Annotated in this window: 41 protein-coding genes (1 of these 41 only partly in view); 26 read left to right on the forward strand and 15 right to left on the reverse strand. The window is 42.1% G+C overall.

Annotated elements, in window-relative coordinates:
* Positions 1–1,151: 1,151 nt before the first annotated feature.
* From NQ505_RS14715 to NQ505_RS14725, 3 genes are all read right to left on the reverse strand, one after another.
* Complete coding sequence (locus tag NQ505_RS14715; protein ID WP_008999107.1) at positions 1,152–1,886, reverse strand: hypothetical protein; 735 nt, start codon at positions 1,884–1,886, stop codon at positions 1,152–1,154.
* A gap of 63 nt (positions 1,887–1,949) precedes the next feature.
* A complete protein-coding gene (locus NQ505_RS14720) occupies positions 1,950–3,233 on the reverse strand; it encodes a hypothetical protein (protein WP_032853547.1) in 1,284 nt (427 codons plus the stop codon).
* Positions 3,234–3,265: 32 nt separating this feature from the next.
* On the reverse strand, positions 3,266–4,816 hold the full coding sequence (locus NQ505_RS14725) for a transglutaminase domain-containing protein (RefSeq protein ID WP_032853548.1): 1,551 nt from the start codon (positions 4,814–4,816) through the stop codon (positions 3,266–3,268).
* 718 nt (positions 4,817–5,534) lie between these two features.
* Between NQ505_RS14725 and NQ505_RS14730 the strand changes: the two genes are divergently transcribed.
* The 14 genes from NQ505_RS14730 (at position 5,535) to NQ505_RS14800 (ending at position 22,846) form a co-directional block, all read left to right on the forward strand.
* Positions 5,535–6,920 carry a MotA/TolQ/ExbB proton channel family protein gene (locus NQ505_RS14730; protein WP_008999111.1) on the forward strand — a complete coding sequence of 462 codons (1,386 nt, stop codon included), beginning with the start codon at positions 5,535–5,537 and terminating at the stop codon, positions 6,918–6,920.
* Complete coding sequence (locus tag NQ505_RS14735; protein ID WP_004325585.1) at positions 6,904–7,350, forward strand: ExbD/TolR family protein; 447 nt, start codon at positions 6,904–6,906, stop codon at positions 7,348–7,350. Before NQ505_RS14730 ends, NQ505_RS14735 begins: the two co-directional genes overlap by 17 nt.
* A gap of 4 nt (positions 7,351–7,354) precedes the next feature.
* Positions 7,355–7,780 carry an ExbD/TolR family protein gene (locus tag NQ505_RS14740; protein WP_004307631.1) on the forward strand — a complete coding sequence of 142 codons (426 nt, stop codon included), beginning with the start codon at positions 7,355–7,357 and terminating at the stop codon, positions 7,778–7,780.
* Entirely contained in the window at positions 7,755–9,314 is a 1,560-nt protein-coding gene (locus tag NQ505_RS14745; RefSeq protein ID WP_008999112.1) for a hypothetical protein, read from the forward strand. The genes NQ505_RS14740 and NQ505_RS14745 overlap by 26 nt, the downstream gene beginning before the upstream one ends.
* Before the next feature lie 503 nt (positions 9,315–9,817).
* Positions 9,818–10,459 (forward strand): carboxypeptidase-like regulatory domain-containing protein, encoded by a 642-nt coding sequence (locus tag NQ505_RS14755; protein ID WP_008999113.1) that lies wholly within the window; start codon positions 9,818–9,820, stop codon positions 10,457–10,459.
* A 13-nt stretch (positions 10,460–10,472) separates the two neighbouring features.
* Positions 10,473–10,901, forward strand: a complete 429-nt coding sequence (locus tag NQ505_RS14760; RefSeq protein ID WP_008999114.1) for a hypothetical protein — start codon at positions 10,473–10,475, stop codon at positions 10,899–10,901.
* A gap of 342 nt (positions 10,902–11,243) precedes the next feature.
* Complete coding sequence (locus NQ505_RS14765; protein WP_032853549.1) at positions 11,244–12,416, forward strand: glycoside hydrolase family 88 protein; 1,173 nt, start codon at positions 11,244–11,246, stop codon at positions 12,414–12,416.
* Between the two features lie 27 nt (positions 12,417–12,443).
* On the forward strand, positions 12,444–13,700 hold the full coding sequence (locus tag NQ505_RS14770; RefSeq protein WP_369748372.1) for a DUF2264 domain-containing protein: 1,257 nt from the start codon (positions 12,444–12,446) through the stop codon (positions 13,698–13,700).
* Positions 13,701–15,065, forward strand: coding sequence for a glycoside hydrolase family 28 protein (locus NQ505_RS14775; RefSeq protein WP_008999115.1), 1,365 nt, complete (start codon positions 13,701–13,703; stop codon positions 15,063–15,065).
* 370 nt (positions 15,066–15,435) lie between these two features.
* Complete coding sequence (locus NQ505_RS14780) at positions 15,436–17,784, forward strand: beta-galactosidase (protein ID WP_008999116.1); 2,349 nt, start codon at positions 15,436–15,438, stop codon at positions 17,782–17,784.
* A gap of 213 nt (positions 17,785–17,997) precedes the next feature.
* Positions 17,998–18,951 carry a tyrosine-type DNA invertase cluster 3b gene (locus NQ505_RS14785; protein ID WP_004307621.1) on the forward strand — a complete coding sequence of 318 codons (954 nt, stop codon included), beginning with the start codon at positions 17,998–18,000 and terminating at the stop codon, positions 18,949–18,951.
* A 411-nt stretch (positions 18,952–19,362) separates the two neighbouring features.
* Entirely contained in the window at positions 19,363–20,112 is a 750-nt protein-coding gene (locus NQ505_RS14790; RefSeq protein WP_008999117.1) for a YjbH domain-containing protein, read from the forward strand.
* A 6-nt stretch (positions 20,113–20,118) separates the two neighbouring features.
* Positions 20,119–21,336 (forward strand): hypothetical protein, encoded by a 1,218-nt coding sequence (locus NQ505_RS14795; protein WP_008999118.1) that lies wholly within the window; start codon positions 20,119–20,121, stop codon positions 21,334–21,336.
* Between the two features lie 46 nt (positions 21,337–21,382).
* Positions 21,383–22,846 (forward strand): carboxypeptidase-like regulatory domain-containing protein, encoded by a 1,464-nt coding sequence (locus NQ505_RS14800; RefSeq protein ID WP_008999119.1) that lies wholly within the window; start codon positions 21,383–21,385, stop codon positions 22,844–22,846.
* A 126-nt stretch (positions 22,847–22,972) separates the two neighbouring features.
* On the opposite strand, the gene NQ505_RS14805 is transcribed toward NQ505_RS14800, so the two are convergent.
* Complete coding sequence (locus tag NQ505_RS14805; protein WP_008999120.1) at positions 22,973–25,189, reverse strand: patatin-like phospholipase family protein; 2,217 nt, start codon at positions 25,187–25,189, stop codon at positions 22,973–22,975.
* 272 nt (positions 25,190–25,461) lie between these two features.
* On the opposite strand from NQ505_RS14805, the gene NQ505_RS14810 reads away from it, so the two are divergent.
* The 10 genes from NQ505_RS14810 (at position 25,462) to NQ505_RS14855 (ending at position 40,387) form a co-directional block, all read left to right on the forward strand.
* Positions 25,462–26,718: an efflux RND transporter periplasmic adaptor subunit gene (locus NQ505_RS14810; RefSeq protein ID WP_008999121.1), complete on the forward strand. Its 1,257-nt coding sequence runs from the start codon at positions 25,462–25,464 to the stop codon at positions 26,716–26,718.
* A gap of 3 nt (positions 26,719–26,721) precedes the next feature.
* A complete protein-coding gene (locus NQ505_RS14815; RefSeq protein ID WP_008999122.1) occupies positions 26,722–29,826 on the forward strand; it encodes an efflux RND transporter permease subunit in 3,105 nt (1,034 codons plus the stop codon).
* Positions 29,826–31,205 carry an efflux transporter outer membrane subunit gene (locus NQ505_RS14820; protein ID WP_004297381.1) on the forward strand — a complete coding sequence of 460 codons (1,380 nt, stop codon included), beginning with the start codon at positions 29,826–29,828 and terminating at the stop codon, positions 31,203–31,205. The genes NQ505_RS14815 and NQ505_RS14820 overlap by 1 nt, the downstream gene beginning before the upstream one ends.
* 206 nt (positions 31,206–31,411) lie before the next feature.
* The gene (locus tag NQ505_RS14825) at positions 31,412–33,058 is read left to right on the forward strand and encodes a diphosphate--fructose-6-phosphate 1-phosphotransferase (protein ID WP_004307609.1); all 1,647 of its coding nucleotides are present in this window, start codon (positions 31,412–31,414) and stop codon (positions 33,056–33,058) included.
* 154 nt (positions 33,059–33,212) lie between these two features.
* Positions 33,213–34,106: a glycoside hydrolase family 25 protein gene (locus NQ505_RS14830; protein WP_008999123.1), complete on the forward strand. Its 894-nt coding sequence runs from the start codon at positions 33,213–33,215 to the stop codon at positions 34,104–34,106.
* A gap of 75 nt (positions 34,107–34,181) precedes the next feature.
* Positions 34,182–35,525, forward strand: a complete 1,344-nt coding sequence (lpdA, locus tag NQ505_RS14835) for a dihydrolipoyl dehydrogenase (RefSeq protein ID WP_008999124.1) — start codon at positions 34,182–34,184, stop codon at positions 35,523–35,525.
* A 19-nt stretch (positions 35,526–35,544) separates the two neighbouring features.
* On the forward strand, positions 35,545–36,267 hold the full coding sequence (locus tag NQ505_RS14840; RefSeq protein ID WP_008999125.1) for a biotin/lipoate A/B protein ligase family protein: 723 nt from the start codon (positions 35,545–35,547) through the stop codon (positions 36,265–36,267).
* 108 nt (positions 36,268–36,375) lie between these two features.
* Positions 36,376–37,794, forward strand: a complete 1,419-nt coding sequence (locus NQ505_RS14845; RefSeq protein ID WP_008999126.1) for a dihydrolipoamide acetyltransferase family protein — start codon at positions 36,376–36,378, stop codon at positions 37,792–37,794.
* A 37-nt stretch (positions 37,795–37,831) separates the two neighbouring features.
* Positions 37,832–39,868, forward strand: coding sequence for a thiamine pyrophosphate-dependent enzyme (locus tag NQ505_RS14850; RefSeq protein ID WP_008999127.1), 2,037 nt, complete (start codon positions 37,832–37,834; stop codon positions 39,866–39,868).
* A gap of 12 nt (positions 39,869–39,880) precedes the next feature.
* Complete coding sequence (locus NQ505_RS14855; protein ID WP_008999128.1) at positions 39,881–40,387, forward strand: flavodoxin; 507 nt, start codon at positions 39,881–39,883, stop codon at positions 40,385–40,387.
* Positions 40,388–40,511: 124 nt separating this feature from the next.
* Here the strand turns inward: NQ505_RS14855 and prmA are convergent, their stop codons facing one another.
* Complete coding sequence (gene prmA / locus NQ505_RS14860) at positions 40,512–41,360, reverse strand: 50S ribosomal protein L11 methyltransferase (protein ID WP_008999130.1); 849 nt, start codon at positions 41,358–41,360, stop codon at positions 40,512–40,514.
* Positions 41,361–41,512: 152 nt separating this feature from the next.
* Between prmA and NQ505_RS14865 the strand changes: the two genes are divergently transcribed.
* Together NQ505_RS14865 and NQ505_RS14870 are read left to right on the forward strand one after the other, a co-directional pair.
* Positions 41,513–42,859: a hypothetical protein gene (locus NQ505_RS14865; RefSeq protein ID WP_004297394.1), complete on the forward strand. Its 1,347-nt coding sequence runs from the start codon at positions 41,513–41,515 to the stop codon at positions 42,857–42,859.
* 25 nt (positions 42,860–42,884) lie between these two features.
* Positions 42,885–44,480, forward strand: a complete 1,596-nt coding sequence (locus NQ505_RS14870; protein ID WP_008999131.1) for a hypothetical protein — start codon at positions 42,885–42,887, stop codon at positions 44,478–44,480.
* Positions 44,481–44,600: 120 nt separating this feature from the next.
* On the opposite strand, the gene NQ505_RS14875 is transcribed toward NQ505_RS14870, so the two are convergent.
* The 10 genes from NQ505_RS14875 to NQ505_RS14920 all read right to left on the reverse strand — a co-directional run.
* Positions 44,601–45,407 carry a fimbrillin family protein gene (locus NQ505_RS14875; RefSeq protein WP_008999132.1) on the reverse strand — a complete coding sequence of 269 codons (807 nt, stop codon included), beginning with the start codon at positions 45,405–45,407 and terminating at the stop codon, positions 44,601–44,603.
* Positions 45,408–45,446: 39 nt separating this feature from the next.
* The gene (locus NQ505_RS14880) at positions 45,447–45,917 is read right to left on the reverse strand and encodes a nucleoside deaminase (protein ID WP_004297398.1); all 471 of its coding nucleotides are present in this window, start codon (positions 45,915–45,917) and stop codon (positions 45,447–45,449) included.
* A 155-nt stretch (positions 45,918–46,072) separates the two neighbouring features.
* Positions 46,073–47,059 (reverse strand): Gfo/Idh/MocA family protein, encoded by a 987-nt coding sequence (locus NQ505_RS14885; RefSeq protein WP_008999133.1) that lies wholly within the window; start codon positions 47,057–47,059, stop codon positions 46,073–46,075.
* 449 nt (positions 47,060–47,508) lie between these two features.
* Positions 47,509–48,732, reverse strand: coding sequence for an alginate lyase family protein (locus NQ505_RS14890; protein ID WP_008999134.1), 1,224 nt, complete (start codon positions 48,730–48,732; stop codon positions 47,509–47,511).
* A gap of 41 nt (positions 48,733–48,773) precedes the next feature.
* Entirely contained in the window at positions 48,774–50,198 is a 1,425-nt protein-coding gene (locus NQ505_RS14895) for a hypothetical protein (protein WP_008999135.1), read from the reverse strand.
* A gap of 15 nt (positions 50,199–50,213) precedes the next feature.
* Positions 50,214–51,728: an IPT/TIG domain-containing protein gene (locus NQ505_RS14900; protein WP_008999136.1), complete on the reverse strand. Its 1,515-nt coding sequence runs from the start codon at positions 51,726–51,728 to the stop codon at positions 50,214–50,216.
* Positions 51,729–51,747: 19 nt separating this feature from the next.
* A complete protein-coding gene (locus tag NQ505_RS14905) occupies positions 51,748–53,229 on the reverse strand; it encodes a RagB/SusD family nutrient uptake outer membrane protein (protein ID WP_008999137.1) in 1,482 nt (493 codons plus the stop codon).
* 20 nt (positions 53,230–53,249) lie between these two features.
* Complete coding sequence (locus NQ505_RS14910) at positions 53,250–56,366, reverse strand: SusC/RagA family TonB-linked outer membrane protein (protein ID WP_008999138.1); 3,117 nt, start codon at positions 56,364–56,366, stop codon at positions 53,250–53,252.
* A 23-nt stretch (positions 56,367–56,389) separates the two neighbouring features.
* Positions 56,390–57,592, reverse strand: a complete 1,203-nt coding sequence (locus NQ505_RS14915; protein ID WP_008999139.1) for an alginate lyase family protein — start codon at positions 57,590–57,592, stop codon at positions 56,390–56,392.
* Positions 57,593–57,611: 19 nt separating this feature from the next.
* Positions 57,612–57,671 carry the 3' end of an alginate lyase family protein gene (locus NQ505_RS14920; RefSeq protein WP_008999140.1) on the reverse strand. 1,110 nt of this gene lie beyond the right edge of the window, so 60 of the gene's 1,170 nt are visible here — the last part of the coding sequence; the start codon falls outside the window, past its right edge; its stop codon occupies positions 57,612–57,614.

A 57,671-nucleotide genomic window follows, 5' to 3' on the forward strand; every position in this document is an offset into this window, starting at 1 on the left:
TTTCCCAGCCAATAGCATAACTGAAAAAACAAGTCCTATTACTCCTAATCCCATAAATACGAAAAGCCATTTAGGAAAAATTTGATTGTCAGTAAAGGCGGATGAATTTACAAATAAACTACCTGTGCACAATATACTAAACGAAGCTATCAATAGATAATTCAAAATTGGTAAGAATCGCCATCGGGTCTTATATATAAGTGTTTTACTCATTGAATTGCACCTTTATTCTGTTTCTTGCTTATTAATTCTATTTTCTTGAATAAATAAAATGCCAACAAATAGAAAGGGATGAAATACAATAAAGAATGAAAAAACCAAAAAGCATTGATATACAGAGCATATTCTCTGTGGTCATTGTAGTCTATGAAAAACGTATAGACATACATAGCAACATGTGAAGCTGTCTGTATCATCATCCATGAAATGGTTACTAATTTAATTGGTTTTCCATGACGTATTCGTATGTAGCAAACCAATAGATATGAATACAAGATTATAATAAGTAATATACTTACTATTATACGCGCCGTGGCGTAAATGGGTGGTTCTTCCTTAATTTGCTGAGCTATATAATCAAATGGCAAATTGGGCGTCATATTTAAAATGATACTCCATAAATAATTAATGATGGGGAGTGCCCATAATAGGCTATATGTAAGACGGTTCATTGCTTTCTGAATTTTAGTTTACTATAAATTTATATTCAATGCTTGTAATTCGTAAGAAGCGAAAATTGAATATCAATATTCGGGTATGGCCCCGATATCATTACTTATCCATTTAGTTGTTTAATGAATATCCGTAATCGCTCCCTTTCGCTTGTCATTTGTCAAAACAAATAGTTATCGGCTTATCCTTGATAATTCCTTAGAAATGGAGGATTACTGATATTCATATTTCAAAATTTATACTTTCATCATTCACTATTCGGCTTTACATTTTTACGTCTTTTATATGATTTAATAATTATATAAAAGACACAGCCAATAATAGGGAAAGAAAGAATTATAAAGATATTCAATATCTTATTCCATACATTGACTTTATCAGTTATTGCAAAACCTACTGCTATTAATGAGAAAGTATATATTATGCAAGAAATAGCATCCCAATTTCCTAGTATGAAGCCTAAATCATTTTTCATAAATTTATACTTGTTCAGTTCCTTTTATAGTAAAAGATTGTCGAGTCATCTCAATCCACTGCAATTCTAAAATAGCATACCATTTAATAGTTCCTGTTATTGCATAAGAGATGCTTGAAGATCCTAACCAACTTGCTGCTCCACTATCTTGAGTCCAAGAAGAAAAATACCAAGTGTTGGAATTTTTGCTGGAAACAGAAATATCTCCTTTACCTTTTTGGGCCCAGGTAAGATCAATAATTATTTGATAGTCTCCATTAGCATCCAATTCAGCAGTGAAAGATTTTGATCCAGCTTGCCCTTTATCTGTATCATCGGTGTTATCGCTATCGTCAGTATCGCCTCCATCAGTATCGCCTCCATCAGTATCGCCTCCATCAGTATCACCGCCATCAATATCACCGCCAGTACCACTTCCTCCAGTACTACCTCCTCCAGTGCTACTACCACCCTCGGTTCTAGTTTTTATTCTTATAATATTTCCTTTGATGGAAGGGAAGTCATTAAATTTTATACTGTTTATCTCTTTTATAAATTCATCCAGTTCTGTTTTATCTTTAAGGATTAATGGACGTATCCCTTTGGGGATATCTGTACTTGAAATAACTTTTACTGTAATATCACCGATAGCATCGTTTGTAAAAGATGTAGACTCAATATATTCTTCCTCGCTACAACTACCAAGCCCTATTAATAATGTAAAAAGAGCCACTGCCCAAATAAGTTTTTGTAATTTCATATTTTAAATGTATTATAATTAATTAAATGTTACAACGCGTCTTTAAAATCAAAAGACTATTATTCAAAAAATGTTTTCTCTGTTTTCTTTTTTTCCTCCTTTTTCCTTTCTATCCAACTCCTGCAAAACTACAGGTTTATGATCCTTCACATCGCACAGCTTGAACAGGTTTTCTTGCGATCGTTCAATGTTCACCCATTCTTGTGCTACTTCGAGTTTCAATTCATAATCGGTTAACTCTTTCATTATGTCCTTCCGATTTGAATTGTTGACCAATTCATATTTTTCCAATACCGGTATTCGTTTCAATGCGTTTTTTTCTGCCTGTATCCTTCGTTTAGCGACCAACAATTTGTCAATGCGTTCCATTGTAAGAATGGGGACGATCAACTTACATTCCAAACCCCTATCAGAAAACTTTTCTTTCTTTGCTTTCTTTTGTTGACGGACTTTCAGGTAAGTGTTGTATGTTGCCAGCAATGTATCCAATGTGTTCTCGTCCAAATTCAGACTTAGCGTATCCCGTTTCAGGATGACTTCGCGAATCATGGACCATGACGGGAGCTGCTTATAAATTTCCATCCTTTGCACATCTCGAGGTTTCAGAGCTTCGTAATGAGCTTGTGCTTCTTTTATTTTTTCCTTATCTCCATAGTCTTTCCAATAGCTGATGATAGCCTGTTGTTCGCTTTCAAACCGGAATAATGGCTGATAGAGCTTTGCGCTATCCATATCCGCACGCATCAAGTAGTTTCTTTTCAAGTCTGTGAGCCATTTCTTTACAGTTTTTGATGTTTTTTCCTGATTCTCCTGTTCATAATAAGTCAGGTATTTGGCATGAGTCAAAATGCTGTCGGCTTTACGCTGTTCAATGGCGCGGATGTCTTCTTTCTTTTGTTTTTTCATACGTTCCATGCAGTCGCTTTCTTTCAATAAATGATCCACTTGTTTAGGAGTCAGATGCAAGGCCTCTTTCTGAAGTACGATCTTTCGCAGGCGTGAAGAACTTCGTGGTATCATTTTCAATTTGTAGGCATTGAATTCCAGGGATGAAAGAATACTTCGCAATTCTTCAACTGATGTGCGGAAATAGATGCCGAGTGTGTCGGACAATCCTGTTTGATGCAGTGCTAATGCCGCCAAACTGTCTTGCTGCATAAAGTGCGTGCCCAGTTTCATTTGAGTTACTTCACTGACAGGTGTAATGGAAATGACCTCGTGGATTCGTTGCACGATGTGTACAGGAAAGTGGGTTATTGCAGATTTACTGACTTGTCCCATTCCTGCATTGCTCCATAAGGACATAAGTCCTGCTAAAACCAATCGATAGATATAAACTTTCATCATACTTATTCTATTGCTTATTATACAAAAATTAATTACCACCAGTACCGTGTCCCGTCTTGCATAATGATGAACGGTCGTTCCTTATCTACGGAATACTCTGGAATCAACCGGAAAAGGACATTGTCGGGAGCATTTTCGAAGAAGATGGATGTTTTGCCCTCTTCAGCAATCTGTGTTCCTAATGATTTCCAGACTTTGTCCCAGTAAAAAAGTTCATACTCCTTGCCGGGGCGGAAGATAAGGTATCCGTCTTGTTGCTTGATTTCTACCGTACGCCGATGAACGGTGTCGGGAGTCAATTGCAATTCGTGGTTGTAGGCATGCACTTGTGGATATCCCGCTTGAACCACTCGCCCATGTTTGTAATAGACAGGCAAAATGACGATTCCTTTCGGCATATTGGAAAAAGTGACTGAATCGCCTCTTACTTCGCCCCACCATGCGGGACGCCATCTGCCCCAATTGAAGACGTATGCATAAGCAATATCCGCTTTGGGTACATCGGGAGACAGTCCGACAGTTACATCGGAGGATTCCCACCATTGGGGAGTAACATCTTTATAATTGAGTGTACGCAAATGACAAGGAGGAATATCTTGCCAGCCCACTTTGGCCGCGAGGACATCCGGCTGCTTGGAATAAGTGGTACGAAGCACCTTCGCCGGTTCACGGTTCATGTTACGATTGACAACGGTATTGTTTGTTACATCCAGTCTGACAGGCTGCATCCGTTTGTCGAATACAGTGTTGACAAAATGGGATCCCATCGAAGTGGCCCACCACGGGACTACATCGTATGCCGCAGGGATACCTTGCGAACGGAAGCTGAATACTTGTAGGGCAGCAATATCCTCGCATGCTCCCCGTTTGCGGAAGAGCAGTTGCAGGGCGGAAAGGCGTGAAAGCGGTTCATCCTCAATCAGCGGTTTCTGTCCATAAGAAGAGGTAAACCACAAGCGGTAGTCCATGCCGGCATACTCAAGTACACGTTCCAAAGGTTTATTCTGCAAGCTGTCGGTCATCCATCGGTATTTCTGCCGATACGTTTCGCGCCAGGCTTCCAAGGGTTCTACCGTGACACGATAGGGCAGGATGTATTCGCAGAAGTCTTCAAAAGGAATTTCTTTGAACTGGGAGCTACGCCACGCCTCGAAAGCCTGATTGACATTATCAATAAGGTATTCTCCCTTCAAAGATTTTAGGTCTTCTATAATTGTATCCTTAAATACCAATCCGCCATAAAAAGCACGCATCGAGTCTATAGCTGCTACAGCCGAAGCAATGTCAGGATAATCAAATTCACGGAAGGGGATGTTATTGTCTAGCGTGTCTTTCAGTACGTAAGTTTCGGTGTAATGAATGTCCATATTACTTATAAGGAAATACAGGGCTTGCAGCATTTGTTGGTCATCTTTTTCTATGAAGTAGCGGAGAGCCTTTTCTAATTCTGCCCGGTTGGTGCCTGCCTTGTTTAATGCAGTTTCTACATCTGAAGGATATTTGACATTGCTTCGGAATGTCCACCCGGTTAAAACGCAAGACATTGCAATAATGAAAATAAGAAATGAAAAGTTTTTATTCATGCTTTTTAATATTATAAGGGGCTTATTACTCATATTTGTTTGTTTGATTAATATAAAATTAGAGATAGAAATATTCTATAACTAAATTGTGTTGACAAAAGTAGGCTTCTTTTGCTTAAGAAAGGTTTTCAAATCGTTCAAAAAGGTTCAAATATGAATGAAATATGTTTGTCAAATAGGAAAAGTGCAAGAATCATTCAAAAGGTATAAAATAACTTCAGTTTTTTTATTTTGCTCGTGAGTATAAGCTAATTCATCAGCTGCGCGTTCGGCAGAAACAAGCAAGGCAATGGGGGAGTACTATAGCTACGGCAGATGTTGTTTATGCCATATTGATGTTTAGTGAAAATTTAGTGAAGCAGTATGTCGGTTTAAAAATCAAGGGGATGGACCTACATTGCAGTTACCAAAAAGTGAAAAAGGCGAAATGAAAGGAGTAGGATATCTGAAAAAAATGAATGTAGGACGAAGTGTGAATTCCCGGAGTATAATAATATATGAGAGATTGCTTATGAAGGAAGATTCAGGCATGATTTATTTTTGCCCCTCTTTGAATGATTATCGGACTTTTTATAAAGTCGTATATTAAAGATTTGGAATTTTTTGAATGATTAGAGTACCCGTTTCTCTATTATTTTTAAGAACTTTGCCATTGTGAATTAGTTCGATGACTTACGTTGGCTATAAATTTAAAGTTAATAATAAAAAAAGAATAGACATGAATTACACAAAAATGAAATTTGGTTTAAAGAAAGGGATAGTAGGTGTATGCATCTTGGGAGCAATACTATTGTTTACTACCCCGCTTTCGGCACAAACGAATGGTAAATCCGGTAAAGGACTGTACGAACTGTTTAGTACTAAACTGCCGGATGGGGCACAATGGGTAAAAGATAACAAGTATGTTCGGAAAGGAGGGTACTCAAAGAAGACGGAAAACTATATATATGTAGGAGCTGCTAAAAGTCCCGCAGAAATGACAGGTTTATCCATCCCTATCCGAGAAAACCCGGGACCGGGAGAATATCGTTATATCACTTTTGCCTGGGTGAAATGGGGGGGAGAACAGATTGGAATGAAATTTCATGTTTCCGAAAAGTCTGTTAATCAGAAAGGAAAGAAATATGATTTTACTTATATCGCCGGAGAACCAAAAGATTTGATAAACCAGTTAAAAGGTCTGGATCTTGGTGACAAGCCTGGACACTGGATGGTGATGACGCGCGACCTTTGGAAGGATTTCGGTAACATTACGTTAACCGGAATGTCATTTATTTGTCCTGAAAGACGGGATGCAGGTTTTGACGAAATCTTTCTGGCAAAAACGCAGGATGATATAAAAAATGCTCCGAAAGTACTTCCGAGTGAAATTGCAACAGCCGTTCCGGCAGTGGAGGAAGATGATGAGTTGATGTATGATGAAGCTGCATCAGATAGTATCGCTGCTGATCAGGGGGTACAAATCGATTGGGGAGCACAGATTAAGGCAGGTGGTACAATGATGTATCCATTGTATTTGTTGGGACTGATAGCTCTTGTAATTGCAATTCAGAGACTGATAACTTCGCGTCAAGGTCGCCTGGCTCCGAAACCTTTGTGCAAAAGTGTCAATGAATGTTTGGCAAATGGGGATTTGAAAGGAGCATTGGCTGCTTGTGACAAGTATCCTTCTACGCTAGCGAACTCACTGCGTTTTATTTTTGAGCATGTAAAAGCCGGGCGTGAGGCTGTAAGCCAGACGGCAGGTGACATGGCTGCACGTGATATTCGTACACATTTGGCACGTATATATCCTCTTTCTGTTATCGCTTCACTGGCTCCGTTAATTGGTTTGTTAGGTACTGTTGTCGGTATGATCGAGGCGTTCGGCCTGGTTGCTTTATATGGTGATGAAGGTGGTGCTTCTATTTTGTCTGATTCTATCTCCAAAGCATTGATAACAACTGCTGCCGGTTTGATTATAGCTGCTCCTGCCATTGCTTTATACTTTATTATCAAGAATCGTATCATGCGTATGGCTTCACTGGTAGAAGTAAAAGTGGAAGAAGTGATTACCAAATTGTATCTGGACAACGAGGAGGAAAAGAATGAGACTGAATTATGATGACGATGATAAGGTAGAAGTGCAAATGTCTCCTTTGATAGACTGTGTGTTCTTGCTGCTCATTTTCTTTTTAGTAACTACGATGATGAAAAAATGGGAAATGCAGATTCCGTTAACGCTTCCTACAATGACTTCAAGCCTTTCCACTACACGGGCAGGCGAGGAAGCGGTGATTATCGCAGTAGACGAAAAGAAGAATGTGTATCAGGTAGTAGGGCATGATGCCTATTCAGGGGAAAGTACTTACTTGCCTGTAAAAGATTTAAGCGCTTTTCTTTCTGAATTACGCAATAGTCGGGGAGTGGAAACAAATATCGATGTGACGGCCTATCGCACTGTACCGGTAAGCACAGTAATAGAGATATTCGACCAATGTCAAATACAGGGGTTTACACATACACGTGTACGCCTTGGAAGCAAACCCTATTAAGCCTATGAGACTATCATTATTTAATAACGAGGACGAACCGGAAGTTTCTATGTCTCCTTTAATCGACTGTGTGTTTCTTCTGCTTATTTTCTTTCTGGTATCTACCATGACGAAAGTGAAAAATAGGGATATTCCCGTTGATCTGCCAACTTCACAATCGGCCGTTAAATTGAAGCCGGATGATAAGCAGGCTATTGTAGGATTGGATGCCGATGGTAATTTTTATTGGGATGGGCAACCTTGTTCTACTAATTTTATGATGGAACAGTTACGACAGACATGTATCACTGACCCGGGAAAGCGTATTCGCATTGATATGGACAGGCATACTCCGTTCGGACGTTTTGTAGAAGTGATGGATGCTTGCCAGTTTTATAACTTAACTAATATAGGAATCAGGACGTATGACGAAAACTACAACAGGGAGTAGCCGTCTGACGGTTATCCTATCATGGATGATAGCATTGATTTGTTTTGTGGGCGGAGCACTCTATATTTGGAAGATGCCGTCTCCGGATCAGGAGGCGATGGATTTGCAAATGAAACAGCAGAAAAATCAAAAGTCCAGGAAGAGTTTGACGGAAAAGGTAAAACAGGAACAGGCACAACGGGCACTACCTGCTAATTATGCCAGACAGTTGGTAGAACAGTCGGAAGTTTTGGTAAAGAAGAATCTGGAAGAGCAGGTGAAGAAGTTTCAAACGATGGCTGAAACAATGAGACGGCGTAAAGACGATATGTTGGCGAAAGTGGAGAAAAGAAAACTGCCGTGGGGAGCACCTGCTGATGCGAATGATACATCGAAAGCACGGGCTATTCCTCGAGCAGGAAATCCGTCAGCCAATGCTTCTGTAGAAGAACTTTATGCTGTATTACGTGACTATGAGGCTGAAATTCAACAAAGTCATTTGGCCGTGAGTGCTGCTAAACAGTCTTTATCCAAGGGACAGTCGTTTCCTGAAGTGTATAGTTCTTTGAAAGCGGGTAATTCACGTATGCCGAGTTTTGATGAATTGATAAGAATGCAGTCAAGGGATAGTGAGTGGGCAACTTCGGCAGGCAGTAATGCTAGTGGAGGATTGGAAATAAAGAGCACTGCTGATTTGAATAATTATCGTGGGTTGCTCGGACAAGCTACTCGTCAGGCAGGGTTGGCACAATCTCGTTTGGAAGGGTTGTTCGGGGCAGTTCGTCAGGCTGGTAATCCTGTGAGCGGAATGGGACAAGGTACTGGCAGTCCGGGGAATGGAGGTCCCGGAGGCAATGGTAGCGGTAATGGGAACGGAACTGGCATGGGGATGGGAGGCAGTGGAGAGGTTTCTGCTTCCGGAGGCGGAAAGGGAACATTCAGTGCTTATTCAGGATCGAAGTTGAGCAAGGAAATGGTGAAAGCACAAGCGTTGCCCGGACGGCGTTTCTCTAAAGATGCAGAACGTAAGGGATGGCTCTATATCAATACATGGTATATGATTGGACCGTGGGAGAGCTTCGGTCGGGAGGATTTTTCCATCGTTCATCCACCAGAAGTTTCTATTGACTTTGATGCTGTATATACTGATGGACAGATAGGAACAGGAATTGCGGAGACAGATTCCGATCCGTTAAAAGTTATCGGAGACGAGGTACAGCTCGACGGGACGCTCCGTTGGAAGTTTATGCAGAGTGAATCAATGCATAATGTCCCTCCAGTAACGACCGGGCATTCAACTTACTATGCTTATACCGAGCTTTATTTTGATGAAGCTACTACGATGCTGGTGGCTATCGGTACGGATGACAGCGGGCGTGTGTGGATTAACGGCAAGGATGTATGGCGTGACTATGGAACCAGTTGGTATAATATTGATGAACATATCGCTCCTTTTCAGTTTCGACAAGGGTGGAATAAAGTTTTGGTTCGGCTGGAGAATGGAGGTGGTGGACCGTGTGGGTTTAGTTTTTTGATTATTCCCCAAAGTAAATAGATAGATGTGTGTTTAAATAGAAAGATTGTTTAAGGATTAATTATTGGTAGAAGTTATGTGAAGGCTTTATATGTCTTCCATAACTTTCTTTTATTGAATTTGATAGAATATGGTACATATAGGTCAGCTGATACAAAAAGAATTATACCGTCAAAATCGGTCTATTACTTGGTTTGCGGAGCAGCTATGTTGTTCTCGAAGTAATATTTATAAAATATTCTCTCATTCTGATATAAGTACTATGTTACTTCTCAAAATATCAGTGATTCTTCATTGTAACTTTTTTCGGTATTATTCGGAATCTTTAGAGGATATTGAAAAAATGTAAACTTTTTGGGTACACTGTTCTCTTCTTTATTCTGCTTATTTTCCTTATCTTGTCACTGTTAATTAAAAACAGATGTGTTATGGATGTTCAACTTTGTAATTTGATAAAGAGTTATTGTATCTGACAGTATGTGAGGCTGATAGTTTTAAGAATATGTGACGTAAGTTTTGGTAAGATGAAAGAAGGTAAACAAAAGTGCCGGATATTGAAGACAATCCGGAAGCAGATAGCGGAAGCGAATGACATAAAGCTTGTAACATCTAAATGTAGATATCGGGGGGATTGTCTAGGTACATGTCCTAAATGTGAAGCTGAAGTCCGCTATTTAGAAGAGCAACTTCTTTTTCGTCAAAGAATGGGACTGGCTATCAAGATAGTGGGTGTTTCGTTGGGAATGTCTGCTATGGGAGCTACTTCTTTATATGGTCAAAAGGTAGGAGAGGATAGTTTGAGGAACGATTGTACTATGCTTCCACAAGTAGAGGTCGTAGGATGGAAGGCTGTTAAAAAAGTTTCGGTTGCAGGAGGAATTGTCCTTGTTTCACAAGATAGACATTCTATTTCTGTAGAAGGAATAGTAATGGATAAATGCGGTCATTCGATAATAGGAGCAGAAATTGTTGAAAAAGGAACTGCTCATAGGACGCTTTCTGACCTCAATGGGCGATTCATCCTTCAAATATCCGGAAAGAGAGCAGTTTTGAAGGTTAATTACCCCGGTATGAAAACGAAGAGTGTGAGGGTGAGGAAGAGAAAGGGCAAGAATATAAAAGTAGTGTTGTATAAGAATCGCAGAGTATTGGACGAAATATTATAAAAATAATTAGGATATGAATTTAGTATTATTGAATTTTGTTTGGAGCGGTGTCCTTATAGGAGAAAGCTTTATTCGTTTTTGGTATATAATACCGGCTACCATTGTTATTGAAATGGTAATAATTAAATTGATGACTTCTCATCTGTGGGGAAAATCATTACTTATCTCTACAGTTGGAAACTTGGTTTCTGGAGTTATTGGGACTATTGTTATAGGATGTGCCAGTATATTAATTGATTTTCTGTTTGGTTCGGATTTCTTTCCGACTATGCTCATTACTTGGATTCTGATGTTTGCCGGAAGTTTCGGGCTTGAATACTTGACCGTGAGATGGATCTTTAAAGATAAGAGTCGGGCATTGATGTGGGCGATACTTAGTGGAAATGTTTTGAGCTATTGCTTCATTGTAATTTCTTTGCTTGTTAAATACTGGATTAAATAAAAGTTTGAAAGTAGTTATGGCTGTATTCTATCTTATTTCCGTTTTATCCATATTAATAGTGTTTATTGTGCCTTGCATTATTGGTACTAGATATATGATAAAAAAACAAATAGCATGGCACATTCAGATTCTTTGGTTATTATTGATTGTATTGACTAGTTATGGTGGGCTTGTAGTTTGTATGCTTTATAACAAGGATATCTGATAGTTCTTTCCTCAAAAAGACAATTTTCTATATATTGAATGATTTTTGTACGGTTTTGACGCATTTTAGAACCTTTCTGTCCTAAAAAGCATGCATCTTTGTTTCCTAAATAATAACCACGAAAAACTGTATAATTAATGAACTTTAGAAAAATTTCTTTTTGGGTATTAAGCTGTGTTTTCAGTATTAGCATGGCAGGATGTAAATCAGGTAAGAGTAACAGTCAGAATGAAACAATTACCGATAGTGTATGGACAAAGTCAAAGGTTATTGAGACTATTAAGAAGGTAAATGACTATTGGCAGGCGGAAAATCCGGAACCGGCATTTGCTTTTTGGCATCCGGCTGCTTATCATACCGGAAATATTGCAGCTTATGAAGTAACCGGTAATGAGACTTACAAGAAGTATTCGGAAGCATGGGCTGAAAAGAACCAATGGAAAGGAGCTACTTCTGATGATAAATCCAAGTGGAAATATAATTATGGTGAAACGATGGAACATGTTCTCTTTGGAGATTGGCAGATTTGTTTCCAGACTTATATTGACTTGTATAACATGGACCGTGAGCCGGCAGAGTATAAAATAGCCCGTGCCAAGGAAGTGATGGAATATGAAATGTCAACTCCCAGCAATGATTATTGGTGGTGGGCAGACGGATTGTATATGGTAATGCCGGTGATGACCAAACTTTATAAGGTTACAGGTAATCAGCAATATTTGGATAAACTCTATGAGTACTTTACTTATGCTAAAAAACTCATGTATGATGAGGAGAGTGCTCTGTTTTATCGCGATGGAAAATACATCTACCCGAAACATAAGACAAATCAAGGATTGAAAGACTTTTGGTCTAGGGGTAACGGTTGGGTGTTTGCAGGTTTGGCTAAAGTTTTGCAAGACTTACCCGAAAATGATGTACATCGTGCTGAATATATTACCATATACCAGGCTATGGCTAAATCATTGGCTGCTGCACAACAGGAAGAGGGATACTGGACTCGTAGTTTGTTGGATCCGGTGCAGGCTCCGGGACGTGAAACGAGTGGGACAGCTTTCTTTACCTATGGGTATCTTTGGGGTGTGAATAATGGGCTTTTGGATAAATCCACCTATGAACCTTTTATAAAACAAGGTTGGAAATACTTGACTGAAATAGCTTTGCAACCCAATGGAAAGATAGGTTATGTACAACCAATTGGTGAAAGGGCAGATCAACATAAGAATGTCGGACCGGAGACGACTGCGGACTTTGGGGTAGGAGCTTTCTTGTTGGCGGGTTCTGAAATGGTGAAATATTTGAATAATTAAAATAGTTTTTTATATTTGAATGTAATGATGAAAAATAAAAATATCCTGGTCTTCATTTTATTGTGTGTGTTCAGTACAGTAACTTATGCTAAAAAGGGGAAGGTAGAAAAGGAAATCAGTGACCGTGAATATTGGGCACAGATGGCATATAAGATTGCTGCTCCTGTATTGAGTAATATGAGCAAAGGGGAGTTGAAGAAAAATATGCAGGTAGAAATCAGTCCAACATGGGATGGACGCAGTAAGGATGTGACCTACATGGAGTGTTTCGGGCGTCTGATGTCTGGTATTGCTCCCTGGCTTTCCTTGCCCGACGATGATACGGAAGAGGGTAAAATACGTAAGCAATTGCGGGAATGGGCTTTGAAGAGCTACGCACATGCTGTTGACCCGGATAGCCCTGATTATCTCTTATGGAGAAATGAAGGACAGCCTTTGGTAGATGCAGCTTACATTGCCAGTAGCTTTCTTCGTGCTAAAAAGCAGCTTTGGGAACCATTGGATGAAGTGACAAAACAACGTTATATTAAAGAATTTCAGTTATTGCGTCGGATTGATCCGCCATACACAAATTGGCTATTGTTTTCAGCTATGATTGAATCTTTTTTGATGGAAGCCGATGCACAATACGATTTGTTCCGTATTCATACAGCTGTTCGAAAAGCGGAAGAGTGGTATGTAGGTGATGGCTGGTATTCGGATGGAGAAACTTTTGCATTCGATTACTATAATAGTTATGTGATTCAACCTATGTTTGTACAAGTAATGCAGACTGTCAACGATCATAAAGTAATATTGCATGACCGTAGTTTGGAGATGCAAAAGAAAACAGAAGATTTGGCTAAGAAACGTATGCAACGTTTCGGGATGATTTTGGAACGTTTTATATCTCCTGAAGCATCTTTTCCGGTATTCGGTCGTTCTATGACTTATCGTTTGGGAGTTTTTCAGCCATTGTCAATGCTTTGCTGGAAAGAAATGCTGCCCGAAGAACTTCCGGAAGGTCAGGTACGTAATGCATTAACTTGCGTCATGAAACGTTTGTTTGCTGTTGATGGTAATTTCAATGAGAAAGGATTTTTGCAATTAGGCTTCGCCGGGCATCAGACCGGGTTGGCGGACTGGTATAGTAATAATGGAAGTATGTATATTACATCAGAAGTATTTCTTCCATTAGGACTTCCTGCCAATCATTCATTTTGGACTTCAGCTCCTCAAGACTGGACCTCTAAAAAGGCGTGGAGTGGACATGAATTTCCAAAGGATCATGCAATACATTATTAAATGAAGAAATTTTTATTTACTATAGGACTGTTAGCTGTCTCTTTTGCAACTCTGTGGGGACAATTCAAATATGTGAAAGTGGATGCGCCATTTTCAATGAAGCCAATAAAAGAGTTTATATATCCTGATCAAGATTTCTCCATTGTAAATTATGGTGCTGTAAAAGGAGGAGAGGCGGATGTTTCTGATGCAATTGCAGGTGCTATAACTGCTTGTAATCAGGCAGGAGGCGGGAGAGTAGTTATACCTGAAGGAGAATGGTTGACCGGACCAATCCATCTCAAGAGTAATGTAAACTTGTATTTGGCTGAAGGGGCGGTACTACGTTTTACGGATAATCCTTCTCATTATTTGCCAGCCGTAATGACGTCTTGGGAGGGGATGGAATGTTATAACTATTCACCTTTGATTTATGCTTTTGAATGCAAGAATGTGGCTATTACAGGAACAGGTATGTTAAGTCCGAAGATGGATTGTTGGAAGAAGTGGTTTGCCCGTCCTAAGGCTCACATGGATGCACTTAGAAAGTTGTATACGATGGCGTCCAAAGATGTACCTGTTGAAAAACGACAGATGGCGGTAGGTGAGAACCATCTTCGTCCGCATCTGATACATTTTAATCGTTGCGAGAATGTACTGCTTGATAGTTTTAAGATTCGTGAAAGCCCCTTTTGGACGATTCATATGTATATGTGCAATGGCGGGATAGTACGTAATCTGGATGTTAAAGCGCATGGACACAATAATGACGGTATTGATTTGGAGATGACTCGTAATTTTTTAGTGGAGGATTGTACCTTTGACCAAGGTGATGATGCGGTGGTGATTAAGGCCGGTCGTAATCGTGACGCCTGGAGATTAAACACTCCGACTGAAAATATTGTAATTCGTAATTGTAATATTTTGGAAGGGCATACTTTATTAGGAATTGGCAGTGAAATTTCAGGTGGTATTCGTAATGTGTATATGCATGATTGTAAAGCACCACAATCTGTACGACGACTTTTCTTTGTGAAGACAAATCATAGACGAGGAGCGTTTATTGAAAATATTCACATGGAAAATATAAGAACCGGACATGTACAACGTGTGCTGGAAATAGATACAGATGTGCTCTATCAGTGGAGGGAGCTTGTTCCTACTTATGAAGAACGTATTACTCGTATTGATGGCATTTATTTGAAAAATGTGATTTGTGATTCCGCTGATGCGATATATGAGTTAAAGGGGGACGCAAAATTGCCTGTCAAAAATGTAGTTATTCAAGACGTACATGTGGATAAGGTGAACGATTTTGTGAAAAAAGTCCATAACGTTAAGAACGTAAAGGAGGATAATGTGACATACGGTTCATTGAGGGAATGAATGGCCTATTGTATTATAATGACAGATTTAAAAAATTACACTAACTAACCTTTATTATATATGTTGGTCCCGTCAATACTGTAAAATGTATTGGCGGGATTTTTTTATAATGAACAAAAAAATCGCTGTTAAAAAGTAAGATTTAAACTATATTGAATGAATATTGTCCTGTTTTGACCGATTTGAAGACCTTTGTATAAAAAGAATATCTCATCTTTGCAATGCATTTAGTTTTCAATAGGTAATAGTTTTAGTTTTTAGGTAACACATCGATTGGTTTGCAAATTCGCTGTCGGTCTGAATGGAAACATTGACCGATGGTGGATTTATTTGGAAATAGTATTGTATCATGAAAACAATAAATTAGAAAATGAAGAAACCTTTATTGTATTTGCTTATTTTATTAGTGACTGTTTTCAGCACTTCCTGTTCCCAATCTTCAAAGGAGATATTTGAAATAGGGGACAAGACATTTTTACTTAACGGAAAACCGTTTGTGGTAAAAGCAGCCGAAATTCATTATCCCCGTATACCAAAAGAGTATTGGGAGCATCGTATCAAAATGTGTAAGGCATTAGGTATGAATACCATTTGTCTTTATGTCTTTTGGAATTTTCATGAGCCGGAAGAGGGAAAATATGACTTTACCGGTCAAAAAGATATTGCGGCTTTCTGTCGGCTGGCGCAGGAAAACGGAATGTATGTGATCGTTCGTCCCGGACCGTATGTTTGTGCGGAGTGGGAGATGGGTGGATTACCTTGGTGGTTGTTGAAGAAGAAAGACATCAAGCTTCGTGAACAGGATCCGTATTATATGGAGCGGGTGAAATTGTTTATGAATGAAGTGGGTAAACAGCTTACCGATCTTCAGATTAGTAAAGGTGGCAATATCATTATGGTACAGGTTGAGAATGAATATGGATCATTCGGAATAGACAAACCATACATTGCCGAAATACGTGATATTGTAAAGCAAGCAGGTTTCACAGGAGTTCCTTTATTCCAATGTGACTGGAATTCGAACTTTGAGAATAATGCATTGGATGATTTGCTTTGGACAATCAACTTTGGTACAGGGGCTAATATTGACGATCAATTTAAGCGTTTGCAAGAACTCCGTCCTGATATTCCGTTGATGTGTAGTGAGTTTTGGTCCGGATGGTTCGATCATTGGGGAGCGAAGCATGAGACACGTAGTGCGGAGGATTTGGTAAAAGGAATGAAAGAAATGCTTGACCGGAATATTTCATTTAGTTTGTATATGACTCATGGAGGTACTAGTTTCGGACATTGGGGAGGAGCAAATTTCCCTAATTTCTCTCCGACGTGTACGTCTTATGATTATGATGCTCCCATCAATGAATCAGGGAAAGTTACTCCTAAATATTTTGAAGTACGCAATTTGTTAAGTAACTATTTACCCGAAGGTGAGTCATTGCCGGAAGTTCCGGATTCTATTCCGACTATTGCCATTCCGTCATTCAAGTTGGATGAAGTGGCGATACTGTTTGATAATCTGCCGGAGCCAAAGATTAGTGAAAACATTCAGTCAATGGAGGCGTTCGATCAGGGATGGGGAAGTATTTTGTACCGGACTACACTGCCGGCATCTAAAGAAGAACAGACGTTGACAATCACAGAGGCTCATGACTGGGCACAGGTTTTCTTGGATGGTAAGAAATTAGCTACATTAAGTCGTTTAAAAGGTGAAGGTACGGTTATTCTTCCTCCAATGAAAGAAGGGGCCCAGCTGGATATTTTGGTAGAAGCAATGGGACGTATGAATTTTGGTAAAGGCATTTATGATTGGAAGGGTATCACTGAAAAAGTGGAAGTCCAGTCGAATAATGGTGTTATTACTTCATTGAAGAACTGGAAAGTTTATAATATTCCGGTTGATTATGCTTTTGCGCAAAATAAGAAATTTGTAAAACAGGATAATCCCCAGAAATATCCTGCCTACTATCGGGGAACCTTTACGTTGGACAAAACAGGTGATACATTCTTGAATATGACTAACTGGAGTAAAGGTATGGTTTGGGTGAACGGTTATGCTATTGGACGTTACTGGGAAATTGGGCCACAACAAACCTTATATGTGCCGGGATGTTGGTTGAAGAAAGGAGAGAATGAAGTGATTATATTGGATATGGCTGGTTCTGTACAGCCACAGACAGAAGGATTACAACAACCTGTTCTTGACAACCTGCGTGTACATGGTGCTGCTTATGCACATCGTAAGGTTGGTGAAAATTTGGATTTGACAGGAGAAAAACCTGTTTATGAAGGGACTTTTAAATCCGGTAATGGTTGGCAGCATGTGAAATTTGGAAAGGAAGTGGAAACTCGTTTCTTTTGTCTTGAAGCATTGAATGCTTATGATGGAAAAGACTTTGCAGCTATTGCAGAATTAGAATTGTTAGGAGCCGATGGTAAACCTTTGTCACGTCAGCATTGGAAGGTTATTTATGCAGATAGTGAGGAAACTGAAGAGGCAAATAACATTGCAACGAACGTGTTTGACTTACAGGAATCTACTTTCTGGCATACTAGCTACTCTTCAGCTGCTAAACATAAATTTCCACATCAGATTGTGATTAATCTTGGTGAGGATAAGATAGTCACGGGATTTTCTTATTTGCCAAGAGCGGAAGCCGACAAGACGGGAATGATAAAGGATTATCGGGTATATTTAAAGATGATGCCTTTCAAACTTTAAGAAAGGATAATTTTATGTTTGTGATACGTACTTAAGATATTTAAGTCAAAGGTTGATTATTAAGTTTGTTCATTAAGTTATAGGAAAGTAAAAGAATAACTTCCACGTGAGTGAAGGTTTTCTTTTACTTTTCTTTTTTTATATTGGTTGAAATCATAAAGTAGCTTACTTTTGTTCTTTCTCTTATTATTGTATAATCTAAAATAACTAGTGATGCAAAAGATGAATAAAAATGGATTTAGCCAATGTGCCGGAGCGTACATTGAGCGTTTGCGGAAAGAAGGGCGATATTCTACCGCTCATGTTTATAAGAATGCTCTTTTTTCTTTTAGTAAGTTTTGTGGAACATTGAACATATCGTTCAGGCAAGTCACGCGGGAATGTTTACGTTGCTATGGACAGCATCTTTACGAGTCCGGATTAAAGCTCAATACGATTTCTACTTATATGCGTATGCTTCGTAGTATCTACAATCGGGGAGTAGAAGCGGGAAGTGCCCCTTATGTTCCCCGGTTGTTTCATGATGTTTATACAGGCGTGGATATCCGGCAAAAGAAAGCATTGCCTGTGACCGAGTTACACAAACTTCTATATGAGGACCCGAAATCCGAACGTTTGCGTCGTACGCAGACGATTGCCGCTTTAATGTTTCAGTTTTGTGGAATGTCATTCGCAGATTTGGCGCATTTAGAGAAGTCGGCTTTAGACCGGAATGTGCTTCAATATAATCGTATCAAGACTAAAACACCAATGAGCCTGGAAATTCTCGAAAGTGCAAAGGAGATGATGAATCAGCTTCGAAGCAATAAACCTGCTCTTCCTGATTGTCCCGACTATTTATTCGATATTTTACATAGTGATAAGAAGCGAAAAGATGAAAAAGCATATAAGGAATATCAGTCTGCTCTTCGTAGATTTAATAATTGTTTGAAGGATTTGGCGAGAGCGTTGCGCTTAAATTCGCCTGTCACTTCATATACTTTCCGACATTCTTGGGCCACTACTGCCAAATACCGCGGAGTTCCTATTGAAATGATAAGTGAATCGTTGGGACACAAATCTATTAAAACCACACAAATATATCTGAAAGGCTTTGGATTAAGAGAACGTACAGAAGTAAATAGAAAGAATTTATCTTACGTTAGAGATTGCAATGCAGGCAGGTAATATATAGACAAAACTTTAATAATCAGCATTTAAATGTATCTGTTACTTCTTAGGTAACGGAATTGAATATGACGCAAAGATAGACAAAAATATAAATAGCAAACAAATATTCTCCCATTTTTTTTCGTTTTATCTGATGCATACGGCAAAAAAAAATCCGAACATGAAATAATTATATCTTCATGCCCAATGATTTATATGTCCTGTTTTAAAAAGATTTTTCCCCTTCGCTAAAGGCAAAAGCTCTTCTCTCACTGTAATTGTCGATGTTTTTCTCTGTTCTCATTCCGGTTGGTCTCGATTGTGTGTTTACTGTTACCTAAGAAGTAACAGAATTATATAAGGTAAAAATAGTAGATTAATCAAAACTTTGAGAATGTCTCTATTTAAAAGTATAACATACAAATAAAGATGAAACAAACTAAAGCAGCTTTTAGGAATAAGCCATTTATTTCATTAAAAGGTAGTATTCTATTTCTGATACTCATTCCGGTGACCGGTCTGGTTCATGCGCAATATTCCATGGGAACAACAGGACAGTTGATGATACCTACTGCTGAAATGCAAGAGACCGGTACATTTATGGGAGGAGTCAATTTCTTACCAGAACAGGTTACTCCATCGGTTTTCAGTTTCCCTACCATGAACTATTTTGTAGATATGACTCTTTTCTCTTTTATCGAATTCACTTATCGGATGACATTACTCAAAATGACAACCGGCACAGGCAGAACGGGTTATCATAATCAGGACCGTTCTAATACGATTCGCATTCGTCCAATAAAAGAAAGCCGCTATTTTCCGGCTGTTGTGATTGGTGGAGATGATCTTTTGACTGAGAAGAAGACTCCATATTGGGGAGCTTATTATGGTGTGTTGACAAAGACTATCGGATTTCGTTCAGGAGATCAATTGGCTGTCACAGCCGGATGGTATATTCATCAAGGCGATTGCCGGGTATTTAATAAAGGACCTTTCGGAGGTGTCCGTTACACGCCTTCTTTTTGCAAAGAATTGAAATTGATGGTGGAATATGATACGCATGGATGGAATATGGGGGCTGCCATGCGCTTTTGGAAGCATTTGTCCGTCAATGTGTTTACTCGTGAATTTACGTGTGTTTCCGCTGGTCTGCGGTATGAATGTACATTAATACATTAAAAGAAGATGAAAAGGATTGTTAGTGTGACTGCTGTTTTTCTCTGTGGTATTTCTTTGTTACAGGCACAGCCAGTTCGTGTGAGTGAGACACTGAAAGAATTGGAAATGGAGAATATTTCAGTTGTGGAGAAAAGGGACACGATAACTGCGGCTTTTGAGACCTCTGCCTATAGAGGTATTTATAATGGAATCGGTATTGCTATACGCCATTTGGTTGCTATACCGGAAATACCGACTTTGCAGCTACTTATATTAGATAATGCCCTACTACAATTATGTATAACTATCCCTGCAGATTTGATTCAAAAATGTCAGTCCGGCGAATGTACGTTGGATGAAGTGTATCGTAAGATGGGGATGACTACTTCTACCGAAACTGCTGTGCGTCAGCTGAAAGGTGTAAAACGAAAAGAAAGTTCTTTCAGTAAGGTAGATTTTGTGATATATCCCAACGTGATGTTAGTCAATAATGTAACTTATAAGTTGTATAAGGCGGCACTCGAGTTGCAACCTGCCCTGGAAATGCAATTATGGAAAGGAGCTTCGCTACGGATGCAGGTTTCTTTGCCTATTGTAAGTAATGAAGATGGTAAGTGGAACTGCGTTCGCTTGGGATTCATGGCTTTGCGTCAGGATTTTCGCTTGGCTAACCATTGGAAAGGATACCTCACTGGCGGTAGTTTCTCTAATGACCGTCAGGGACTTGCTGCAGGAATCGGCTATTTTTCAGCAAACGGCAGGTGGACGGTAGAAGGTGGAGGAGGAATTACCGGTTCTTCCCATTTCTATGGCAGTGACTGGAAAATGAGTAAGTGGAAAAGAGTCAATGGACAGATTAGCGTAGGATATTATGTGCCGGAAGTGAATACCTTGGTGAAAGTAGAAGGGGCCCGCTTTATTTATGGAGATTATGGAGTACGCGGAACTCTTTCACGCTATTTCGGCGAATATATTGTAGGTATATATGGTATGTACACAGATGGAGCAACGAATGCAGGGTTTAATTTCTCTATTCCATTACCGGGAAAGAAACGCAGGCGACATCTGCTACGGGTGATGCTTCCCGAATATTTTGCTTTTCAGTATGATATGCGTAGCGGGAATGAATACGCCCATCGTTCATTGGGCGAAAGTTATAGTGTTGAACCTAAGTCGGCAGAGAATTCACACTTCTGGCAGCCGGATTATATTCGATATTATTTGATTAGAACGAGTGAGAAGTGAAACATGATTGATATTTAAACTAGTATTTTTAACAAATTTGAACATTATGAAAAGTGTAAAATGGTTTTATGTGGGTGCCATGGCGATAGCCTTGGGTATGTTAACTTTTGCGACAGTAGCCTGTCACGATGATGATGACGATCCGAAACCGGCAGAAGGGGAAGTTGTTGAAACTCCGAAACCGGTTGTAGAGTATTACATTATGGGGACGGTGACTTCCGGAGGAGCAGCAATGGATGGGGCAAAGGTAAAAGTGGGTAGTAAAAATTACACAACCGACTCGAATGGTAAGTTCTCTGTTACAGAAAGTGCTACAGGTACTTATAGTATTGAAGCGGCTCCTAATGGATATCTTTCACAGAAAACGTCAGTTGTCATTGCAGACAATGCAGAGAATCGTAGTGTGGTAACGGTAGCTCTGGCTTTGACAAAGGAGAGTCCGAAAACAGCTGTGTCAATAGAGGCTACAGGAGAAACTAAAGTAGAGGATAAGAGTGAATCGAATCAGGCAATTGAAAAGCCGGGAGAAGTTGCTCCGGAAGAAGTGGTAGAGGATAAACCGCTCGTGAAAGTCGAACTGACAATACCGGAAGATGCAATTGAGGCAACAGGAGACAATGCAGAAATTGTTAAAGAGGGTAAGGTCGACATCAGTGTAACTACCTTTGTTCCTGCTCCTGAAGAAGTAACTACTGAAGTAAAGGCAGAGGACGTGAATAGAGATGTACCTAAAAGCATACCTTTAGCTGCTGCTAAATTTGAACCGTCTGGTTTGAAATTTAAGAAGTCTGTTACGATTTCTATTCCTAATCCTATCCCTGGAATAACATTCGCTGATGCTGATATGATACTTACTTATCAGAATCCAAATACAGGAGAATGGGGGGATGCAAAAGATAATAATGGAAATGTAATTAAAAATATATCTTCTACTACAGAAAGTGGAGCTGTCACTGCATATACAGCCGAAGTCGATCACTTCTCTGCTTATGCTATAGAGAATAAAGTATATAGCAAGATTAGTAATGAAACTGTGATAACTAATATTCTAGGACAAGCTAGTCGTGATAATAGCGAGAATGCTAAAGCGGTGACTGGCATTGAACTGAAATATAAGGAAAAGTCTGGTTGGGACTATGATAAGAATGATGCTGGTCTTGTTGCTGAAGTTAAATCGCAATTAGGAGCTGGTGCTAGTGCTGAAGATACAAAAACGGTGAATGCAATGGTTGCTTTCATGAAAACTCGTATGTTCTCATTAATGGGATCGGTATCTGGCATTACGGAAACTGAACGTGTTTATAACACTGTAAATGTAAACGGATATACTACCATGAGTTATACTTGCTATGCAAAAGTCCGTACTACCACGTTGACGGCTAATGTAAAGTTTAAGGGTACTGCAAAGTCTGTTTCGATTACAGCAACTCGTTATACTGGTACGGACCATCAATATAAAACGGTTACTTATAATCCGACACATAGCGGTGGTAAGGGTGGTAGTATCTAAGATAAAACCCTTTTGAATATGCTCCTTTTCCAATAAACCCTTTGGGGCATGTTCATATAGAGTATAGAAGGAGGAGGTCACTGTGAAGCGGTCTCCTCTTTTGCTTTTCGAAAATACTGTATTACATTAGAAGTAATACCCTAAATTCACAAAGCAACTTCCTTTGTCCGTCTGATTGGAATATCCCAATGATATTTCCAATGGCCCGAAGATACTGTCCATTCCATAGCCTGCACTGATACCGAATAATTGCTTGCCTTTCAATATATCGAAGAAATTACTATCCGTTAGTCCGTAGTTACCCGTCAGTGTAAGATAATGAATGGCTCCCATGCGTTGTCTGAACTTAATAGATGCAATCATAATGGTGTTATCCATCAATTCCAAATTGGTAACCCCGGCAAATGGTAATTGCTGTGGAATATAGAAACCAGGTACGTCACCGCCAATGGCATTTTGCAGTGGGTAGGGAAAATCTCTTCCGATCAGGATACGTCCATAAATGGAAGGGATGATAGAGAAACGGCGGGTTACAGGAATGACGCTTGCCCACGAAGCATTCAGTGCTGAAAATGGAGCGTGTTCGTTGTATTGTGCCATATTATCCGTATAGAGTGAATAGGCGGCTCTGAAGTCACTTCCTTTAGAAGGGAAACGTCCTTTATCATAGGTATTATATTGCACTTGGGCAAAATAACTTAGAAAGTGTTCGGATTCTACTTTCAGGTCGGAAATTTCAGGTTTCTTGAACAGGAAATCCTTGTATTTGTAATATTCAAAACGAAGACCGAGTCCGAAACGGAAATTCTTGTACCATACATCAGAGAAGCCGAATTCGGCCAGATGATATTTGTAAGTTGTATTATAGGCACGGTCGCCTTCCTCGTAAATATTGATATCATTGTATTGGAACATATACGAGAAGTTGAAATTACGCTGTTGTATTGGTTCCAGCGTATAGTCTATGCGGGCAGCATATCGTTTACCCAACCGACCGGTAAGGGCCAATCGGGAAGGAATACGAGTTTTGAGGTCTGCTGTTGCATTGACCAACAAAGATGCGATCTCTTCCGAATCGAAACGGATACCCAGGTTGATTCTTCTTTCATATTTTTCCTGCAACAGGAAGTTTAGGTGATAACCTTCAGGTGTCTCTTTCAACGTATAACTGGCACTGGAGTAGGACTGACTGCCACGTAACTGATACAGGGCCTGTTCTATTTGTTGAGTGGAGATATCACTGTTTTCTTCCAGTTTACATTTCTTCATCAGCCATTTTTTGTCATCCACTTCTACTCCTGAAAATGAGATGTCTGTCACATAAACGGTGCGTGCATTGGAAAGAGAAGAATAAGGACCGTGTTGTTTCGGAGTGTAGTCTTCGGCTATTCCTATTTTCTTTTTTAAGGCAAGCAACGAACTCCATTGGTCTTTTGCAGCTTCTTCGCCTCTTCTCATCAGCGTATCAATAGCGGCCGGAGTAAAACTGGCGGATGAATATCCATCTACATTGACACGGATATAAGTATCTGTGAGATCTACATTCTTTTCATGGTTAGACTGACAGGTGATATCTACAATTTGCCCCAGAATGTCGGGGACACTATTGAGCTTGTCGGCTTTCTTGAGAGCATTTTGCACATCTACCCCGATGATAATATCGGCTCCCATTGCTTTCACTACATCCGCCGGATAGTTGTTTACAATACCACCGTCCACTAATACCATGCTGTCTTGCCGTACCGGAGTAAATACACCGGGGATAGCCATACTGGCACGCATGGCAGTAGAGAGTATTCCGTCGTGGAATACGATTTGCTCTCCGTTGACAACATTGGCAGCCACACAGGCAAAAGGAATGGGTAGTTTATTAAAGTCGATGGAGTCATGATACCCCACGGTAAGGTCTGAAAATAGATTAGCCAGATTCTGTCCTTTCATGATTCCTCCGGTAGCGGCATCTTTGGGAGTTTTGGTGAAAGGGATAGAGACTGTATATTTTTCAGATCGCTCACGATCTGTTAATGACATGGCACTTCTTTTGATACGGTCACTCAACAGGAATGTCCAATCTTGCTTCCGTACCATACTGTCCAATTGTTCCGGAGTATAGCCGATGGCATAAAGACCACCTACGATAGCTCCCATACTGGTACCGGCTATATAGTCGATAGGAATTCCGGCTTCTTCGATCACTTTCAGTGCTTTGATGTGTGCCATTCCTTTGGCACCGCCGCCACTTAGAACGACACCTACCTTTTTTCTTTGTTCCTGGGAATGCAAAGAAAAAGGCAATAATAAGCCAATTGATAAAACTAATGTTGAAAAGATTTGTTTTTTCATTAGGACATGGTCTAGTGTTGATGTTTAATATAATACAAATGTAGAGCATAATTTGTTTAGTTGTTGAAATGGGAATTAAAAAAAATGTTCCAAAAGTCGGAAATGTGGATAATTTCTACACAAGACAGTGAATTTCCACACTTTTGCAAAAAGAAGAAGATTTTGTAATGCTTTGATTGTAAGCGAATAATGTCTGCGACGCATTTTTGGTATATGAATTGCATATAAGAGTATAGAACAAACATAAGTTAAATTAAATAATAAGATTCGATATGAGATTATTCTTTTCGAAACATGAGTTGAAACTGAGGAGAAAGAGAACCATTGCTGCTATTATATGTGTGGTAGTTGTGTTGGGTGTGTATTGGATACTGACCCGACCTCAGAAGGCTGCGCCGGAAATGCCGACAGTCATTGTAGAACCGGTAGTGAAAGATGATGTAGAGATATACGGGGAGTATGTAGGGCGTATTCGTGCCCAACAGTTCGTCGAAGTCCGTGCCCGGGTGGAAGGCTATCTGGAAAATATGCTTTTTGCCGAAGGTACATATGTCAATAAGAATCAGGTTTTGTTTGTCATTAATCAGGACCAGTATCGTGCCAAAGCTGATAAGGCTAGGGCGCAGTTGAAAAAAGACGAAGCGCAGGCTTTGAAGGCGGAGCGTGATTTAAAACGTATCCGTCCGTTGTTTGAGCAGAATGCTGCAAGCCAGTTGGATTTGGATAATGCGGAAGCTGCTTATGAAAGTGCTGAGGCAACGGTAGCCATGAGTGAGGCGGATTTGGCACAGGCTGAATTGGAGCTGGGCTACACCATTGTCCGTTCGCCTTTGTCGGGACACATTAGTGAAAGAAATGTGGATTTGGGTACGTTAGTGGGACCCGGGGGAAAATCATTGCTTGCTACTATAGTGAAGAGTGATACGGTGTTGGTTGATTTTAGTATGACGGCACTCGATTATCTGAAGAGTAAAGAAAGAAATATTAATTTGGGACAGCAGGATTCTACCCGTTCCTGGCAGCCCAATATTACCATAACATTGGCAGATAACACAGTCTATCCATTCAAAGGATACGTGGATTTTGCCGAACCCCAGGTGGATCCTCAAACCGGTACTTTCTCTGTACGTGCAGAAATGCCTAATCCGAAACAAGTATTGTTGCCGGGACAGTTTACAAAGGTGAAATTGTTGCTGGATGTTCGTGAAGGAGCACTCGTTGTTCCAATGAAAGCCGTTACCATCGAAAAGGGTGGAGCATATATTTATACCATGCGCAGGGATAATGCAGTAGAGAAACGTTTTATCGAATTAGGACCGGAAGTCGGGAATAATGTGGTGGTAGAAAGAGGATTGGCAGAAGGAGAAATGGTAGTTGTAGAAGGGTTCCATAAGTTGACTCCGGGTATGAAAGTACGGGTGAGCCAACCGGATGCAGAAGCCCAGGATAGTATAACTGCGACAAAAAATGAAGTGGCCGGGGCGAAAGAAAATGTTACCGGAACGAAGGATAACGCGAAAGGAGAATAAACGATGAAAGTTACTTTTTTTATAGATAGGCCGGTCTTTTCGGCTGTAATCTCCATCGTGATTGTGATTGTCGGCATTATTGGTCTGACGATGCTTCCGGTGGATCAATACCCGCAGATTACTCCTCCGGTGGTGAAAATTAGTGCTTCTTATCCGGGTGCGAGTGCACTTACTGTATCACAGGCAGTAGCTACTCCGATTGAGCAGGAAATCAATGGTACTCCGGGGATGCTTTATATGGAATCAAATAGTTCTAACTCCGGAGGTTTTTCGGCAACAGTTACTTTTGATGTATCTGCTGATCCGGATTTGGCTGCTGTTGAGATTCAGAACCGTGTGAAACTGGCAGAATCCCGTTTGCCGGCGGAAGTGATTCAGAATGGTATTTCGGTAGAGAAACAGGCTCCCAGTCAGTTGATGACGCTTTGTTTGACTTCTACTGACCCAAAGTTCGATGAGATTTACTTGAGTAACTTTGCTACTATCAATGTGCTCGATGTGATTCGCCGTATTCCCGGAGTGGGACGTGTATCCAATATCGGTAGCCGTTATTATGCCATGCAGATATGGGCGCAGCCGGATAAGCTGGCAAACTTCGGACTGACCGTACAGGATTTGCAGAATGCATTGAAAGATCAGAATCGTGAATCAGCTGCGGGTGTGCTGGGACAACAGCCTGTACAAGGATTGGATATCACGATTCCTATCACGACACAGGGACGTCTTTCCACTGTAGGACAATTTGAAGATATCGTAGTACGTGCCAATGCGAATGGTTCTATCATTCGATTGAAAGATGTGGCACGTGTATCGCTGGAAGCTTCTTCGTATAATACAGAGAGTGGTATCAACGGTGAAAATGCTGCCGTGCTTGGTATTTATATGTTACCGGGTGCCAATGCGATGGAAGTGGCCGAGAGAGTAAAAGAGGCGATGGATGAGATTAGCAAGAACTTCCCGGAGGGATTGAGCTATGAGATTCCGTTTGATATGACGACTTATATTTCCGAATCTATCCATGAAGTATATAAGACGTTGTTTGAAGCATTGGTATTGGTGGTTTTGGTGGTTTATTTATCCTTGCAGAGCTGGCGTGCAACGTTGATTCCGGTAGTGGCGGTGCCTATTTCATTGATCGGTACTTTCGGATTCATGTTGATTTTCGGTTTCTCACTGAATATCCTGACATTGCTCGGATTGATCCTTGCCATCGGTATTGTGGTGGATGATGCGATTGTGGTGGTGGAAGGTGTAGAACATATCATGGAAACGGAGCACCTAAGTCCTTATGAAGCTACGAAAAAAGCGATGAACGGACTTTCCAGTGCTTTGATTGCCACTTCACTGGTATTAGCGGCTGTGTTCGTCCCAGTTAGCTTTTTAAGTGGGATTACAGGACAGTTGTATCGCCAGTTTACGGTGACAATTGTAGTGTCCGTACTTATTTCTACGGTAGTGGCTCTGACATTGAGTCCGGTGATGTGTTCGCTGATTCTGAAACCGGATAGCGGGAAGAAAAAGAATATCGTTTTCCGGAAGATTAATGAATGGCTGGGTATCGGTAGTAATAAGTATGTAGCTGCCGTAACTCGTACAATTAAGCATCCTCGTCGAGTTTTGAGTGCTTTTGGTATGGTGTTGATTGCTATCATGTTGATTCATCGTATTATTCCGACCAGTTTCTTACCTGTGGAAGATCAGGGATATTTCAAGATTGAATTAGAACTGCCGGAAGGAGCTACTCTGGAACGTACCCGTATCGTGACAGAGCGTGCCATTGCTTATCTGGAAAAGAACCCGTACATTGAGTATATACAGAATGTAACGGGAAGTAGTCCGCGTGTCGGAAGTAACCAGGGACGTGCTGAACTGACGGTGATCCTGAAACCTTGGGAGGAACGGAAGAGTACCACTATTGAGAAGATCATGCATACGGTAGAGAAACATCTTGAGGAATATCCGGAATGTAAAGTCTATCTGTCCACCCCTCCGGTTATTCCGGGGCTCGGTAGTTCGGGAGGTTTTGAGATGCAGCTGGAAGCTCGTGGAGAAGCCACTTTTGATAATTTGGTAGACGCGACAGATACATTAATGTACTACGCATCCAAACGCAAAGAGTTGGCGGGCTTGTCATCTTCTTTGCAGTCGGAAATCCCACAACTTTATTTTGATGTGGATCGAGACAAAGTGAAGATGCTGGGTGTGCCTTTGGCTGATGTGTTTTCTACCATGAAGGCTTATACCGGTTCGGTTTATGTGAACGACTTTAATATGTTCAACCGTATATATAAGGTTTATATTCAGGCAGAAGCTCCTTATCGCGAACACAAAGACAATATTAATTTGTTTTTTGTGAAAGCCTCCAATGGAGCGATGGTACCATTGACTTCTCTGGGAAATGCATCATATACCACAGGACCGGGAAGTATCAAACGTTTCAATATGTTTACTACGGCCGTTATTCGTGGAGCAGCTGCGCAAGGATATAGTTCCGGACAGGCGATGGAGATCATGGAACAGATTGCCAAAGATCATCTCCCCGATAATATCGGTCTGGAATGGAGCGGCCTTTCCTATCAGGAGAAGCAGGCGGGAGGTCAGACAGGTATGGTGATGGCACTGGTATTCTTGTTCGTTTTCCTCTTCCTTGCTGCACAATACGAAAGTTGGACAGTGCCTATTGCTGTGTTGCTTTCTTTACCTGTGGCTGCTTTGGGAGCCTATTTGGGAGTATGGGTTTGCGGATTGGAAAACGATGTCTATTTCCAGATTGGCTTGGTTATGTTGGTCGGACTTGCCGCTAAGAATGCAATTTTGATTGTAGAGTTCGCAAAGGTGCAGGTAGATAAAGGTGAAGACTTGGTGCAATCGGCCATATACGCAGCCAAATTGCGTTTCCGTCCGATTCTGATGACCTCTCTTGCCTTTGTGCTCGGTATGCTTCCGATGGTACTGGCAAGTGGTCCGGGTTCGGCAAGCCGGCAGGCAATCGGTACAGGTGTATTTTTCGGAATGATATTTGCCATCGTATTTGGTATCATTCTTGTGCCGTTCTTCTTTGTGATGGTGTATAAAACAAAGTCGAAAATCTTAAAACATAAGAAATAATGAAACGAAAGAAACTATATATTGCTATCCTGTTACTTGCCGGAGTATTGACTTCCTGCAAGGTAGGGAAAAGCTATGTCCGTCCTGATCTTCATTTACCCGACAGCTTGGAAAGATCACAGGATTCGGTCAGCTTCGGTGACCAGGACTGGAGGGATATTTATACGGATGCTACATTGAGAAGTTTGATAGAGCGTGCACTGGATCATAATAAAGATATGCTGATTGCTGCTGCCCGTGTGAAAGAAATGGCTGCACAGAAACGAATTTCTACGGCTGCATTGCTTCCGGATATTAAAGGAAAAGTGACAGGGGAACGCGAACTCGAGAATCATGGAGGAGATGCTTTCAAGAGATCGGATACCTTTGAAGCACAATTCCTCGTTTCGTGGGAAGTCGATCTTTGGGGAAATCTGCGTTGGGCGCGTTCGGCCAGCATTGCTGAGTATCTGCAATCTATTGAAGCACAACGTGCATTGCAGATGACGATTGTGGCTGAAGTGGCACAGGCTTACTATGAACTGGTAGCTTTGGATACAGAGCTTGATATTGTCAAACAGACATTAAAAGCCCGTGAAGAAGGGGTGCGCCTGGCACGTATCCGGTTTGCCGGTGGATTGACTTCCGAGACTTCCTATCGACAGGCACAAGTGGAGTTGGCACGTACGGCCACTCTGGTTCCTGACTTGGAACGTAAAATCTCCCTGAAAGAGAACGATATTGCTTATCTTGCGGGTGAATATCCTAATAAGATAGCCCGTTCCCGTTTGCTTCAGGAGTTTAACTCTCCGGAAACACTTCCTGTAGGGTTGCCGTCTACTTTGTTGGAACGTCGTCCCGACATTCGTCAGGCAGAGCAGAAATTGATTGCTGCCAATGCAAAAGTAGGAGTGGCCTATACGAATATGTTCCCGCGTCTTGCCCTGACAGGCGGTTTCGGTAGTGAAAGTACTTCTTTGTCGGAACTTCTAAAATCTCCCTATGCAGTTATGGAAGGAGCTTTATTAACTCCTATCTTTGGTTGGGGAAAGAACCGTGCGGCATTGAAAGCGAAGAAGGCTGCTTATGAGGCTGAAGTACATAGTTATGAGAAATCCGTACTGGAAGCTTTCAAGGAAACACGTAATGCGATTGTCAACTTCAACAAGATTAAGGAAGTGTACGAACTTCGTGCCAATCTGGAACGTTCGGCCAAGAGCTACATGGACCTGGCACAATTGCAGTACATCAATGGAGTCATCAACTATCTGGATGTGTTGGATGCCCAACGTGGATACTTTGATGCCCAAATCGGATTGAGTAATGCCATTCGTGACGAGTTGATTGCGGTGGTTCAACTTTATAAGGCTCTTGGCGGAGGCTGGGAGCAGAATCCCTAGAATTATATTATAAATTAGCTCGCTGAAGAAAACGTAAAGGCTATCTCCCACGTCGGGAGATAGCCTTAATTTTTCTTTCTTCTTTCTTTTGTCTTAAAAACAACAGAAGAAGAATTTTTATAATTCGGAAAAAAATGCGAAATTTGCAACGCTTTTCAAGTTTGACAAGAAACTTACTAACACCTTTAAATAAAAAATTAAAGAAAATGACTAAAAGTGCATTGCAAATCGCAAGGGCTGCTTACCAGCCCAAACTTCCGAAAGCATTGGCATCAGGAGCTGTTAAGGCTGTAGCAGGTGCTGCTACTCAATCTGTAGCCGATCAGGAAGCTATCAAAGCATTATTCCCGAACACGTATGGAATGCCGTTGATTACATTCGAAGCTGGTGAAGCTGTTGCTCTTCCTGCTATGAACGTAGGTGTAATTCTTTCCGGTGGTCAGGCTCCGGGCGGACACAATGTAATCTCCGGTTTGTTCGATGGTATCAAGAAATTGAACCCGGAAAACAAATTATATGGTTTTATTCTGGGTCCTGGTGGTTTGGTAGATCACAACTATATGGAGCTGACTGCTGATATCATCGACGAATACCGTAACACAGGTGGTTTCGATATCATCGGTTCCGGACGTACGAAGCTGGAAGCTGAAAGCCAGTTTGAAAAAGGACTTGAAATCATCAAACAACTGGGCATCAAGGCACTGGTTATCATTGGTGGTGACGACTCTAACACAAATGCTTGTGTATTGGCTGAATACTATGCTGCTAAGAAGTATGGTGTACAGGTAATCGGTTGCCCGAAAACAATCGACGGTGACTTGAAGAACGATATGATTGAAACTTCTTTCGGTTTCGATACAGCTTGTAAGACTTATGCTGAAGTAATCGGTAACATCCAACGTGACTGTAACTCTGCACGTAAATACTGGCACTTCATCAAATTGATGGGTCGTTCGGCTTCTCACATCGCACTGGAATGTGCTTTGCAGGTACAGCCTAACGTATGTATCATTTCAGAAGAAGTGGAAGCAAAAGATATGTCTTTGGACGATGTGGTGACATCTATCGCTAAAGTGGTAGCAGACCGTGCAGCACAAGGACACAACTTCGGTACAGTTTTGATTCCGGAAGGATTGGTAGAGTTCATTCCTGCCATGAAACGTCTGATTGCTGAATTGAATGACTTCCTGGCTGCTAATGCTGAAGAATTCGGTCAGATTAAGAAATCTCACCAACGTGATTATATCATCCGCAAACTTTCTCCGGAAAACTCTGCTATTTATGCTAGTCTGCCGGAAGGTGTTGCCCGTCAGTTGACTTTGGATCGTGACCCGCACGGAAACGTTCAGGTTTCATTGATCGAAACTGAAAAACTGTTGTCTGAAATGGTAGCTACTAAGTTGGCTGCATGGAAAGAAGAAGGCAAGTATGTTGGTAAATTTGCTGCTCAACACCACTTCTTCGGTTATGAAGGACGTTGTGCTGCTCCGTCAAACTTTGACGCTGACTATTGCTACTCTTTGGGTTACACAGCTTCTATGTTGATTGCTAACGGTAAGACTGGTTATATGTCTTCTGTACGTAACACAACAGCTCCTGCTGCTGAATGGATTGCTGGTGGTGTGCCTATTACCATGATGATGAACATGGAACGTCGTCACGGTGAAATGAAGCCGGTTATCCAGAAAGCATTGGTAAAACTGGATGGTGCTCCTTTCAAAGCATTTGCTTCACAACGCGAACGTTGGGCTATCGAAACGGATTATGTATATCCGGGTCCGATCCAATACTTCGGTCCTACAGAAGTTTGCGACCAGGCAACTAAGACTTTGCAACTGGAACAAGCTAAATAAATACACTTCAAAGCAGTTGTTGATACAACAGCTGCAATGAAGGGTTCTTTCAGGCACGGATTACGCGGATTAATACGGTTTTTAGTTATTTCTTATAACCCTGTATTCCGTGTAATCCGTGCCTATCTCTAAAAACATTGATCGTTTAAAGTAAATGCCGCAACGCAACAACCCGATGTCTGCCGTACAGAAGAAAAGAACTGTTTCCACTACTAAAAGAAAGGGAACGACTTCTTCTTCCAAGACTTCCCGTACTTTAAAAAAGGAACAGGTGAAGCATCGAACTGTGATGCCTACCTGGCTTCGTAATATTCTGGCAGTGATGATTGTCGGTTGTTTCTCCGTCGCTTTCTATTATTTCTTTATCCGCCCTTATGCTTATCGATGGAAACCTTGCCATGGCTTAAAGGAATATGGTGTCTGCATCCCTGACGGATATGATATTCATGGTATTGACATTTCTCACTATCAGGGAAAGATTGACTGGAAGAAGCTGTTGCAGAATAAAGAGACGGCTACTCCTTTGCATTTTGTCTTTATGAAGGCAACAGAAGGAGGAGATCATAACGATACCACATTTGAGGCAAATTTTGCCAATGCCCGTAATCATGGATTTATCCGTGGCGCTTATCATTTTTATATTCCAAGCACGGATGCTTTGAAACAGGCGGACTTCTTTATTCGCACGGTAAAACTTGTTTCCGGTGATTTACCTCCCGTACTTGATGTAGAAGTGACCGGGCGGAAGGAAAAAAAGGAATTACAGCAAGGCATCAAACGCTGGCTCGACCGGGTGGAATCTCATTATGGAGTGAAGCCTATTCTTTATACCTCTTATAAATTTAAAACCCGTTATCTGGACGACTCTATCTTCAATGCATACCCTTACTGGATTGCCCATTATTATGTGGACTCTGTGCGGTATCAGGGAAAATGGCACTTTTGGCAACATACGGATGTAGGAAGTGTCCCCGGCATTAAAGAATACGTAGATTTGAATGTGTTCAATGGCTCGTTAGAGGAACTTAAAAAGCTGACAATTAAGTAACGGGTATTTCTTTTCCCTACAACTTATCTCTTCTCATATTTGTTATAATCGTATTATTACTAAAAAAATACGATTATGAACTTTGATATAGCTATTATTGGTGGTGGTCCGGCCGGGTACACAGCTGCCGAACGGGCAGGGGCCAACGGATTAAAGGCCGTTCTTTTTGAGAAAAAGGCAATGGGGGGAGTATGTCTCAATGAGGGGTGTATTCCTACTAAAACTTTGTTATATTCTGCTAAAATACTGGATAGCATCAAGAGTGCTTCCAAATACGGCGTTTCTGCCGAATCTCCTTCGTTCGATTTATCCAAGATTATGAGCCGTAAAGATAAAACAGTAAAAATGTTGACGGGCGGTGTGAAGATGACTGTGAGTTCTTACGGAGTGACTATTATAGAAAAGGAAGCTCTGATAGAAGGAGAGAAAGAGGGGAAAATACAAATCACTTGTGACGGAGAAACCTATTCCGTGAAATATTTGCTGGTATGTACCGGCTCTGATACAGTGATTCCTCCTATACCGGGACTGTCAGAAATCAGTTATTGGACTTCCAAGGAGGCATTGGAGATAAAGGAACTCCCTAAGACACTGGTCATTATTGGTGGCGGGGTGATCGGGATGGAGTTTGCTTCTTTCTTCAACAGTATGGGCGTGAAAGTACATGTTGTAGAAATGATGCCGGAGATTCTGGGAGCGATGGATAAGGAAACCAGTGGTATGCTTCGTGCCGAATATGCCAAACGGGGAGTCACTTTCTATTTGAATACGAAAGTGGTGGAAGTAAATCCTCATGGAGTTGTGATAGAAAAAGAAGGCAAGATGTCTGCTATTGAAGCGGAGAAGATCTTGCTTAGTGTAGGACGTAAGGCAAATCTATCCAAGGTGGGACTGGACAAGCTGAATATAGAACTGCATCGGAATGGAGTGAAAGTAGACGAACATCTGTTGACTTCGCATCCTCGTGTATATGCGTGTGGTGATATTACAGGCTACTCTTTATTGGCGCATACTGCTATCCGTGAAGCGGAAGTCGCCATCAATCATATTTTAGGAGTGGAAGACCGGATGAATTACGATTGTGTTCCGGGAGTCGTTTATACCAACCCTGAAGTGGCGGGAGTGGGAAAGACGGAAGAAGAACTGGTAAAATCAGGAGTTCCTTACCGTGTTTCAAAATTACCGATGGCTTATTCCGGACGGTTCGTTGCGGAGAATGAACAGGGAAACGGACTCTGTAAGCTGATTCAGGATGAAGATGGGAAGATTATCGGTTGTCACATGTTGGGAAATCCTGCATCAGAACTTATTGTGATAGTAGGTATTGCTATTCAGAGAGGGTACACGGTGGAGGAATTCCAGAAGACTGTGTTTCCACATCCTACGGTTGGAGAGATCTATCACGAAATTATGTTTTAACTCTTATTCCGCTTGATCTATGATTCGATGTATCTATAGTCCGTTTACTGATATTTACTTTCACTTGGCAGCAGAAGAGTATCTGTTGAAGCAGGGAAATGAAGATATTTTCATGCTTTGGCAGGATACTCCTTCTGTGGTAATAGGTAAGCATCAGCGGTTGCGGTCGGAAGTCGATAAGAAATGGGCGGAACAGGAACGAGTACATATTGCCCGTCGTTTTTCGGGTGGGGGAGCGGTGTACCATGATTTGGGCAATATCAATCTGACTTTTATAGAAACGGCTCCCCGATTGCCGGAATTTGTTACGTACTTGCAACGGACATTGGATTTCCTGAACTCTATAGGCCTGATGGCAAAAGGAGGCGAACGACTGGGGATTTATCTGAATGGATTGAAAATATCAGGGAGTGCGCAATGCGTACATAAGAATCGGGTGTTGTATCATTGCACTTTATTGTATGATACGGATCTGACAGCATTGCATAAAGCTTTGAATCCGGAACCGATGGTTGATGATGAAACTTTATCGTCAGTATATGCCGTTCCTTCCGTTCGGAGTGAGGTAACCAATATTCGGAGTTATTTACCGGAGGGAACTGTAACTGATTTTAAAGAGAAGGCTTTTCAGTATTTCAGTAAGTCCCAATCTGTCAGTGCTTTTACCGGGAAGGAAATAGAGGCTGTTAATCAGCTCCGGGAAGGGAAATATATTCAGAAAGAGTGGATATATAGTCGTTGATGTCCGGGCTGGCTTTGTCAGTATCCGGTTAAAATTTACTTAACTTAAAACTTTCTATTTCAGCCCGTTGTTGTAATATATCAAGGTTGAATAATAAATTTACTGTCTATGTCAAAATTCGAAATAAAAATGCCTAAGTTGGGCGAGAGTATAACCGAAGGGACAATCGTCTCTTGGTCTGTAAAGGTAGGTGATATGATTCAGGAAGACGATGTGCTTTTTGAAGTGAATACTGCCAAAGTAAGTGCGGAGATCCCTTCTCCCGTAGCGGGAAAAGTGGTGGAGATTTTATATAAGGAGGGTGATACGGTTGCTGTAGGAACAGTAGTCGCTATAATTGATTTGGATGGAGAAGAATCTTCAGGAACGGAGCCGGTAAACGAAGGAGTTGTAAGAGAGAAAGCCGATGCAGGTCAGGTTGCTGCAAATGTTTCTGAAACATCACCATCATCAGTGGAAACTGCTAAAAACGAATCAGCGAATACTGCATCGAAACCTGTTGTTGCAGAGGAAGAACGTTGGTACTCTCCTGTTGTGATCCAGTTGGCGCGGGAAGCTAAAATTCCGAAAGAAGAGTTGGATGCTATACAAGGAACCGGTTATGAAGGGCGATTGAGTAAGAAAGATATAAAAGATTATATTGAAAAGAAGAAAAGAGGAGGTAGTGTTGCACCGAAGCCGGCATCTGCTGTTGCTGCTCCGGCCGCAAGCAAACCATCAGTTGCTGTTTCTTCTGAACAGGCAAGTCCGAAGGTTGCTCCGGCTACATCTGCCGCTGCTATCCAGCCGGCTGCCACCTTATCTAAATCGTCTGCTCCTGTTGCAATGCCTGGAGTCGAAGTAAAAGAGATGGATCGTGTTCGTCGGATTATTGCCGACCACATGGTTATGTCTAAAAAAGTATCTCCTCACGTGACCAATGTAGTAGAAGTAGATGTTACCAAATTGGTGCGTTGGCGTGAAAAGAATAAAGACGCTTTCTTCCGTCGCGAAGGAGTGAAACTGACTTATATGCCTGTGATAACGGAAGCCGTGGCAAAAGCATTGGCTGCCTATCCACAGGTGAATGTATCGGTAGATGGATACAATATTCTTTTCAAAAAGCATATTAATGTCGGTATTGCCGTCTCTTTGAATGATGGAAATCTGATTGTTCCTGTGGTGCATGATGCCGATCATCTGAATCTGAACGGGTTGGCTGTTGCTATCGATTCTCTGGCCTTGAAAGCAAGGGATAACAAATTAATGCCGGAAGATATTGATGGGGGGACATTTACGATAACCAATTTTGGTACATTCAAGAGCCTGTTCGGTACGCCAATCATTAATCAGCCGCAAGTAGCTATCCTGGGAGTAGGATATATTGAGAAGAAACCTGCTGTTGTAGAAACTCCGGAGGGTGATACGATTGCAATCCGGCATAAAATGTACTTGTCTTTGTCTTACGATCATCGGGTAGTAGACGGAATGTTGGGAGGTAACTTCCTGCATTTTATAGCCGACTATCTCGAAAATTGGAAAGGCTGATAACTGATTGTTTCATTCATTAAGAACTTCATTACTCATGAAAAAGAAATATGATATAAAGACTACAGATGTAGAAACCCTGAAAAAGTGGTATCATCTGATGACATTGGGGCGTGCCTTGGACGAAAAGGCACCGTCTTACCTGTTGCAATCTTTGGGTTGGTCTTATCATGCTCCCTATGCAGGGCATGATGGTATTCAACTTGCTGTCGGTCAGGTATTCACCCTCGGTGAAGATTTCCTGTTTCCATACTACCGGGATATGTTAACCGTGCTTTCCGCCGGAATGACCGCTGAAGAAGTTATCCTGAACGGTATTTCCAAAGCAACGGACCCAGGTAGCGGAGGACGTCACATGTCGAACCATTTCGCCAAACCGGAATGGCATATTGAAAACATCTCCTCTGCTACTGGCACACACGACCTTCACGCAGCAGGTGTGGCCAGAGCAATGGTATATTATGGACATAAAGGCGTAGCCATCACTTCTCACGGAGAGTCGGCTACTTCCGAAGGATTCGTTTACGAAGCTATCAATGGTGCCAGCCTCGAACGTCTTCCGGTGATTTTTGTAATACAAGATAATGGGTATGGTATTTCCGTACCCAAATCGGAACAGACTGCCAACCGTAAAGTAGCCGAGAACTTCTCGGGCTTCAAGAACCTGAAGATTATCTATTGTAACGGAAAGGATGTATTCGATTCGATGAATGCTATGACCGAAGCACGGGAATATGCTATCAGCACCCGTAATCCGGTTATTGTGCAGGCGAATTGTGTCCGGATCGGTTCGCACTCCAATTCAGATAAACACACCTTGTATCGGGATGAGAATGAATTGGAATATGTGAAAGATGCTGATCCCTTGATGAAGTTCCGCCGGATGCTACTGCGTTATAAACGTCTGACCGAGGAAGAACTGCAACAAATAGAAGCTGATGCAAAGAAAGAATTGTCTGCTGCCAACCGGAAGGCTTTGGCTGCTCCCGATCCTGATCCTAAAAGCATTTATGATTTTGTAATGTCCGAACCTTATCAGCCACAGAAATATAAAGACGGTACACACGAGGCGGAAGGGGAGAAGACTTTTCTGGTCAATGCCATTAATGAAACATTGAAAGCTGAATTCCGCCATAATCCCGATACCTTTATTTGGGGACAGGATGTGGCAAACAGGGAAAAAGGAGGCGTGTTTAATGTAACCAAAGGTATGCAGCAGGAATTCGGCGAAGCCCGTGTATTCAGTGCGCCGATTGCGGAAGATTATATTGTAGGCACCGCCAATGGAATGAGTCGCTTTGATCCTAAAATTCATGTGGTGATTGAGGGAGCGGAGTTTGCCGATTATTTCTGGCCTGCCGTAGAACAATATGTGGAGTGTACACATGAGTACTGGCGTAGCAACGGGAAATTTGCTCCGAATATAACTCTGCGTCTGGCTTCCGGTGGCTATATCGGTGGAGGCTTGTATCATTCTCAAAACCTGGAGGGAGCTTTGACCACTTTACCGGGGGCACGTATTGTCTGCCCATCTTTTGCGGATGATGCTGCCGGATTACTTCGTACCAGTATGCGATCCAAAGGCTTCACGCTGTTCCTCGAACCGAAAGCATTGTATAATTCGGTAGAAGCAGCGGCAGTAGTGCCGGAAGATTTTGAAGTACCTTTCGGGAAAGCACGTATTCGTCGTGAGGGATCAGATTTGAGCATTATTACCTATGGCAATACTACCCATTTCTGTCTGCACGCAGCAGAACGATTGGAAAAAGAAGGTGGCTGGAAAGTGGAAGTCATTGATATTCGCTCCTTGATTCCGTTGGATAAAGAGGCGATATTCGAATCGGTCAAGAAAACGAGCAAGGCATTGGTGGTTCATGAAGATAAAGTATTCTCCGGTTTTGGTGCGGAGCTTGCTGCTATGATTAGTGGAGAGATGTTCCGCTATCTCGATGGACCGGTGCAGCGTGTCGGTTCTACTTTTACTCCTGTCGGTTTTAATCCGATTTTGGAAAAGGAAATTCTGCCGGATGAGGCCAAGATATACGAGGCTGCCCGGAGATTATTGGAATATTAAATAGTGTGGATTATGAAAAAGATAGGTTTATTTTATGCTACCAAAGCCGAAAGAACGAGTTGGGTGGCAGAGAAAATACAGAAAGAATTCGGTAAGGAAAAGATAGAGACAGTGCCTATTGAACAGGCTTGGCAAAATGACTTTGCTGCTTATGACTGCTTCATTGTGGGTGCTTCCACTTGGTTTGATGGAGAACTTCCTACTTATTGGGACGAACTGTTGCCGGAACTCCGGACAATGAAATTAAAAGGTAAGAAGGTTGCTATTTTCGGTCTGGGAGATCAGATACGCTATCCGGAGAATTTTGCAGATGGAATCGGTCTGTTGGCGGAGGTATTTGAAGAAGATGAGGCTACTTTAGTTGGTTTTACTTCTTCCGAAGGTTATACTTTCGAACGTTCCAAAGCTTTACGTGGTGAGCAGTGGTGCGGTTTGGTTGTCGATTTGGATAATCAGTCCGAGCAGGCGGAAAAGAAAATAAAAGCATGGTGTCAACAGGTAAAGAAAGAGTTCGCGTAACAACTTTGTTTCTCCTTATAAGATAGTGACGCTATCCGATACAAATAGTGACGGTATATGCTTGGGATAGCGTCACTATCCCAAGCATATACCGTCACTATTTTTTCTACATCCATCAGAACTCTTATCCTTTATAAACAAACTTCACCTCTGCCCAGCGATTCTTCTCTTTATAATGAACGAAAGTCAATCCGTTCTTTTCCGCTTCTTCGCGGATGGCGGTAATATCGTCTACATAAAATCCACTCATATAGAGTTCGGAATCCGTATGCATGCAGGCAACATATTGCTTCATATCATTCAGTAATATATTCCGGTTGATGTTGGCGATGATAACGTCGAAAGGTCCTTTTCCTGTAAGCGACGAGGCATCTCCTTGTGAAACGGCAATATCGTCTACGTGGTTCAATTCGATATTTTCGATGGAGTTTCGTACACACCATTCATCAATGTCGATGGCTGTACAGGGGCGTGCGCCCCGCATACGTGCGAGGATGGCAAGAATTGAAGTTCCGCAGCCCATATCGAGCAGAGATTTATCTTTCAATTCGCTGTCCAACAATTCTTCAATGATGAGGCTGGTAGTCTCGTGGTGTCCTGTTCCGAAGGCCATTTGAGGATTGATGACAATGTCATATTCCGCTTTGGGAATATCTTGGTGGAAAGTGCTGTGAATCACACATCGGTTTCCGATAATGATGGGTTGAAAGAAATTCTTTTCCCATTCTTCATTCCAGTCCTTATCTTCCGCTTCGGTGTATGTATAAGTAATATCCGTATCGGGTAGGGGGAACTCGGTGATGGCAATCTTGATGGCGTTTTCATCACAGATTGTCTGTTGGATATATGCGGTCAGTCCGCCTTCACACTCAACAAAACTTTCAAACCCGACTTCACCCAGTACGGCAGCCAGTACGTCAGTGACGATTTCTGTGCAAGGGTGGGTGCGGAATGTGAACTCAAAATACTTCATAGTTGTTTTTAATTCTGGTGAATAATGGACAAAGATAGTTAGAAATAGGGATTTCCCTATTATCCTTTGGGGAAAATCTCCCTCGGACGAAAAATCTCTTCCTTATCTTTGTAACATGAATAAGTTTAAGTAATTACATAAACCGAGATGATATGAAAAAGATTGTTTATTTCTTGCTATTTGCCTTGTGCCTCCCGATAGGCTTGATGGCACAAAGCGTTGATGACGACCTTTACTTCATTCCTTCAAAAGACAAACAGGAGAAGAAAGAAACTCCGGTTAAGAAGGAAACGAAGAAACAGGTGACCAACATCTATACTTCACCGGGTACTACAGTAGTGGTTCAGGACCGTAAGGGAAGAACACGGGATGTGGATGAATATAACCGCCGTTACGATGCACGTGATAATGAATTCGTAATGGATAATGATACCTTATATATAAAAGAAAAATCTAATCCGGATTTGGACGGAGAATGGGTGACAGGCGAATTCAATGGTACGGAAGACGACTATGAATACGCTGAACGTATCATCCGTTTCCGCAATCCTCGTTTTGCTATCAGCATCAGCAGCCCGTTGTATTGGGATGTAGTTTACGGTCCGAATTCATGGGACTGGAATGTATATACCGACGGTATGTATGCTTATGCGTTCCCGACATTCAGTAATCCACTCTGGTGGGATTGGCGTTATGGCTCTTACGGCTGGGGATGGAACTATGGCTGGGGATGGAATCGTCCTTATTACGCTTGGGGATATTCTCCGGGTTATTGGGGCGGCTGGTATGGCGGCTACTGGGGTGGCTGGTATGGCGGCGGTTATTGGGGACATCATCACCACTGGCACGGTGGTCCTAGCTGGGGCTGGGGCGGAGGTGGAAGACCTTATTATGCCGGACGTAGTGTGATAAATGGAAATAACCGTTCCTATTATTCAGGTTCGAGAAATTATAATTCTACTTCTTATAGAAGAGGAACAGGTTCATCAACTACACGGCCTACTAATTCTTCAGTTGGACAAAGTGTTCGTCGTTCCGGTACCACTACAGGTGCAAATAGCAGAGTAGTAGGAACACGTGATTATACTCGTAGCAGTAGTAATGGTTCTGTTCGTTCGGGAAGTTCATATTCTCGTAGGAATACGGAAACATACACACGCCCAAGCAGTACACGTAGTTCCGGTACTAGCACACGTAATTCTGGTTCTTCCTATACTAGAAGTAACAGTTCAACGGGAAATTCCAGAACAAGTACTAGTCGCAGTAGCGGTAGTAGCTACTCACGCGGAAGTTCAACTTCCACATCACGAAGCTATACACCTGATAGATCATCATCCCGCTCTTCCAATTCAGGTAGCTATTCAAGAAGTAGTGGAAGTAGCTACTCATCAGGTAGCAGTGGTAGTTATTCTCGCAGTTCTGGTAGCAGTGGCAGTTCTTCACGTAGTAGTGGCGGTGGTGGCTCTTCACGTAGTTCTGGCGGTAGCTATAGAAGATAATTTATAATTTCAAAAGAGATTGATTATGAAAAGTAATAGAATATTAGCGATTTGTATTCTTTTGATAGGCGTAGGATTTCTAAATGCTCAAACAACTATCTATGATGCAAACCGATGGATGGGAAGTGATTTAAATGGAACTGCTCGTTTTGTAGGTATGGGTGGTGCTATGGGAGCCTTGGGTGGAGATATTACCACTATGGGAACCAATCCTGCCGGTATCGGAATTTATCGCAGCAATGATTTTATGGTGTCATTTGGTTTTGATAATACAGGAACAAAAGCTAATGGAGCGAGTCTTGACAAGTTTCATGGCTCATTCGATAATGCCGGATTTGTGTTCTCTACAAAAATAGGGAATACAACAGCGTTGAGATTTGCCAACTTTGGTTTCAATTATCGCAAAATGAAGTCATTCAATAGAAGTATGCTGATGAGTGGAGTATTCAATACCTCTCAAACAGTGCAGATGGCAAATATGGTGAACTTTGATTCATACGGAGGTTTTGATCCATTTACAGAAGCAGCTTTGAGGAGCGATGATGCTTTCCAAAATCCGGAATTGCCTTGGTTGGGTATTATGGGATATAATGCTCATTTAGTGAATCCTGTTTACGGGGAAGTTGATCCTGATAATCCGGATGCAGAACCTCCCTTTGAGGGGTATCTGCCCTATTTTCAGGCAGGAGATGCTGTGAGTCAGTCCTATCGTTCAAAAGAAAGTGGAGGCATCCATTCTTTTGATTTGAATGGTGCGTTGAATTTTTATGATCGTTTTTATGTTGGAGCTACATTAGGACTTTACAGTGTGAATTATGATAGAACCAGCGAATATAATGAAGACTTTACAGATAAGGATGGAAATGGGCATGGAGGATATACCTTAGGAAATGACTTTTGGGTAGATGGTAGTGGAGTTGATTTTAAACTTGGTTTCATTCTTCGTCCTTTTGAGTCATCTTCATTCCGTATAGGTGCTGCTGTGCATACTCCGACTTTCTTTAGTTTGAAGGAACGCAATACTGCTTATCTTGCTTTTGATTTAAATGAAGAAACAAAGGATATTACCAGACCTTATGATGCTCGTGGAAATGATACTGAAGGAGAATATGAATATAAATTAGTTACTCCGTGGAAATTCAATGCAAGTATGGGATATACTATCGGTTCTTCCGTTGCATTGGGAGTTGAGTATGAATATTCAGACCGTACTAAAGCTAAAATGAAAGATCCGGACGGATATGAATTAGGTCAGACGGAAGACATTAAAGCGATGATGAAGCCTGTTCATACACTTCGTGTTGGAGCTGAATTTAAGCTAGCACCGGAATTTTCATTCCGTTTGGGATATAATCATATAACTGCTCCTTTGAAATCAGACGCTTTTAAGTATCTTCCTGTAAACTCAATGCGTACTGATACGGAGTTCTCTAATCCGGGTGCTACTAATAATTATACATTCGGTTGTGGTTATCGTGGTGAAAGTTTCTATGTGGATATGGCATATTTGTATAACACTTATAAAGAAACATTCTATGCTTTTGATAGTTTAGAATTACCAGGAACAAAGGTAACCAATAATAATCATAAGGTGGTTCTTACCGTAGGTATGCGCTTCTAATCTAATAAAGAGACAGTTTTCAATTTCAATAATAACTTTTGTGTGTAAAAAATCCCTGGAATGCTGAGTGTCTACAGCGGTTCCGGGGATTTTTATTAGTATCACTTTTATTCTTTTGTTTTATCTGCGTAACGGAGTCCGTTCATCAATAATTCCGCGGCCTCCGTAAAGTCTCATCGTAACAGGACTTCCGGCTTCTATGGTAATATCCTGATCTGCGATGATAGGTTCTTCCTTATCGTCTACAACTACAGAACCAATCTTCTCACCAGCCTTGATTATCTGTGGAATCAAGTTAGTCAGGATACCTTCTGAAATTTTCCGGATACTGATATATTCCGGGGTTGCATTCTTGTCAGCTTCGATTTTACCGTTGAAAAGATCCTGCACACCTTTGTTCTTCAAGAAAAGTTTAACGATTGCTTTACCTTCGTACGGGTTGCCTTTTTCATCAAGTAGAATAACGGGCGCAGTCATTCGCTTGAATGTAAGGGCTACATTGCTAGAACCTTTGCTGGCTTGGGCTGTGCCGAACAAATATTCTAAACCGCCTTTGATGTCACGGTAGCGACTAAAGAGGGATCTAGTCGTTACATCACCGGACAATTCGGGATAATGAGCATAGAAAGTTACAGCTTCCGCATCTGTAGCTGTCTCGCTCCAATTTTGGTTATCTACTCCCAAAGTAAAAGGCTGATATTCCTGCTCGGAAACGGACATTGAAATGACGTCTCCAGCTGAAAAACTACTTTTTAAAGGGAGTGACAGGTTACTGCTGCTACGAGTAACAGCGTCAGTGATACTTTCATTGTCGACAGTAGTAAGAAAGTTGATACCTTCTTTACTGGGATCTTGCAGTTCTTCTTGCTGTTGACAACTGAACAGGCATACTGATGCCATGACAAATAAAAGGCTTTTTCTTTTCATTTGAGGGGTAATTAATAGGTTAATAATAGTGAGAGGTTTTTAATATTCTACTCTGTCTTCTTTGGCCGCCCAGGCTTTGAAGGCAGTAAGGGCTTCATTATGCAATAAGATTTCGGAAGGAAGCTTTCTGTCTTCAGGCTTCAGTTCCAGTTCGTCATAGATAAAAGAGTCGTCGAAGCCAATATTCTTGGCATCGGTCTTATTGTTTCCATAGTACATTTTATCCAATCGTGCCCAGTAAATAGCACCGAGACACATGGGACAAGGTTCGCAGGAAGTATAGATTTCGTATCCGCTAAGATTAAAAGTACCGAGTTTGGCAGCTGCGGCACGTATTGCACTCACTTCGGCATGAGCAGTTGGGTCACAAGATGCCGTAACACGATTTACTCCTGTTGCAACTATTTCCCCCTCTTTCGTGGCAATCACAGCACCGAAAGGACCTCCACCATTTTCAACATTTTCTTTGGAGAGCTCGATCGCTTTCCGCATTAAGTCTTCTCTAGTCATGGCACAAAAAATATATTGTTAGTTTCATTTTCCCTTTGCTTCTTTTTACAAAGATAGAAAAAACTAACAATATACAATGGAATATTCCTATTAATTTTTTAACAGTATCAGTAAACTTCGCAAGAAAATGATACTTTTTTTTGCTTTTTTTCGGGTTATAGTTTACCTAATATCTTGTCCATTACCCAGTTAGTGAGCGTTGCGCTTTCCCCGTCGCAGGAGCAAACGGACTTACCTAATAAGTGATCGACCACTGCCTGAATAAGAGGTTGTTGCACATGTTCCGGGTTACCGATACAGATTTCTTCCCGTCCTTTTTCGGTATGCAAGCCGATAGGCTCATAAGTAAAGACAGAGAAACAAATCATTCCCTTGTCACCGATAATTTCAATACGATCTTCGCGGGCAGAGTCATGGGCTACAAAACACCAGGAACCGCTACCAACCAATCCGTTATCAAATTGGAAACAGGCGCTTAATGTATCTTCGGCAGGATAAAGTCCACCCCGATTGCTCTTATAACCACTTGCTTCGAGGATGCAGCCGAACATATCCTGCAACAAATCAATCTGGTGCGGAGCAAGATCATAGAAGTAACCACCTCCGGCAATGTCAGCCTGCACACGCCAGGGAAGATTCTCGCGATTGTAATCCAAATCGCGTGGCGGCTGGGCAAAACGAATCTGCACATTGATAACATTACCGATAGTCCCGTTCTCTACCAATTCCTTTACTTTCTGGAAATAGGGGAGATAACGGCGATAGTAAGCAACGAAACAGGGAACTCCCGTTTCATTGGATATGCGGTTGATACGCGTACATTCTTCATACGTCACAGCCATTGGTTTCTCAATATAGGCAGGTTTGCCTGCTTTCATGGACATAATGGCATACGTAGCATGTGAAGAAGGAGGAGTGGCAATGTAGATGGCATTTACTTCCGGATCATCGATCAGTTCTTGTGCATCGTCATACCATTTTTTGATTCCTCTCTCTTTGGCATACGCTTTCGCTTTCGCACCGTCACGACTCATCACGGCTACGACTTCCGAATGTTCTACTTTCTGGAAAGCGGGACCACTTTTTGTCTTGGTTACTTCTCCACAACCAATGAAGCCCCATTTGATAATCTTTTCACTCATAATATATACCTATTGTGTCTGCTTAAACAAACCCCAAAGATAAAGCTATTTTTTGTCAAGAGCAACTTTATTGATTATTAACTTAGCAGAGACAGTGGGAAAACAGACATTGCGTTTTACTTCAATAGAGGTTCTGTTTTACCTGAACAGACGGTCTGTTTGGTGAGAACAGAGCCTCTAAAAGATGGCAACGCACACTCTAATTCCGGTAAGAAGCAAGGTGAAGACCGCTATGCCCCGGGTTGAAGGAGAATGAGTACCGGGCAAAACAGAGAAGAAAGCCGGGGTGGGGGAACTTTCCCCTCTATGAATATGATTTTTTCTTTGATATATAAAAAGAAAGGAGGGAATCATAATTCCCTCCTTTACGTGCAGTTTAATTGAAACTACTTTATCATTAACTCTGTAAAGATACGACATTCGGAAGCGAAAGTCAAGTCTTTGGGAGTTTATTTACTTTCCTCTTTCAGGAAAAGAAGATTAAAAAGATCTTTCGGATTGTTTTTTCGGAACTGCTGGTATGCCTTTAAATAATCAGTGCGAGTGGAATCGAGCAGATACAGTCGATACAGGTCTTTACATAATTCCTGTTGTTTACCGTTCCATTCGCTGATTTGCTTGTAAGGCCATTCTTTGACTCCCTTACCAAGATATGGCTTCAGAAAATCGGCAGCTTTGTAAATGCTTCGTCCGTCAGCAGAACTGACAGAAAGAACAGGTACATGGGCTTTTTCTCCCATAGTCGCAATATCTATCAGATGTTGCAGATTAAATTCTGAATATCCGAAAGCCAATGTCCGGCGTAATTCTTCGGGCTGTTTGCCGTCCGGTTCAATCTGTTTGAATACCCGCTTCTTGGGAACTTCCCGAAGTATCCGTTCGGCTACTTTATGATTGCCTGTATAGAGTGCAAATGCAATGGCTTGTGCATCATAAGCAGTACTATGATTGTTGGGGCGGCTGGCTTCTTCTTTTCCTTGTTCGCTAGTCAGAATCCAGTCCAGTAATTGCCCGAACCATTTTTTTAGCTGCTCTGAATCTTTCGAGGTGAACGAACGGGATTTTTCAAGAAGCTGGACGGCATCCAGCATTTCCACTAACGAATAAGTATCTATCACACCATAGCAACGGCCAAGATCGTTATTATGTCCGGGCGCAACCTGTGCATATTTCAGATGTGGATTCATGCAGGTTTTCTTATCCAGAAACCAGACACGAATCTGCTTGGTTGCTTTCAGTGCATACTGTTCTTTGCCACTGAAATACCACGCAAGTGCGAGTGTAGTGACATTATTAGCCATCTCTCCCAAGCGGTTACGGTCCAGTTTATCTAGTTCCGGATTGGATACACCATCACGGCTGATATAAGGTTTACCGTCCGGCTTGGTAGGGTCCGGCCAGAAATAGCGTGCCTGGCTCAAGTAGTCGTGCTTGTCTCCGCTTGGTGGCGTTTTATCTTTCATCATAACAGAAAGATGGTGGGCGTTTAAAGCCTTGTCTGCCTGCTTTAGTAAGTTCTGATAAGTGGCGCTGTATGCGGGTTGGTTGAGAGACTTTTTCACTTGTTCCAGATGTTCCGCATTCCAGATGCTCTGGGCGCAAACAGTCATTGCAACAATACTGAAAGCCAGTGACAAACGGATTCTCTTGGAGTAGTTCGCTCGTAAATTCATGGGATAATATAACTTTTTGGGTACTCGTTTTATTGTATTGCCTATTTCTCGTAATATACATTCATAATGATGGTGTTCAGTTTTCTGTCTGTTTGAATATTCAGCTGTTTCACCCAAATCAATCCGAATTTCTCCTTATGATAGAAGTAATACACTTCTCCTGCTGCAACAGTCGGAGTATTTGTTTTGATATCAGACGCTTTCACATCTCCGATGTCATCCCGAATATTGGTGATTTCACCGTTTGTTACTTTGGCAATCAGTGCGTCATCCGTGACTTTTTTGAACGGAGTTGTCTGTGTAGATTCTTTCCAGATGGCATAATCATTCAGATTCAAAGCTGTACCATTGCAAAACTGACTGTTCAGAAGATTGGTTCCGATATTGGCTGGGTTCAACAGACGTGCTGTGGGCGCACCGCTAGTATTATCCATTGCGAAAGTAACCCATTCCTTATGTTCGATTACATCACATGGAGTCATCGTCCGTCCATTCGTAACATCAAAGAAAGCATTCTCCGTTCCATGACTTCCCAGTTCGATATCTTCCCAAAGGACGTATGGCAGGGTAGGGGTCGGTTTCACAGTTACGCTTCCCGATACGGCTAGTTCCTGATTATCTCCCAACACGTTGTCATACACTAATACTACGTTGTCAATCACTAAATTTTCGGTAATATCTTCGGGAGCATTGAAAGAAAGACTGGTAGCGGTAGCTGTAAACTCGTAAGATTGACCGTTTACCATCAGTTTCTTGATAATATTCAGGTTGGTTCCGGCCAGCGTAATAATGGCTCCTGTGCCCACTTCTCCTTCCAGAACAGTGGTGACAGTGGGAATAACCGGTGGCACGATTACTTCAAAATCATTGGATACATTCACGGTATTGGTAGTATATGTAACGCTCAACTGAACTTTTTTAGTGACATCGAAAGTTGAGGGCACAGTTACCATAAGTGAAGTATGTGAACGGTCCGGATTGGGATCGAAAGATACCACTTGATCTCCAAAGTTTACCTTAGTAATCAGGTGCATATTCTTTCCTGTAAGTGTGATCTTATCTCCGATAGTAGCAGAACTTACATCAGCGGTGACACCCGGCACTACCACTTCGAAAGCATCACTCAAAGTAAGTTTGTGTACAGAATTGTAAGTGGCAACGACAGAGATATGCTGTGTCACTTCAAAATTATCGGGCACCGCCACTATCAGCGTGGTTTGCGAACGGTTGGATGGCTCGGTGGTGATGTTGACCACCTGATTGTCAAAAGCCACTTTAGAGATCAGATGCATATTCTGTCCAGTAAAGGTAACCTCGTCACCGATTGCTACGGAATAATCCGTAGCCGGTGGATTGACAGATGTTTCCGGAATTATAATTTCATTGTCACGGGTACATCCGTACAACAAACCTATCAGGCAGAACAAGACTGCCGATAATGCGGTAAATTTATATTGTCTTTTCATTGTCTTTCGTCTTTTTTAGTAACGTTGGTAATACAGGTCGAAAGTAATCGTTGCATTGGCATCATTCGTCGCCTTAACAGCGTCAAAGTCTACATTGACAGAACGGATAATCATAATACCGAATTTATTCTTCTTCAGATTCTTGAACACAACGACACTACCTACCTTGTATATATTCGATGCTTCTTTATCCTCTGCTTCTGTTTTCTGACGGCTGCGTACCGAGTTGGAACCTTCCGCATCCATATCGATATTGAATAATGCTTTGGTAATCTCGTCGGTAGGAGATATTTCTTCGATGTTTCCTTCTTTAATGTTTCTAATCAGTTCGCCATATCCTTTGCTTTCCTGAAGTACAAGAAGTTTGGTGACAGTAGAAGTAAACTCACCAAAGTTTTCGTTGACTTCGGCTTCCGTAGAAGAACTCTTCAATGGAGGTAATGGAGTACCGTTACACCAGTAGTTTCTCAAATTAGCCTTTACGTTCTGCGGACCGTTCAATGCAAAGTCATTGTTACTGTTGTGTACCGCTGCAAAATCAATCAGGGCACGGGAATCAACATCTTTCAGAATACAAGTGGTGGAAACCTGTCCGGCAGTTCCGTTAATCATATTACCGAAATCTTCATTGCGGTGTGCGCCCATCTTCAGATTCGGATAGCTGAATACTCTCGGAATAAATACATAACAGTCATTCCGTAGTGTCAGACTGCCTGTTCCCTCATAATATTTGGCCAGAACATCCACAGTAGCACTCTCCGGCAATTCCGGAACACGGAATACAATGCTGTTGGCGGTCTTCTCAACGAAGTTAGTCACTTTCACTTCATCCCCGAAATGGATGCTTTCAATCAGATTCAGGAAAGTTCCGTTGAGGGTAATCAAACTTCCCTCGGTCACCCGTTCTGCCATTGCGTCAATGGTCGGAATATCTTTGATGATCTCAAAATCAGGGCCCTCCGGTTGAGTGAACTGCTCTCCTGTAGAGTCAAGATAATAGAGGGAGATAGGAGCAGCATCCGTGATGACGAAAGGAATGGTTGCTACGATTTCTCTTTCGGATTGATAGGAGATAGAAGCCTCTTTATCACCGAAACACACTTTGGACACGATGTCCAGATTCTCACCCTGTATTTCAATCTGATCCCCCACGTGCGCTTCGGCAGGAACACTCTTCACTTGGGGAACCGGATATACAATCGTAAATGACTGCTCACTTTCCGTCTTTTTTTCTTTTGTACTAAGAACGATTTTCCCGTTTCCGGCATTGGCGGGAACTACAATAACAATCTCCTGTTGAGAGAGCTTATAGCGTATCGTAGCTTCTACGCCACCAATTGTTGCCTTTTGTATATCGCGCAGGAATTCTCCTTTGATAGTGATTTCCTGTCCGAACTTACCGCTTGTCGGGGTGAACTCTATAATTTGAGGATCACCCTGCTCGATGACATCAGTCGATTCTTTTTCGTTGCAACCTGCCAGCGCAGTGAGAACGAAGAAGATGAATAGGCTATAGAATTTATTTTTCATGATTCTGTGTCGTTTAGTATTAATAGTTAGGGTTCTGTGTAATGACGCCCGGATTATTGTCGATTACGCTTTGTGGAATCGGCAGTATCAACTGATAATCCTTTAACTTGTTGATCTGTTGGGTGTAGCCTGCATAGAAATCCCATTCAGTTTCCTGAATATGCTTGTTGATTACCTCTATGGCCTTGCCCCAACGCAAGAGGTCGAACCAGCGTTGATTTTCGAAAGCCAGTTCCAGACGACGTTCTTTCTCAAGATAGGTGCGGAATACGTTACGAGTAGTCACTGCATCACTCTCGATTTTGCTTAGTCCGGCACGTTCACGTACCAGATTCAGGTATTTCAATCCGGCAGAGGGACCGTCTACTTCGTTCAATACTTCCGCATACATCAGTAGTACATCTGCATAACGAATGATAGGCCAGTCATTTTCAGCATCGTATCGTATAGATACTTCCGAAAGGAACTTCTTTACATAAGCCACTTGTGCTTCCACATCTTTGCTCTTATCATAATAACTGTCTGCCATGCTGACGTCCTTTCTCAAATCCTCTTTGCTGTAAGCGGCGGATATTTCTTTCGTAGGATAATTCTTACCGTCACCGCTACCCGTGATTACGTTCGCGCCACTGTTTTGCGGTGCAAATGTATTGGCAAACGGAGAACCGATTCCCAAGCTACCGCTTTTGTAGCGTACAGTGAAGATAATATCATCGTTCATCTCTTTGGTTGTATCAAACACATCGGCATATTTGACATTCAGTGTCTCGCCTTTGGCAGTCACTACATCGCTTAATAACGGTTTGGCATCTTCATACCGTCCGAGGGTAAGATACACTTTAGCCAGTAGAGATTTGGCTGCCAGTACTGTGGCACGTCCCAGATCATTAGAGCTGTATGTGATGTCCTGTAAATCCGTAACGGAACGTTTCAGGTCGTCGATGATTTGCGCATAAGTGGCCTGCACCGAACTGCGGTCTTTCTTTAGTGATTCTGCGATACTGATCTCTTCTGTCACCAGAAAGGTTGGGCCGAAGAGACGTACCAGATTGAAATAATGATAGGCGCGGATAAAGAGAGCTTCACCCTCGAATTGTGCACGTTTCTTTTCGTTCTCCACTACGGCCAGCACTTCGGGTTTCAGTATTGAGTTGCAGTTATTGATATTCTGATAGGTAGCTTCCCAGTAGGTGCGGATATTCGGGTTGCTGGCGTCCATTGTTCCAAGGTCCAGTGCCAGCAGTTGCATGAATGCGTCGTTGCTGGAACGGGTGCCGTTCATGCGAGTGTTGTCCGAGCGAAGTTCCGTCAACGCCCATTCTATATTCAGTGGAGCATGTATGCCTCCGTAACAACCGATGACGGCTGTGTTCACTTCCGCTTCATTTTGGTAGAAGTTGATATCGGCTATGTAAGAGTCCGGCGTGATGTTCAGGTCGCAGGAGGCGAGTCCCAACGCACAGGTTGAGAGAATACCGATGAATGTATGTTTTAGTTTCATTGTTATTTGTCTTTAAGGAGTTAGAAATTAAGTTCGAATCCGAAAGTGACTGTCGATTGCAGGGGGAACCCACCTGACTGGTAACCGTTGATAAGAGGAGAACTGTAAGAACCACTCGTCTTACGTGCTTCCGGATTAATACCACGGTAGTCCTTGGACCAGATATAGAACAGGTTCTGTCCTGAAGCATAAAGACGGAGTGAACTGATACCGATCTTCTTCAACTGCTTCTTATTGAACTTATAGCCTAAAGTCACATTGCGCAATGCTACATACGAGCCGTCTTCAATCAGGTAATCCGTAAATTCCCAGGCGACACCGCCATTTGCTGCGAAAGAGGGAGTTTTTCCGTCGCCCGGATAGTCTGCACTGATCCAGCGGTTTTTCACGTAGTTGCGGTTGAACTTCTTGGTTTCGGTAAAGTAGCCGTCACCGTTGAATACATCCAGTCCGTGAACTCCCTGAATCATAACGTAGAGGTCGAAGCCTTTCCAGGTCAGTGTATTGGTGAATCCCCATGTTGCTGTCGGGAATGGGTTGCCGATTTCTGTACGGTCTTTGTCATTAATCACTCCGTCGTCGTTGATATCTACAATCCGGAGACTGCCTGGTACGGCACTGGCCAAGTGGGGAACAGCGTCCACTTCTTCCTGACTTTTGTAAATACCGTCTGTCTTGTAGCCGAAGAAAGAAATGGCTCTCTTGCCTACCTGTGCCAGATATGTTTCGTTACGTTCACCCGTAGAGATCAGTCGTTCTTCTCCCGAAAGTTCCAGTAACTTGTTGAAGTTGGAAGAGATATTGAATGAGCTTTCCCATTCAAAATTCTTGGTGCGGATATTATGGGTATTCAGTTCCACCTCAATACCACTGTTGCGGATACGTCCGATATTATTCCAGTAATTATTGAATCCGGTGAAAGAAAGAACCGGCTGTTTGAATAATAACTGTTTGGTGATGGAGTAGTATCCGTCCACTGTCAGGTTGATACGGTTGTTCAGGATGCTCAAGTCGAATCCGGCATTGTATTCGTAAGTCTGTTCCCAAGTGATGCGGTTGTTACCTTTGGTTTCGCTGGTCTTGGCGAGTCCGGAGATCAGATTGCCATTTCCCTCTCCCAATGCGTAATTGTTGGGATAGAGCAGGTCATAGTATGAATTGGCAGGAATGCTGTTATTACCTGTCACACCGAAACTGGCACGGACTTTCAGCAGGTTCAGCCAACCGAATTGTTTCAGGAAAGATTCTTCCGATGCACGCCATCCTACGGATACCGAGGGGAAGTAACCCCATTGATGACCGTCGGCAAACAGAGAGCTTCCGTCTGTACGGATACTGGCAGAAAGCAGGTATTTCTCATCGTAACTGTATGTGGCACGTGCCAATAGGGACATCATTGCCGTACGGTATTTCTGGGTATAAGTTCCGTCGAGGTCGAAAGAAGTTGCAGCGTTCAGCGTATGGATATAGTCGGTGGGGAAGCCCAGTCCGACGATACCGGCAGTTCTTTCAGAAGTAGTCTGCGCTGTATAGCCGGCCAGTATGGAGTAGTCATGCTTCCCTGTCTTTCCGGTATAGTTTAACGTGTTCTCGCTCAATAAGTCGATATACAGACGGTTGGTATAAGTACCCATAGCAGATTCTTCATCTTTCTTGGCAGCATAATCGCGATATTGATTGTTCTGGCGATACTTGATAAAGAAGCCGTTGGAAGTGGTGAATACCAGTCCTTTCATCAGTTGGACGTTGAAAGAAGCATTCGCCTGCAGGTTGTAGTCCTCGCGGAAACGTTCTTCCGTATCCATCAGTGAACGCGGATTGTTGTTGCTCGAACCAAAAGGACTGCTGGTTGGGGTGAAAGTTGTTCCGTCTTCACGGGTATAGGTAACATTGCTGAAGTCACTGCCTCGTGCATACGAACCGATAGGTTTGCCGGTTAGCGCAGAAGTGGCAGCAGTATGGCGTACAGGCATGAAAGAGGGTGTACGATAGAAATCCATGAAGTTGGTGGCAGGAGTTTCTGTCTTGGTGTATGACGGTGCCAGATTCAAACTGAAATCTACCCGTTTGGATAGTTGGGCAGTGATGCGTGAGCGCAGGTTCAGGCGGGTATAGTTGCTGTTGAGCATGATACCGTCTTCCTGTGCATAGTTGCCCGAAATATAATAAGTGATGTCATTCTTACCACCTGATACGGAGAGCTGCACCTGGTGAATCTGCGGACTGCTGTTCAATCCTTCTTTCTGCCAGTCGGTGTAGTTATCAATGAGACCGAAAGCCTCCTCTGTCTGTGACATTGTTTTATTTTTCAATACCGATTCGTATCCGATCATGCTGCAATAATCTTGTGAACTCATGATGGGATGTAACTTATAAGCCCATTTCAAACCGGTGGAGGCTTTCACGCTGTATTTCGGTTTACTGGCTTTTCCTGTCTTGGTAGTAACCAGGATGACGCCATTGGCTGCACGTGAACCGTAGATGGCTGCCGAAGCGGCATCTTTCAATACTTCGATGGAAGAAATATCTGCCATATCGAGTGTGGAAAGACCGTCCGGTGTGGGATAACCGTCGATGACAATCAGCGGAGAACTGTCGGCACTGATAGAACCCATACCACGTACACGGATTTGCGGGGCGGCTCCCGCTTCGGAAGTAGAGTTCTGTATATTGACACCGGCAATTTTACCTTGTAATAACTGGTCTACCTGGGTCACGGGAATATCTGTCAGGTTGTTGATATCCATCTTGGACACAGATCCCGTCAGGTGAGACTTTTTCTGCACACCATAACCAACGACTACCACTTCATCTAGTGTCTTTGTATCTTCCAGCAGGTGAATATCCAATTTGTTTTTACCGTTGATGGCAACTTCCTGTGGCGTGTATCCGATGTATGAAATCACCAGGATAGACTTGGAAGAGGGGACACTCAACGTAAACTGACCGTCCATGTTGGTGATTGTACCTGCGGTACCACCTTTTACTTTCACATTCGCTCCGGGGATTCCACCCTGACTGTCGGTCACTGTTCCGGTGACGGTAAACGACTGTGCATAAGTGACGGTAACGCACGGAACACAGAATAACAGCATCAATGCCATTACCAAAGGGTAATGAATAAATTTGTTCCTCATCTGATTAGTATTTTAAGTGTTTCTTATTCTAAACTATAGATTAAATGAATTCTTTTGTTAGCGGGTGTCTCGCGGAATTGAGCGCCGATGGCTTCATATCCGGCTTTCGGATCAAAGAAGGAGGCACGGCGAAGAATCCAGCAGGCTTCTTCCTGTTTTTTGTCCCATTCCTTGATTTGTTGGTAAGGCCATTCGCTCTGTGGTTTACCGATATATGGAATCAGAAATTTCAGTGCTGCCGTGATGGAACGTCCGTCCTGACTGGTGGCGTTGTAAATATCCTGTCCCAGCGTGGAGGCGATTGAACACATATCGAGCATGTGTCCCAGATTGAAGATCGTATATCCCAGGGCAGTGGTACGTGCAAGTTCCAATGGTTGTTTGCCATCCGGTTCTATCTGTGCGAACAAACGCTTTTCGGGAAACTCCTGAATGGTTTTCATGGCAAGGTCTTGATTGCCTGTATATAGAGCATAAGCTGTCAGTTGCACGTCATAAGCCAGACCGTGATTGTTCTTTGCTCTCTGTTCTTCGGCAGCTACGGGACTGGTCTGCATCCATTCCACTAGTTGCGTGAACCATTCTTTCATCCCTTTCTTTACTTTGGGAGTAAATGCTTTCGAGTTCTCCATTAATGTCATGGCATCAATCATTTCCGTGAACGAGTAAATATCAATCATGCCTGCACCACGTCCCATGCCTTTATTCTTTCCGGGGATGGTTTGTCCGTAAGTGAGGTTCGGATTCATCTTTGTCTTGGCATCCAGGAACCAGACATTCAGGAAGTCTACGGCTTTTTGCGCATATTTCTCATCACCGGAGAAGTAATAGGCAAGTCCCAGTGTGGTGACTGCTTTCGACATATCTCCCAGTTTGTTGCGGTCGAGCTTATCCAATTCCGGATTTCTTTGTCCGTCTTTACGGATATAGGGCAAACCGTCAGGCTTGGATGGATCCGGCCACCAGTAAGGGCCCATGCTCATATAGTCGTGTTTGTCTCCGCTATCTGCTGTCATTGTTTTGTCCATTACGGACGGTGGAGTCATCTTCAAAGCTTTGTCGGCATCTCTTAAAAGAGTTTTGACGGCAGGGGCATATAGAGGTGAATCGGCTTTTTCTTTTACTTTGGCTAATTTTTCCGCAGCATAGATGCGGGTGTTGGCTACCTGTGCGTTCAGTGTGAAAGCAGAGGCGAACAATAATGTGCATACTAATAAGTTTTTCATATTCTATTGATTTTCTAGTTTATTGAATCCATAATAACGGGTGACGGATGGGAAGATTACGTACCACCTCTTCGTTGGT

Origin of the sequence: Bacteroides sp. D2 (assembly GCF_025147085.1) — a bacterium.
Lineage (GTDB): Bacteria > Bacteroidota > Bacteroidia > Bacteroidales > Bacteroidaceae > Bacteroides.

What these genes read in the sequence shown, in the direction of transcription:
- NQ505_RS14715 (WP_008999107.1), bottom strand. Translation starts at nt 1,886, where the DNA reads ATGAAATTACAAAAACTTATTTGGGCAGTGGCTCTTTTTACATTATTA.
- NQ505_RS14720 (WP_032853547.1), bottom strand. Translation starts at nt 3,233, where the DNA reads ATGATGAAAGTTTATATCTATCGATTGGTTTTAGCAGGACTTATGTCC.
- NQ505_RS14725 (WP_032853548.1), bottom strand. Translation starts at nt 4,816, where the DNA reads ATGAATAAAAACTTTTCATTTCTTATTTTCATTATTGCAATGTCTTGC.
- NQ505_RS14730 (WP_008999111.1), top strand. Translation starts at nt 5,535, where the DNA reads ATGAATTACACAAAAATGAAATTTGGTTTAAAGAAAGGGATAGTAGGT.
- NQ505_RS14735 (WP_004325585.1), top strand. Translation starts at nt 6,904, where the DNA reads ATGAGACTGAATTATGATGACGATGATAAGGTAGAAGTGCAAATGTCT.
- NQ505_RS14740 (WP_004307631.1), top strand. Translation starts at nt 7,355, where the DNA reads ATGAGACTATCATTATTTAATAACGAGGACGAACCGGAAGTTTCTATG.
- NQ505_RS14745 (WP_008999112.1), top strand. Translation starts at nt 7,755, where the DNA reads ATGACGAAAACTACAACAGGGAGTAGCCGTCTGACGGTTATCCTATCA.
- NQ505_RS14755 (WP_008999113.1), top strand. Translation starts at nt 9,818, where the DNA reads ATGAAAGAAGGTAAACAAAAGTGCCGGATATTGAAGACAATCCGGAAG.
- NQ505_RS14760 (WP_008999114.1), top strand. Translation starts at nt 10,473, where the DNA reads ATGAATTTAGTATTATTGAATTTTGTTTGGAGCGGTGTCCTTATAGGA.
- NQ505_RS14765 (WP_032853549.1), top strand. Translation starts at nt 11,244, where the DNA reads ATGAACTTTAGAAAAATTTCTTTTTGGGTATTAAGCTGTGTTTTCAGT.
- NQ505_RS14770 (WP_369748372.1), top strand. Translation starts at nt 12,444, where the DNA reads ATGAAAAATAAAAATATCCTGGTCTTCATTTTATTGTGTGTGTTCAGT.
- NQ505_RS14775 (WP_008999115.1), top strand. Translation starts at nt 13,701, where the DNA reads ATGAAGAAATTTTTATTTACTATAGGACTGTTAGCTGTCTCTTTTGCA.
- NQ505_RS14780 (WP_008999116.1), top strand. Translation starts at nt 15,436, where the DNA reads ATGAAGAAACCTTTATTGTATTTGCTTATTTTATTAGTGACTGTTTTC.
- NQ505_RS14785 (WP_004307621.1), top strand. Translation starts at nt 17,998, where the DNA reads ATGCAAAAGATGAATAAAAATGGATTTAGCCAATGTGCCGGAGCGTAC.
- NQ505_RS14790 (WP_008999117.1), top strand. Translation starts at nt 19,363, where the DNA reads ATGAAACAAACTAAAGCAGCTTTTAGGAATAAGCCATTTATTTCATTA.
- NQ505_RS14795 (WP_008999118.1), top strand. Translation starts at nt 20,119, where the DNA reads ATGAAAAGGATTGTTAGTGTGACTGCTGTTTTTCTCTGTGGTATTTCT.
- NQ505_RS14800 (WP_008999119.1), top strand. Translation starts at nt 21,383, where the DNA reads ATGAAAAGTGTAAAATGGTTTTATGTGGGTGCCATGGCGATAGCCTTG.
- NQ505_RS14805 (WP_008999120.1), bottom strand. Translation starts at nt 25,189, where the DNA reads ATGAAAAAACAAATCTTTTCAACATTAGTTTTATCAATTGGCTTATTA.
- NQ505_RS14810 (WP_008999121.1), top strand. Translation starts at nt 25,462, where the DNA reads ATGAGATTATTCTTTTCGAAACATGAGTTGAAACTGAGGAGAAAGAGA.
- NQ505_RS14815 (WP_008999122.1), top strand. Translation starts at nt 26,722, where the DNA reads ATGAAAGTTACTTTTTTTATAGATAGGCCGGTCTTTTCGGCTGTAATC.
- NQ505_RS14820 (WP_004297381.1), top strand. Translation starts at nt 29,826, where the DNA reads ATGAAACGAAAGAAACTATATATTGCTATCCTGTTACTTGCCGGAGTA.
- NQ505_RS14825 (WP_004307609.1), top strand. Translation starts at nt 31,412, where the DNA reads ATGACTAAAAGTGCATTGCAAATCGCAAGGGCTGCTTACCAGCCCAAA.
- NQ505_RS14830 (WP_008999123.1), top strand. Translation starts at nt 33,213, where the DNA reads ATGCCGCAACGCAACAACCCGATGTCTGCCGTACAGAAGAAAAGAACT.
- lpdA (WP_008999124.1), top strand. Translation starts at nt 34,182, where the DNA reads ATGAACTTTGATATAGCTATTATTGGTGGTGGTCCGGCCGGGTACACA.
- NQ505_RS14840 (WP_008999125.1), top strand. Translation starts at nt 35,545, where the DNA reads ATGATTCGATGTATCTATAGTCCGTTTACTGATATTTACTTTCACTTG.
- NQ505_RS14845 (WP_008999126.1), top strand. Translation starts at nt 36,376, where the DNA reads ATGTCAAAATTCGAAATAAAAATGCCTAAGTTGGGCGAGAGTATAACC.
- NQ505_RS14850 (WP_008999127.1), top strand. Translation starts at nt 37,832, where the DNA reads ATGAAAAAGAAATATGATATAAAGACTACAGATGTAGAAACCCTGAAA.
- NQ505_RS14855 (WP_008999128.1), top strand. Translation starts at nt 39,881, where the DNA reads ATGAAAAAGATAGGTTTATTTTATGCTACCAAAGCCGAAAGAACGAGT.
- prmA (WP_008999130.1), bottom strand. Translation starts at nt 41,360, where the DNA reads ATGAAGTATTTTGAGTTCACATTCCGCACCCACCCTTGCACAGAAATC.
- NQ505_RS14865 (WP_004297394.1), top strand. Translation starts at nt 41,513, where the DNA reads ATGAAAAAGATTGTTTATTTCTTGCTATTTGCCTTGTGCCTCCCGATA.
- NQ505_RS14870 (WP_008999131.1), top strand. Translation starts at nt 42,885, where the DNA reads ATGAAAAGTAATAGAATATTAGCGATTTGTATTCTTTTGATAGGCGTA.
- NQ505_RS14875 (WP_008999132.1), bottom strand. Translation starts at nt 45,407, where the DNA reads ATGAAAAGAAAAAGCCTTTTATTTGTCATGGCATCAGTATGCCTGTTC.
- NQ505_RS14880 (WP_004297398.1), bottom strand. Translation starts at nt 45,917, where the DNA reads ATGACTAGAGAAGACTTAATGCGGAAAGCGATCGAGCTCTCCAAAGAA.
- NQ505_RS14885 (WP_008999133.1), bottom strand. Translation starts at nt 47,059, where the DNA reads ATGAGTGAAAAGATTATCAAATGGGGCTTCATTGGTTGTGGAGAAGTA.
- NQ505_RS14890 (WP_008999134.1), bottom strand. Translation starts at nt 48,732, where the DNA reads ATGAATTTACGAGCGAACTACTCCAAGAGAATCCGTTTGTCACTGGCT.
- NQ505_RS14895 (WP_008999135.1), bottom strand. Translation starts at nt 50,198, where the DNA reads ATGAAAAGACAATATAAATTTACCGCATTATCGGCAGTCTTGTTCTGC.
- NQ505_RS14900 (WP_008999136.1), bottom strand. Translation starts at nt 51,728, where the DNA reads ATGAAAAATAAATTCTATAGCCTATTCATCTTCTTCGTTCTCACTGCG.
- NQ505_RS14905 (WP_008999137.1), bottom strand. Translation starts at nt 53,229, where the DNA reads ATGAAACTAAAACATACATTCATCGGTATTCTCTCAACCTGTGCGTTG.
- NQ505_RS14910 (WP_008999138.1), bottom strand. Translation starts at nt 56,366, where the DNA reads ATGAGGAACAAATTTATTCATTACCCTTTGGTAATGGCATTGATGCTG.
- NQ505_RS14915 (WP_008999139.1), bottom strand. Translation starts at nt 57,592, where the DNA reads ATGAAAAACTTATTAGTATGCACATTATTGTTCGCCTCTGCTTTCACA.